The following is a 54,267-nucleotide window of genomic DNA, read 5'->3' on the forward strand; positions in this document are numbered from 1 at the left end:
CAGATTCGCCAAAGTGGAGGCTGCATGTTCGAGTCGCATTTCACTGCGTGCCGCGAGCAGCGTGCGTTTGGAGTTCACGGGCGCGCACCTAACAATTCGTCCAAGCCGACGCCGCTTCGCGGCGCGGCTTAACTCAGGTGTTAGGCCTCAGCATGCGAGACCAAGGCAACCCGTACGCGCATCCCACCGCACGCATTGGACCAACTTCGCGCGCACGAGTTTGGCCTTCGAACTTTGCCGCGGCGGGATGCACCGCGTTTGTCGGCATTGTTGGCCTCTATCTGCTCGGTGAACGCGCCCATTCTCGGAACGTCGTCGAACGATCCCGCGATATTCCGCGCCGCGCTCCCGTCTCTGGTTGCGGTAGCGTGCGTCGCTGCCTTTACCTGCTCATGGTCACGGCGGCGCCAGCTCAAGCGCTCGGCGTTAATGGGCTTGGTCGTCGGCCCGGCCGTGGCATTCTTGGCATATGAGCTGTATCCACTCGTGCATCGTTGGGCTTGAGGCCTAACAATTCGTCCAAGCCGACGCCGCTTCGCGGCGCGGCTTAACTCAGGTGTTAGGCCTCACTTGCCGGTATGTCGCGGCCGCTAGACCGAATTTCACTATTGGAGAATCTAGTGTTCCAACGAACCGCTCGGAAAGTACTGCTGGGCGGCCTGCTCGTCCTCGCGATCTCGGCGGCCGCCTATGCACAGAATTGGCGCTCGCCCAGCGGTTGGCCCCGCGATGCTGACATGCTGTCAGGCGAGCTCTTTCCGCTCAGCACCTATTTTGGCGTGTGCAGAATCGGCCCCGGCGTGCTGCGCGCCAACATCTCAAATGGGATGCGGGGTCACTTTGCTACCATGGCAACCGTCGTTGATGATGGAGAACTGTCCGTTGAGATCGGCAAGTTTTCCTTCGTGGCGGGCTCAACTCTTGTGGATCTGCCAGCTTCGCCAGGCCGACGCATAAGACTGCTGACGGAACACGGCGAAGAGAGCCTGCTGGTCACCGGTCTACAGCGCTCGAGCGACACGATGAGCGTTATCAGCTACAAGCAGAATGATCGTGAGGAGTATCGTGCTGCGCTCCGACTAGCAAACAAGTTGGTAGCTTGCGGGCTGTCTCGACGCCTATAGTTGCCCGGCAGCCGCAATGATGGCCGAGGTGAGGCCTAACAATTCGTCCAAGCCGACGCCGCTTCGCGGCGCGGCTTAACTCAGGTGTTAGCCCTCAGAAGCCATGATTCTCGAAGACATCAGAACCGAGATCCTGCTCCGCCTTCGCAACGTTGAGGCCGAGCACGGCGTTCGCATCCTGCTAGCGATTGAGTCGGGTAGCAGGGCTTGGGGGTTTGCCTCCCCGAACAGCGACTACGACGTGCGCTTCATCTACATGCGGGAGCCCGAGTGGTACCAAGCTGTGGATCTGGAAGAGCGCCGCGACGTGATCGAGTACCCAATCGTGGATGACATCGATCTGAATGGCTGGGATGTTAGAAAGGCGCTTCGCTTGTTCTGGAAGTCCAACCCGGCGTTCGTGGAGTGGATCCAGTCCCCCATCACCTACATCGACCAGAGTCTGTTTCGGGAGGCTGCGCTCGCGCTACTCCCTGAGATCTACTCGCCGGAAAAGGGCATCTACCACTACCGGAGCATGGCCAAGACAAACTATCGGGGCTATCTCCGCGAGCCCGTGGTCCGGCTGAAGAAATACTTCTACGTGCTTAGACCGCTGCTCGCCGCGCGCTGGATTGCCAAAACTGGGGCTGCTGCTCCGATCGAGTTCGAGAAGCTTCTGTCGCTCCTCCGGCAGGAGCCAGCTGTTCTGTCCGAAGTGCACGCACTCCTCGAGAAAAAGCGAGGTGCGCCCGAGCTAGGACTCGCCCCAGCAGTTCCTCCACTCAATGCCTTCATCGAAGCGGAGCTTGAAGGCGGCCTTGTAGAGAGTCCACCGAAGTCCCGAGCGCCACGAGTCGTGAACGAACTTAACGAGCTGTTTCATCGTGTCCTTGAAGAGTACAGGGCTAACAATTCGTCCAAGCCGACGCCGCTTCGCGGCGCGGCTTAACTCAGGTGTTAGCGCCCACGCCGGGATGCTCCTCGGTCGTCGGACTAATCGCTCCTCGCGCTTCATAGCTCACGGCTACATCAGCTGGCAGGTTCACGACTGCAAGCTTGCGCCGCTCGAACTGTCCAGGTTCGTCTCGCGGTACGAATGGCGGCGCCAACTTGCCGGCCGCATCGGCTCTGGCGTCGTCACCATCGTCGCCGTTCGACGCGCCTGCGGCCCCCCGCTCCGTCTATCTCGCGGTCCGGCCTTTCATGCGAGACTTTCGCGACGTTGAGAAGCGCGCCAATGTCCCGGCGCGTGGGCTCTAACAATTCGTCCAAGCCGACGCCGCTTCGCGGCGCGGCTTAACTCAGGTGTTAGCACTCACATGCGAATGTATCTGCTTTCCAATGACGGCCGCCGGCACCTTTTGGAGTTCCTGCGCAACCTCACGCCGCAAGCGCTCCTCTTATCCACTGCAATCGTGCTCTTCTCGCTTTGGCGAAAGCATCCTGACCAGTACGTCTACCTAGTACTTGTTGTAACGACGTCCTTCCTGTGCTTGGTCGCGTCCATCGCCAATGCGGACAACTTTCTGGACAATGCCTTCAGCGAGGGGGCAGCGATCGTCCTAGAACGCGATCGCTTGAGGGCGGCTTTCGGACCCGGCGGCGTTACTGGATGGCAGATTCTCCTATACGTTTGGAAAGAAAAGCCCGTCACATTGGTCGAGCTAGTCATCGCGATCGTTTTTCTCTACAGCGCTCTCGCCGCCATGGTATTGGCCGCGGTTTCGGCGGCGGCCAAAGCACTACAGTGAGTGCTAACAATTCGTCCAAGCCGACGCCGCTTCGCGGCGCGGCTTAACTCAGGTGTTAGCGCGCACTGGTTACTTCATCTATAGCCCGGCCATTGAGCCGACTGTTGGAGGACTGATACATGAGTAGATGCACCGCACCAGTACGCGGTCATAGTTCAGCAGCGGCTGCCGCCGCCTGCCCCGCTTGCCGTCATCGCAGCTCACGCTACGGCGGAGGTTTACGGCGGCGGCTCCTACTATCCGTCGACGAGTAGTTACAGCTACCCCAGCTCGCGCAGCGGCACTGGCGGGAGCTCTGGTGGCAGCCGCAAGACCTCAAAACCTCGATGGTCGAGAGCTGGTTCGGCCGTGTTTTACACGCCCATGGAAGTGCGGTCGCTCACCCCAGTCCGCGAGTCGGTTGAGGTCCAGGCCACGCGCCACCCGGACCGTCGCGACGTGTTCCTTTGCCATGCTTGGGATGATCGTCAAGGCGCCGCCAAGGAGCTCCACGACCTGCTCGAAGCAGCCGGTGTCAAAGTCTGGTTTAGTGAAAAAGACCTCGGCCTAGGCGTGCCGATGATGCGCGCAATCGATCGCGGATTGGCGAACTCCAAAGTTGGGCTCGTGCTAGTCACGCCCGCACTGCTCGCGCGCTTGCCAAAAGAGAGTGTCGCTGACAAGGAGCTTTCGACGCTTCTAGCGGGAAATCGGCTCGCACCTATCGTGCACAACACCACGTATGAGGCGCTCCGCGACGTCAGTCCAATGCTTGCTTCGCGAACCGGCTTGGATACGGCCGAGGATTCAATGTCGGAAGTCGCGGCAAAAATCGCCGAGCTCGTTGCCATCTAGGGTGCGCACTAGCAATTCGTCCAAGCCGACGCCGCTTCGCGGCGCGGCTTAACTCAGGTGTTAGGGCGCATGAAGAAGCTTTGCCGTCTAGCGATCTTTTCCGCGCTCGTTGTCGCTGGCCAGTCGGCCACCGCCGCGTGCTTGCACTACGACCTCCCGACCATAGAGCTCGTCGGCCGGGTATCTCGAGTTGAGTCGCCAGCCAATCGACCAGCTGGCGAGCAAAACTATTCTTGGTACTTCGAGCCCGAACAGCCGCTGTGTATTGCTGCCGGCTCTAAGGCGCTTGGCAACGTCGCGGTCCGAGGCGCTCGTCGCTTCGAAATCCTGACGCCCGAGTCCGGCCAAAGTCTCATACCTTTTCTCGGCAGGAGCGTCGGACTGCAAGGAACGTTTGTGCCCACACGAATGCCGCACTTCCACCACCTGACGTTTTCGGTGGAGTCGGCTAGGCTGCGGCATGCGCCCTAACAATTCGTCCAAGCCGACGCCGCTTCGCGGCGCGGCTTAACTCAGGTGTTAGCTGCCATGAACAAGAGTCTCGCCATCGGCACCTTCATTTTCGCGCTTCTGGATATTGTTCTGGGACTCGGCAGCGCGGCGGCGCTCGACGCGATAGACATGAAATCCGGGCTTGTGTACTACGTCCTCAACGCCGGCGTAGTGATTCCAGTGGCCGTGCTTGCCGGTCGCCGCGTTGGGCGCATGAGCCACACCTCCCTGCTGGTCGCTAGTGCCATCCTGCTGGTCGCCACCATGTGGGCGATGCGCTACATCCTTAATGCTGTAGCGATTCCGGCAGGCGGCCACGTTGGCTGGAGCGAATACCTCCACGCCATTCACCCGGGGCAGTTCGCACTAGACACGGCATTCGCGCTCCTGGTGCCGCAGGCGTGGCTAGCCGTTCTTAATCGCATGGCAGCTAACAATTCGTCCAAGCCGACGCCGCTTCGCGGCGCGGCTTAACTCAGGTGTTAGCGCGCAGATGAATGCGATCGCAGGTGCAATCCCAAAAGGCTTCTTCCGTCGCTGCTGGTCTGGCGAGACGAAGCTCTGGCAAGCGTACTGGCTCGTTGGTGTGGCTGGGCAGTTGGCTGCCCTACTGATCTGCTTTGCTGTCACGTATCCATTTTGGTGCGGCCCGCAAGACAATTGGTGGTCCGATGGGCTGTCCGGCGTGGTGCTGATCAGCTACGCCGTGTACGCGTCGGTGAGCATTTGGCGTTGTGCGCCCAACGCGTCAAGCGGAATTTGGAGTGCACTAGCTCGCGCGGTGCTCGTGTTGTCCCTGGCGGCCGCCGCCTTGGGTCTCTGGCGTGCGCGCTAACAATTCGTCCAAGCCGACGCCGCTTCGCGGCGCGGCTTAACTCAGGTGTTAGCCCCCGCATGACAGAACCAGACGCACCCGTCGGATTCGGCGACACGGTCACGATTCTGGAGACCGCAGACACTGTTGGAGCCGGCATCGCGGGACACGAGGGCGAGGTCTATGGCTTCACCACGCCCTCCGGAACGGGCGTGGATGTGGTCGGGTCACTCGCCGAAGACTTCGCCATCAATGTTTACGTCGAGTCCTTGGGCCGAGACTTCTGGCTTGACCCGTCCGCAGTGCAGCTTGTGTCCCGTCCCGATGTGATGGAGTTCGGAGCTGCTGGTAAGACAATTCGGGTCACGCGAACGGCTGACGGCTACGTTGAAGAGATCGTTGGCAAGCGCCCGTGGTGGAAATTTTGGTAGCGGGGCCTAACAATTCGTCCAAGCCGACGCCGCTTCGCGGCGCGGCTTAACTCAGGTGTTAGGCCCTATGCGAAGAATGCTCGCAGTCGCGGTGGTCGTCCTGTGCAGTGGTTGCGCTCGCGAGCAGGATGACGCAATTGCGGCAATCTTCGACCGCAACCCGAAGCCGCCTGTCTACGTTTGCATTTCGGTAGCGAACGCTGATCCATCAGCTCGCCTGTTGAACTTGGCAAAACGTCACAACCCGAAGGTCTTGCCCGCGAGCCAATGCCACCGTGGCCGCACCCGCTACCAGACGGCGTCGGGGCAACCTGCTGAGGCGTGGGGTATTGATTCGCTTGAGTGGCATGGCCGCAATAAGGTGCGTATCACTCTTACGTCGGGCAGGGGCGAGTCGTTTGGTAGCTCTGGCTGGAGCTACACCGTAGAAAAGCTCAGTGGGGTCTGGATCGTCACCGCCGAGGATATGGAGTGGATATCCTAGGGCCTAACAATTCGTCCAAGCCGACGCCGCTTCGCGGCGCGGCTTAACTCAGGTGTTAGCTGACATGGGAGACCGACGATGAGCTTGTCCAAGCCACAGCGCGGCGTTGCTCTCGGGGCCGGGTCCGCACTTGCTGTTACCGCGGTAACGCTGTTGGCCGCTGCCATGCGGCACACCGAAGCGTTAGGGTTCGATGCGCGCTTGCACCTTTTGGCGTTAAGCGTCTTGGCCCCTGCGCTAGCGCTCCTGGTCTGTATCGGCCGGCTCGCCAACCACCGGTTCGATACCCCGGAAGATCTCGACGGCAGCGGGCTCACCGTTGGGTCAGCCCGAGCAAAGTTGCTGCAAGCGCTGTTGCAGAACACGCTCGAATAACTCGCCATAGCCCTTCCGGTCTATGCCGCCTGCACCCTGCTGGGCTCGGCGTGGCTCGCCGGCGCAGTTCCTGTTGCGTCCGTGCTTTTCCTGGTGGGCCGCGGGTTGTTCTTCTGGGGCTATGCTCGTGGCGCACCAGGACGTGCAATGGGCTTTGGGCTCACGTTCTACCCCACAGCCATCTTGCTGGTCTGCGCTCTTGTGGCTTCAGCGCGTCACGCTGTCAGCTAACAATTCGTCCAAGCCGACGCCGCTTCGCGGCGCGGCTTAACTCAGGTGTTAGGCGGCACATGCAGTCCCACAGCGACTTGATCGAAGCCTACCGAGCCGCTGGCGGTGATCCGTCAGTGGTAGCCACGTTCTGGGAACAATCGCCACTTGGTTCGGCGCAGCTCGCCTCGCTGGCCGAGCACATTGGGGCGTCCTACGTAGCAGGTCGCCTTTCGTACTCGCTGGCAAATGGCCTTCTGAACGAGATCATGCCGCTGGCAGGCTGGGAGCAGGCGCCGCAGCGGTTCTGGCAGTTCTATGTGGCCTTTGAAGACTCCGAGACTTTGGCAGAGCCGGACCCGCAGGCTAGGCTTGCGGTGCAGGCGGTGCTGAACGCGGGTGCCGCCTAACAATTCGTCCAAGCCGACGCCGCTTCGCGGCGCGGCTTAACTCAGGTGTTAGCTGTTACAGGACTTCGACATGGGCTTTGATCCGTTCCCCATCCTGGTACTTTCGCTCTTGGTGGTTGTGTTCGCGCTGCTCGCGCGCATCGACAGCCGCACGGCCAAGAACGAGCGAATGTTGCGCGCTCTCATAGCGCATCTGGGCGTGACGGCCACAGGGCACGTGCCGCCATCCGACAAGGTTCTGGCTTTGCTCGGCAAACCCGGTGGTACCGTCGCCGCGATTCGGCAGTACCGGGCCGAGACTGGGCTCGGCCTCAAGGAAGCCGCCGAAGCAATTGGAAGCTTCAGTTCCTCGTCTTCGGCTCGTGATGCCAGCTAACAATTCGTCCAAGCCGACGCCGCTTCGCGGCGCGGCTTAACTCAGGTGTTAGCGTTCAGGGGAACAACCATGAGTCTCGCCAGAATTCTCGTTGCCGTCGCATTCGCGGCTCTCGCGGGTAACGCGTTGGCTGCGCGCCCTAGCGAAGCTGAGCTTTCCATTGCCGGCGAGACCTGCCAGCAAGAGGGTGCGCGGACTCTCTTGGCATACCGCGGGCGGGAGTCAGGCATTCCAGAAAGCACATTCAATGCACAGCTTCCGGCGATAACGACTGCCAGCACGAGATATGTCGTGGCCGCACATCGCATCCTCGCGGATGTCTACCGGCTCAGGGACCTGAGCGACGACACGTTGTACTTCTATCAGTTTCAGGTGTGTCGCGTCGAGTCCATCACTGGCGCCGATATTGAAACTACGCGCAGCATTGAAAAGGCGCTTCGCGCTTGCGAGGCTAAAGGCACCAGCGACAAAGATGCCTTGCAAGCCTGCACGTTCAAGGCGGTCCTAGCGGCGATTCCCGGCTAGAACGCTAACAATTCGTCCAAGCCGACGCCGCTTCGCGGCGCGGCTTAACTCAGGTGTTCGCCTGCAGCTTTTCGTTCTGGTGGTTGGGTGAGCTGCACGCTGCTCCGCCGTTTTCGCGTCGGCCGGTTTCGCAGCGGCTTTTGCACCATCAGGCTGCGCCCCATTTGTCCCGCAGCAGCTCCGCGGCTGAAGTTGCGCGCAGCATCCCGCGGCGCACCGCGTTGTCCACCTTCGGTTCTTGCTTCGGCCACTTCCCGCGCGGCGCTTCCGCATTGTCCGGCGGCGATGTTGCGCGTGCGGCGTACGGCGGCACTCGGGGGCGCCCTGCCCGGCTCACCTGCCTTCGGCCACGTGGTGCTTTGCGGTAGTCTCGCGTCGAACTAGTCGTTCAACCCGACGCCGCTTCGCGGCGCGGGTCAACTCCGGTGTTAGCGCTCATGAAGAAATCTCTAGCTTTCGTACTCGCCTGCACCACAGGTGTGGCATGTAATGCACAGATCCCCGAGGCAGGGTTGCCTAAATGGGTCGTGGGGTACTGGGTGCAGACCCAGGACGAAGATGGTGCGCCGGGCGATGACGGGGTGGAGTTCTGGGCCGACGGCACAGTCACGGTCTATGACGCGAAGTGCGGCACTCTAAGCCCCGGCACCGCCCACTTTCACGACGGCCTTCTGTACTCGACATTCGTTGCGCGAAAAGGGCCCATATCGCTGCTTTACGCGCCTACAGCGGACCACAAACAACTTGTGCTTACGTCCATTCGCACCGGAAACAATGCAACTTATGAGCGGTCGGCCGGCTGCAAAGTGGCTGAGCGCTAACAATTCGTCCAAGCCGACGCCGCTTCGCGGCGCGGCTTAACTCACGTGTTAGATTGCTGATGAGATACGTCTGCCTGCTCGTAGCATTTTCTTTCTTGTTTGCCGGGCGCGCGGAAGCTCAGACGTCCATTTCCCATAGCGACACGTTGAATGATCCGATCGATGTGGCGTTCGCCGAATGCGAGAACGATTGGGATGGCTCACAGCTCGCGGTCTGGTCGACTTGTGTCAGCCGGGCGGATCAGCAGTGGCGCACGTCCATGAATTCGAGTTACCGCGAACTGATGGCCAAGCTGCCTCGAAAAGACGGCCTACTACTCGCCAAGCGCAGGCGGCATGGAGCGAAGCTGTCGCTGCGGAACGCGCGTTCGTCGAAAGCCATGGAGACCTAACGGTGCTCTACGGTGCAGAGGGGGCGATTTCCTACCGCCGCGGGCTCATGCTTAAAACTCGCGCCAGAGCCTTGGAGTTGGCGGAGCACTTAGAGTTGTTCGCGCACAGTCGCACGCAATCTAACAATTCGTCCAAGCCGACGCCGCTTCGCGGCGCGGCTTAACTCAGGTGTTAGGCGGCAATTGCAGATGACTAGCTACCATTTCCACATTGAGATCCAGGCTCCCGTCGGCCTTCAAGGTATCGAAGCGCATCTGGACGGATGCACTTTTCCGTTAGAAGCGCACACCTCGGGATTTAACGGAAAGGTCGTGCTGCGGCTAGCTGCCGATCATGACGGGATCGACTTGATATGCCCACGTCGACCCACGAAACCATGCACGCGTCGGGCAACATGAGCTGCGAGGTTGAGGAGGCATGGTCTATGCTGATCAGCCTGTCGCAGACACTCACCGCTGCCGGCTATCCGCATCTAATTGGCATGGATGTCGGCGAGCGCATGCTAACGGTGTCGTTCAATTGCGAACTCTGGGCGGGCAGGCGCTGGGTTGCCGCCTAACAATTCGTCCAAGCCGACGCCGCTTCGCGGCGCGGCTTAACTCAGGTGTTAGGCCTCAATGGAGACAGCAATGGATTCGGAAAAGCCCTTACAGCTGAGGCTCGTCAAATCGTCTGCACGATGGCTGGCTGGCGTCTGCGGAGGGATCGCGGATTTCGTGGGCTGGACACCTCGGTCGGTTCGGTTCCTATGGCTCACCGTAACTGTCCTTACAGCCGTCATTCCCGCTGTCGTGGCGTATACCTTGCTTGCGGTCGCAATGCCTTCCAGTCGTCAGCCAGGTCAGCGCTTCCGCCTTGAGCAGTTCCGTGTGCAGTAGTCCGCCTTTGCTGCCTAACAATTCGTCCAAGCCGACGGCGCTTCGCGGCGCGGCTTAACTCAGCTGTTAGGCGGCACGCAAACTTCTTGGTGACATGTGAGAACAAACCCGACAGTTCTGTTGCTCTTTGCCGTGTGGTTTCTTGCTGGCTGCAATCGCCCGGAAGAGCGTCTGGATGAACTCCACATCGAGGCTGCAGAGGTCGGGGCCGTGCCGGCGTCCACGGTGGCAAATCTCCCGGCCGCGCAAGACGTTGTGGTTTTCAATCGTGGCCCGGGGCCAACCTCGACCGCGGTGTACCGTCACACCGTCGCGTGCCCGTCCCGGATGATCAACAGCATGAGCGGCATGAAGGTTCTTAAAGACCGAATCCAGCTCTGCTTTGAGCCCATTGAAGCTTCGTGCGCCGGAGGCAGTTCCGTTCTCCGCGTGCCCATACGAGCTGGCCGTTAAGTACGAGATGTATGGTGTCCCGGACAAGGTCACCCCGCGCTTCGAGATCGTCGGCAAGTGTTCGGGATTGGCGCGCGAGTGAGTCCCACTCAAGTGCCGCCTAACAATTCGTCCAAGCCGACGCCGCTTCGCGGCGCGGCTTAACTCAGGTGTTAGCTGCCATCAAACCTTCGGACGCACGCCCAATCATGTCGTTTACCTCCAGATCGAATCGTACGCGCACATTCAGACCGCTGATCCAGCTTTGGATACCGGCTGCATGGTGGCTCATCATTCCTCCCGCGCTGTTGCTGCTCTCCGTTTCCGCCGATATGTCCGTTGGAACCGTTGTGATTTTCTGGCTTTCGATCTGGTTCGGCTTTGCGGCTTGGGTCGGCCAACAGTTCTCGATCGCAGCAGATGGGTCCTTGAAAGAGGTTCGCGCCTTAAGCGCAATTGTCCTGTTCCTGGCCTTATCGGCGGCCGCTAGTTGGGTAGGAATGGAAGTCATGGGGGTAGTTGTCAGCAAACACCCTCCGGCCGGTGCCCGAGCAGCTAACAATTCGTCCAAGCCGACGCCGCTTCGCGGCGCGGCTTAACTCAGGTGTTAGGGCGCAAAATGCGAGCTCGTCAGTTGCCGTGGTCTCTCATTGCTTGGCAAGCGGGTCGCGCCGTACTCAGCGCATGCGCTCTCGCTGCCATTCTTGGCGTCGTCACGGTCGGCCTAGGGCTCGTATTCGGCAGGCCCTACGGCGTTGCCCATTTCTGGGTTCCTGTCCTAGTCTTACCGTTGTTCTTGGGCCCGCTACGCCTCCGCGAACTCCGTGCAAGCCGACAGATCCCCCTGGTAAGTCGTTCTGGCGCAGCGGTAACCGCAGCGTGCTTCGTGCTCGGGGCGCTATTAGGTGTTGGCTACGCAATACTCCTAGCCTCCTCGAGTGGAGGAATCACGGCCGAACCAGACCTATTGCAAGGTTTCGCTATCTGCGCAGCTGTTTCGGGCACCATTGCTGCAGCGGTCGGCGCGGTTCCAAAATTTTGGGCCTAGCGGGTTGCGCCCTAACAAGTCGTCCAAGCCGACGCCGCTTCGCGGCGCGGCTTAACTCAGGTGTTAGGGGGCTTGGGAAGAATGTTGCAGCTTGCGGCTCTGCTCATCGCAATCCTCGGGCTTGCACATTCGGTGCTCGGCGAGCGCTACATCCTCACCCGACTGTTTCGCCGAGATCTCCCAGAGCATTTCGGAGGCGCCGCGGTCACTCGCAACACGTTGCGCTTTGCATGGCACCTCACCACGGTGCTCGCCTTCGGTCTCAGTGTGGTTCTTGTCCAGCTCGCCGGCAGCCCGTCGCCTAAGGTGATCGCTCGCACCCTAGGCTGGTGTTTCATCGCGTCCGGCGTGCTGCCTCTATTGTTCACCCGCGGACGGCACTTGGCGTGGGTTGTATTGTTCGCAGCAGGCGGGTTGTGTCTCATTTGGGCCGCCCCCTAACAATTCGTCGAAGCCGACGCCGCTTCGCGGCGCGGCTTAACTCAGGTGTTAGGTGCCAGGGGGAACAGTTCGGATGTCATGGCTTCTAGTTCTAGTCGTCGTGGTTGCACTGGTCCTCGTGTTTGCCGCGGCCGCCGAGAAGGCCAAGAACGCTAGCGGTACTTCAATCGGCTATGCCTATGAGCCGACCAAATTTCTATTCTCGGCTGCCGAGCGGTCGTTTCTTGGCGTTCTAGATCAGGCCGTTGGCCCTGAGCACCGAGTTCTCGGCAAGGTTCGGCTCGCGGATCTAGCCAAGGTCAAGGCTGGGCTCACCAAATCCGCTCGGCAGGGCGCACTAAATCGTGTCGCGGCAAAACATCTGGATTTCGTCGTTTGTCGTGCCAGCGATCTTTCCGTGATCTGTGGCGTGGAGCTCAACGATCGCTCCCACGCGAGCCAGCGTGCGCAAGCACGCGATGAGCTTGTGGCTCAGGTATGCCAGGCCATCCGCCTGCCACTCGTCACGGTCGCCGCCCAGCAGACATACTCGGTTCAAGAGGTGCGCGAGCAGTTTCTGGCGGCCGTAAGTCCGCATCCGAAGTTGCACAGCTTGGCACCTAACAATTAGTCCAAGCCGACGCCATTTCGTGGCGCGGCTTAACTCAGGTGTTAGGTGCGCTCATGAACCATCAGCAGCGTGTGGATCTCTACAAGCAGTACACGGCGGCATCCGGCTGACCCCAACGATGCCGTTCCATATCTCTGGCAGCTGGCATGGGCACGTGGCTGGGAGATCCCGCCTCCGCCCTTCCTGAGCGGCCTCGCCTTGGTTCTGTTTGCCGCAGTTGCGTTTCCGGTGCTTGCGCTTTTCATATGGCTTATCACCATGTTCCGCCCGCACTCGCACATGCCGTTCCACATCGCTGTCTGGCTAGCCGCAGCGGCAGGCGCGGTTGGCGTCATCGCAACCCCGATCTACTTTCACCGCATGGCCAAGCGGTACGGGCTCGCCAATTGGTCAACATTCCGTGGTGTGCGGCAGCGCACCTAACAATTCGTCCAAGCCGACGTCGCTTCGTTCCGGCTTTTGCAGTGGCAGGAAAAGCTTGCCACTGCAAAGCCTCCACTACGCGGCGCGGCTTAACTCAGGTGTTAGGGGGCAGGTGTGCGTATTCCAGCAATCGCAGCAATAGTCGTCGCAGTCGGAGGCCCTGCTTCTGCGGCGAACCGCTTCAAGCTCGTCGTCGGTGGCCCCAGCGCCGAGGCTACCGTAGTAAATGATTTTGGCGCTCCGATCGCCGCCCGCATCTTCCGCAAAGCCGACGACTGCTCTGGCGGGAAGCTGTACTTGATACCTGGCGGGATCGTGCCGCCCCGGACATCGGTGGCTGCGCGAATCCCGGCGGGCCCGCTCGCGTCGTTCTACCTTGAGACCGGCAAGCCGCTCTATTCCTGTTTCGTACCTTTCAGCTTCCAGCCGCAGCCCGGCGCCAAGTACGAAATTAGGTTCTCGGCCGTCCAAGGCGAGACATGCTCGGTTTCCGTAGCCCATGTCGAGGCGGACGGCTCGAAAATGGCCGAGCCCACATTCACGCGGCGCGAATGGCGCTCACCTTTCCTAGAGAGCGGCTCATTCTGCAAAGCTGCCCCCTAACAATTCGTCCAAGCCGACACCGCTTCGTTCCGGCAAACATAGGGCAGGAAAAGCTTGCCCTATGTTTACCTCCACTACGCGGCGCGGCTTAACTCAGGTGTTAGGCCCCGGAACCAATATGCTTGCGCTCGCCCTACCCGTATATCTCATCGCATGGTTCACCGGCGCAGCCAGTTTGGCCATGTATTTTGCGGCGTCGCACGAGCTCAGGCGGCGCATCACTGCCGAGCATCCGGAATTGTTAGCGCGATATCGTGCCGGCGTTGGTCGCATTGTCGACCCGCTTCTTCTGTTACGGCTCGCCTTGGTTGTGCACCGCGAGGCCGTGGACCGGCTCTCACCCAACGTCCGGCCGGTGTACGCTGATTCGACTCGCTATCTGCGGCGCTTCATCGTGGCAGCGATCGTTGCTCTGGCAATGCGGCTCTGGCAACCCGCGATCGCCGGGGCCTAACAATTCGTCCAAGCCGACGCCGCTTCGCGGCGCGGCTTAACTCAGGTGTTAGGCGGCTATGAAATTGTCCGAACTACATGCGGCTTTTCTTTCCGAACTCGCCGGGCAGTTGCCGGGCTGGAAGTTCGTAAGCAGCCAACGGCACTTCAAACGGGTCGAAGGCTCCGCCAACTGGCTGTTCCACATTACATTCGCAAACCACTACAACGCATTCGATGCGCTCGGCGACGTGGCTGTGGAATACGTAGCGGCGAGAAAAAGAGTAGCAATCATCGGCGCACAGTTGGGAAATATCTCTCGCACGGGGTATTCCCCACACGCAGTCTCGTCGCCGGCATCGGCCGTTGAATCCGCTCGCAACCTCGCAACCGAGTTCAAGACGGTCGGCGTGCCCTTTCTCCAGCGCTACTCTAGTCCGGCAGTCACGTTAGCTACACTTGAGCGCGGGAATGGCGAGGCTTCGCTGATTAGCCCTGTCAGTGAATGGCATGCGGAGCAGATAGCAGCGCTGCGACAGCTTTGTGCACCGCATAACAATTCGTCCAAGCCGACGCCGCTTCGCGGCGCGGCTTAACTCAGGTGTTAGGCGGCAGAGACAGTGGAATGGCGATCTTGAAGTTGACAGCAGCGCACTGGGTGGAAGCCGTCACGTCTGCCGCGTTTTCGGCCGGCGCCTTGGGAATCCTTGTGGCGATCGGGTCGCCGTATATTGGGCGCGAGGTTCACGTGAGCGACATAGACCTGATTGCGTTAGTGCTGTTTCCCATTTGCCTGTGCGGCTGGGTGCTGGAGATGCGCAGGCGGGAAAAGAAGCAGACGAGCAGCGGTGGTTAAATCATCGCGCCTGCCGCCTAACAATTCGTCCAAGCCGACGCCGCTTCGCGGCGCGGCTTAACTCAGGTGTTATGTGCATGAAAAGCTTCTTGGCGGCAGCACTCCTGCTTTCCGGAACACCAGCACTAGCGATCACGCCGCCCGAGATCGAGCACTCGGTGCAAGCCGTCGGAGCTGCCCGCACCGTCAAAGCCATCTGGAACAGCGAAGCCGATACGAGGCGCTTACTTGCTGGTGTAGCGTCAGCCAAACCAGCCTGGCTGCGTGTGGGAATGTTATTGGCCGCCGCCGCAGATGCCGGAGCGTCGGAAGAGCTTGACGATGCCTTCTCCTCTGCGTTGCTCGTTGCGCCCTATCGGGTTCTGCCGCTGGTCAGGAGTGGCTGGTGGCCGCCTGGTGCGCAGCTCTGCCATTTCGAACCCGACAGCGAGTTACCGGGAGGATCGGCGGCGTATGCTCGTCGCCTCGCGGCCGCGCTGGATCGGCAACGCACCCGCTCGGGCAATGCACTTCGTGCGGAGTGCCGCCGCGGAATCAAGACCACGATTTCCGCTTCGGCCGGTGCGGGCACATAACAATTCGTCCAAGCCGACGCCGCTTCGCGGCGCGGCTTAACTCAGGTGTTAGGGCCCGATCGCTCACAGGCGCTCCAACTTCTAGAAGAATCGTTTGCTCGGGGCAGCAACACGCCTTGTAGCTGGGCGCCAGACAGAAACGCATACATCGCAAAGCAGCAAGACAAGCTTCGTGCCTGCGTCGTCGACCCATTTCTAACCCTCGTGGCGACCGGGGAATGGGCACAGAAACATTGCAGCCGCTCGGCGGAACCTTATCCTCTGTACGCCATTGCGAAACTCGGTAGCCAATGGCTGTTGTATAGCGAACCGACCGGAGAGTTCTTCCTCGGCTACGGTGAGTTAGGCAATCCAGAAGGGCTTTCCATGCTCGGCTTCTCGTCAAGCGATGCGCTCGCGGAGTGGCTGGGCTAGGGCCCTAACAATTCGTCCAAGCCGACGCCGCTTCGCGGCGCGGCTTAACTCAGGTGTTAGGCCTCAGGAATCGACATGCACGTGATCCGGTTTTCACTTCTCGCAGTCGCGCTTCTATTCGTTAGTGTCGGCCACGCCGCCGATAGGCCGTACACCAACTGCGTGAACTCGCGTCGCCTGCACAGCATTGTCAAAGAGGCGCCCGACTACTTGCCGTCACAGGCCGTCGATACCCTAGCGAAACGCACGTCCATTGCTTCGTTCAATGTGCTGCGTCTTATCTCGGCGGCTTCCGGTGACGCGGCGTGTGTCGCGGTCTTGGTAGATGAAAATGGCATTCCCCAGGATGTCGCCGTCTATTCACCGGCGCGCCTGGCACTGCTGCCCGAGGAGCGCGCCGCCATGTTTGCCGATCGGTTCTCGCCTGCACACAAAGCAGGCATACCCGTGAAGTCGATCGTTGTCGCTGCTTACTACTTCGACTAGCCTGAGGCCTAACAATTCGTCCAAGCCGACGCCGCTTCGCGGCGCGGCTTAACTCAGGTGTTAGGCCCCGCACAGATGATCACCGCTGCCCAAGCCAGAAGCATCGTCTCTGCGCACCTCGCTGGCTTCGCCGACGCGTCTCAGTGTGAAATGGCGATCCTAGACTCCGCCACCATTGAGAAAAGCTTTGGCTGGGTGTTCTTCTACCAGTCTCGCCAGTATCTGGAGACGGGAGAGTTTGCGCACCGGCTCGCGGGCAACGCTCCACTCATAGTCAACCGAAACACCGGGGACATTCGCACCACCGGCAACGCTTTCCCGATCGAGCACTATCTTGCGCAGTACGAGGCGTCGCTCTCCACGGGCGGGGCCTAACAATTCGTCCAAGCCGACGCCGCTTCGCGGCGCGGCTTAACTCAGGTGTTAGGCGGCGAAATGAAGTATTCGGATGGCTCGGAAGTACAGCTCGGCGACCTAGTGAGCGTGCCGGTTCCCACTGGCTCTGCACTCGCGCGAGTGGTGATGCTCGGCGACTCGGGTGAACACCTGCCGATAGATTCCGATTTTCTCCAATGGGTCCAGATGGGCGGCGTGCTCGCGCGCGAATCTGTAGTGATCGAATGGACCGTTGAGAACCCGTTTGCTCATCAGGACCCAACGCTCGCTCCCGTGGGAAACTACATGTTCACGGCGGTGGACGAATGGGTCGAGCTAACAGCCCGGTCTGCCGCCTAACAATTCGTCCAAGCCGACGTCGCTTCGTTCCGGCTTTAGCAGTGGCAAGAAAAGCTTGCCACTGCAAAGCCTCCACTATGCGGCGCGGCTTAACTCACGTCTTAGGCCTTGGAAAAGACTTCGCTAGCACTGGTGGGCCTGTTTGCGGTGCTCCCGGCGTTCGCTGCCGGCGGTAACAGCCGCCTGTCAAATGAGCTTTTCCCGCTCAGCCCGTACTACGGCGCGTGCCTTAAGAGCACAAGCGTTAGCTGGTCGAGCATTCGCAGCGGAACGTACGGCTACGCGAGCGTTGTTGACCTCACCGCCGAAGGCGCACAACTCAACCTGAGCGTTGGGCCTTTCATGATCGAACCGGGCTCGGCTATCTCCGAGCTTCCGCGCTCCCCCGCACGCGCACGGGTACAGGCTGTCGGCGCGGGCCGCAGCACTTGTTTGCTCGTGTCGAACATTCCAGGCGCAGGCGAGAGTCGCGTAAGCATTCACTATGCAGTTGCAGGCAAGCGATCACGCGCTGCCGCACTGGTCGTCGCTAACGGCTTGGTTGGTTGCCGGCTCTTGGGAAGCAATGAATGAATGTTTGCGGTGTTTCCGTTGCGCCTCCGCGGGCCAAGGCCTAACAATTCGTCCAAGCCGACGCCACTTCGCGGCGTGGCTTAACTCAGGTCTTCGCGCAATCGAAGCAATAGGGCAAGTGCGTCACTCAGAATGCGGACATCGGAAAGTACGCCACCAGCCACCCTCCTTGACCACGGTCGGTTGCCCGTCCAGCATCACGAAACCCAGTGGCGAATGCCGCCATGGCCAAGCGAGGAGCATGCGCCAATGAAAAATCCGTTTTCCCTGAAATGGGGTAAGGCGCAGCCGGCTCCGGCGGGGCCGATCTACGAGGAAGTACCGCTCCAGACGTCCACTACCCTTCGGAGCTACGCGGACAACCTGCTGCAATCGCTCCGCTCCAATGTGTCGCCATCTCTTGGATACGACGCGGAGAGCATCAAGTGGCTGTCGGACGATGTGAGTGCGCAGCGCGCGGCATATTCCGGCGAGCCCAAGGTGAAGGTCGCGAACATCTATGGGGCGTTTCTCGGCACCGCGATCATCGAGCACTACAAGGCCCTGAATGGCCGCTGGGTCGAGAATCAGGAGGGCATGGGTGTGCTGTTGCCCGAGCACTCCAAGATCGTTTTCCCGATCACGCGCGTGTTCAAGCAGATCGAGGATGGTGATGACTACTCCATGCTCAGCATCTTTCTTGCGATACCGCAGCTGGTTGACGCCGCCGCCCCGCGCTAGGCGTGTGCGGGCGTTGTCGAGAGTGGCGCTCCCGAACTCGTGCAACCGGACGCCGCTGCGTGGCTTGACCGGAGTTCCAAACCTTTGAACGCAGCCGATTCGCATCCCAGGCTCTTCGGCGTGGCCATCATCGCGGTCGGCGTCTTTACGGCCGGCATGATCGCGCTGTACCCCGAAGGATTGAACGCCCCGGCCTGGGTGGCGTATTTGGCAGCCACCGCGTTTGTGGTCGCCGGTTGCGCGCAATTGGCGAGCGCGTTCAATCGCCCGCGCCTAGGCGAGACGCTGGCCTTGGCGATCGTCGGCCTCATGCTGCTGATCGAGCTCTGGGTGGCCGCCGGATCGGGCGCACGGAGGTGCCTTGTAAGCGGGATTGGTGCGTCTGGCGTCGGATCGGGATCCGTGTGCCGTGGTGTCTTCGCGGCGTCTGCCGTCCTACTTGCCGCTATGCTGCTGATCGGACTCAGGGGCTGGTGGAAACGGCGATCGGACATATAGCAATTCCCCCAAGCGGCGCCGCTCGCGCGGCGCGTTCGAGTGCTCGACGATCTTGCGGCAGAGTCAAGCTGATAGCCGTTCGAGGCGCGGGATTTTCGGGATACTCGCGGCGATATGGCGGCACCTGTGCTTTGACGACGCGTCCTCGTGCGTTGACTTCCGTGTCAGGTATTCACTGGTCTGTCCGCAAAACTGGAGAGTGACATGAAGCGCCTTGTACTGATCGCGTTAGTCGCGCTGCTTCCGATCGGGGCGAGCTCAGCGGCCGAACCCGTCGGATTCGTCGGCTCCATCTGGGACAACGGCGGCGTCAGCTTCAAGTTCGACGACCTCATACCGCCGGGACAGACGCGCACCATGGCATTACCGGGTGGGCAGGTCGTGGAAATGTCGGTGGACGCTACCGGCCAATCCACTGTGCGCCTGGTAGACCGCGCCGGGAAGGAACTGCACTCGAGCGCCAGCCCGCCGGGCGGCCCGAACCCAAGGCAATTCATGTATGCGTTTTGCCGCAAAGGCGCGGTCGCGTACTCGAGCCCACCGCAGGCGAACAAGTCGGGCTGCCCGTAGCAGCGGCGACCACGGGCCGAAGCCTCGCTGCGTCGCAACGAGGCTCGATCGAGGTGCACGCCTTCAGTCAGCGCTTGGGGAACTGACGCGAGGTCTCGCTGCACGTGAAGTACCGCATGGTCTCGAACGACCGGCGTTCGCGCCGGATCTCCAATGCCCGCGCGGCACTGACGGGCAGCATGCGCCCGCAGCTGTACCCTTGCGTGGCTCGAATGGCGGGACGCGGGCAGCGCATCGCGTCAACGCGCCCCGATGCACCACACGCGGCCACGTTATCCGTTCGACTACCTCAGGCGGATGCGAGCACGCCGAAGCACCGGCACCTACCGACACGCGCCACTCCGCCGCGCGGGTCGCCGACAATTTTGCCGACAGAGACAGGACATAACTTGCAATCTCGCGACCTCCAGTTCCGCGCTGACTGGCACTTCGAGGAAAGCGAGGAGCGGCAGCATTACGTCATCGAGCCGTGGCTGGATGGCGTTCGCATCGGACGTGCGTACGGCTGGTTCAGCGCTGGCGGCAAATTTGTTCTGGAGAAGATCGAAGTCGATTCCGCGATGCGGTCCCGCGGGTACGGCTCGGCGGTCATCGAACAGTTGCGGCTGAAGGCTCGGGAGAAGGGTTGCATCGAGTTCGTGATCAAGGGCGTACGGATGAGCAACCACCGGGCGATCGCTTTGTACGAAGCAATGGGCGCGAAGCCGATACAGACGTCAGACACGCTCCTTTCGTTCGTGATTTCCCCTCCGTAAGACGTCGTGGTGTTGTCCTTCGCCGTGTGCGAAGCACGCGAGCTGGTCCGAGGGACGCCGCTTGTAATGCACGCCGCTGCATCGACGGCGGCGTGGCGTAGATCGGGCCCTGATCGGCCCTCCGGTTGCGAAGAGGCTCACGGAGCCCAAGCTCGTCATATTCGCAGCGACACAGAAATCCGTCCGCTGCGTTTGCGGTTGCCAGGCAGACGACGTCGCGATCACAAAAGGCCGACGCAGCGTTGAGAGTGAGTTCCGCGCGGACATGTATATGTACTGGACACGTGGTCGCGCCCGCTACGTGACATCAACGCGGCCGCCATACGCATCACACACGACAACGCGTCGGCGCTACAGATATTCCGACCTGCCTCCACAGGCGAACCGTCGTGCCCATTGGTGCAGATTCACGGTTATTGAACAACCGCGATTTCGGTCGCGATCAATCTCTCAAGCGGCGGCCACGGGGCTCGCGACTTGGAGATGTGCCATGCAACGGAAGTCGAAGATCTGGAGTGCGGTTGCAACCGTTGTTCTCGGGGGTCTCGCTGCTGCGCCGTCCTGGGCCGTGGAGATCATTACGCGGGACGACATCGTCAACAACGTGGTCAAGACGAATCAGCTGGTGAAGGTTGCAGACAATGCGATCTTCCTGCTCGACACGTCGTCATCGTCGAACCGGGATTTCGAGGACACCGATCGCCCGGTGGTGCAGGTGGTGACGGATCTGATGAAGGCGCGCAACGCGTACTTCCCGGATCTCGGCCACAACGTCGGCATCTACACGTACACGGATTGGCAGGACAACCTGCCGGTGCAGCCGTACAACCGCGAAAAAGTTGCGGCCGCGCTGGATACCGTGCGCACGAAGGGCTCGGGTATTACACCGCTCCGCAGCGGGCTGGTGAAGCTAGAGAGCATCGTGAAGCCGCTGCAGGGACGCACCGCGGCGTTCGTGTTCTGGGACGGCGAATACACCGGCGCGAATCCTGCGGACGTGGCGCGCAAGATCGCGAAAGAGAATGACGTCTGCTTCTACGTGATCAGCAGTGCGACGGGCTCGCGCGCAGAGTCGTTGAAGGCGGACGTCGCGACGCTCAATTCCTGCTCGCGCGTCATTCCGCTCGCGGACTTCGTGCACCACCCCGACTACACGAGCGGCGCGCTGTACGACGTCAAGGTGACCGAGCATGTCGAGACGTCGACCGACAAGAAGATCGTCGGCCTGAAGATCGATGACGTGAACTTCGCGACCAACAAGACGGCGCTGGTCGCGGCTGACACCGCGGATCTCGACAAGGTTGCGGCCCTCATGAAGGAGAAGCCGCAGTCGTACGTGGTGATCGCCGGCTATACCGACAACGTCGGCAGCCGCGACCATAACGAAGGCCTTTCGCGCCGACGTGCCGACATGGTCGGCAGCTACCTGGCGACGCAGGGCGTGGACGAGTCGCGCATGGTGAAGTTCTGGTACGGGCCGAACAATCCGAAGGTGGCCAACACGTCGCCGGCGAACCAGGCGACGAACCGGCGCGTCGAACTCGCGGTGGGTCTGGGCGAATAACGCGCGTCAACGCTTTCGGTCGACGAAAGGCCCCGCCAAGCGCGGGGCCTTTTTGTTTATATCGACGCGCATACACGTGTCGCACGGACGACGACCGGCACCCCGTCGCATTCGTGCGCCGCTACCATCGCCCGACCGGCGTGCAACGTGACATCTCCTGCGCGACGCGAATGCCGAGACCTCGTCGTTCGGCGCCATCCGACTGTTGTGCAGCAAGGGGAAAGCAATGGAACGCGTGACCGGCATCGGCGGTTTGTTTTTCAAGGCGAAGGATCCGGCCGCGCTTTCGGCGTGGTATCGCGATCATCTGGGCCTGGACGTGAAGCCTTGGGGCGGCGCGAAGTTGACCTGGGGTACGCCCGAGAACCCGTCCGGCACGACCGCGTGGACGCCGTTCCCGGCCGACACAAAGCATTTCGAGCCGAGCACAGCGTCCTTCATGGTCAATTTCCGCGTGCGTGACCTCACGGCGCTGCTGGCCGCCCTGCGCACCGAGGGCTGCAATGTCATGGATCGCGTGGACGACTCCGAATACGGCAAGTTCGGCTGGGTGATCGATCCGGAGGGCAACAAGGTCGAGCTGTGGGAGCCGCCGGCGGGGAAGTAGTCCGTAACGCTGGTCGCTCGGCCAACGTCGCTCCGGGCGTGTTTCACCCGCCATTACGTTGAAGAACCGGCAGTACGGTGCGGAAGCCGCGGTGCCCTGCGGCGTGGCGGTCGCGGTCGCACATAGATGACTTCGACTGTCCGGGCCCGACCGCCGCTTCGCCGCGGCAGTCGACCCGCGGGTCCTGCCGGACGCATCGGTCTAGACCCCGCAACAACCGCCGCTTGCACCACCCAAGCGGCCCTAGAACCCCATCAAATCCGCCACCGCCGGTTTCCCGGCGCCTTCGTGGCACGCCGCTTGCCTGAGCCCCGTCGAGTTCCCGTGACGAGCCCGCCAGGCCATGACCGACGCGATTTCCTCCGTTCTGTCCCAGATCCGCGCCCACGAGACGCGGATGCGTGGCATGTCGGACATCGCCTCCGGCACCGGCATCGCGCGCATCGGCGGTGCGCCGGCCGGTGTCGAAGGCACCTCGGGTGGCGGATTCAAGACCGCCATGTCGAACGCCATCGACAACGTCAGCAAGGTGCAGAACGACGCCAGCGAGCTGCAGCGCGCGTTCGAACTCGGCGACCCGAAGGCGGACCTCGCCCGCGTGATGGTCTCCATGCAGCAGTCCCAGGTTGCCTTCCGCGCCACGGTCGAGGTTCGAAACCGGCTGGTGCAGGCGTACCAGGACGTCATGAACATGCCGATCTGACGGCACCCGACCTGACGATCGATAGAGAAACGAGACCCATCCGATGGCCGTGATCGCGCTTCCCAAGCCCTCCGAGAACCTGCAGAAACTGGGGCGTCTGCAGGACATCCCGGCCATCCGCCAGGTCGGCATGATCGCGCTCGTCGCGGCGGCGATCGCGGCCGGCCTGTGGCTGTTCTTCTGGACGCAGAAGCCGAACTACGTGCCGGTGTATGCCGGCCAGGACGCGAAGTCGACCGAGGACGCGTCGCAGCTGCTCAGCACCGCGCAGATCCCCTACCGCATCGACACCGGCACCGGCGCGCTCGCGGTTCCGGCCGACAAGATCGGCGAAGCGAAGATGGCGCTGGCGTCGGCCGGCCTGCCCGCGGGCGGCGACAAGGGCTTCGAGTCGATGGAGGGCGACCAGGGCTTCGGCACCAGCCAGTTCGTCGAAAACGCGCGCTACCAGCACGCGCAGGAAATCGAACTCGCCCGCACCATTTCCAACCTGCGCCCGGTGCGCGAGGCGCGCGTGCATCTCGCGTTGCCCAAGCCGAGCGCGTTCACCCGTGACAAGGAAAGCGCGAGCGCGTCCATCGTGCTGCAGCTGCGCACCGGCGCCACGCTCGAACAGAACCAGGTCGACGCGATCGTCAATCTCGTCGCCACCAGCGTGCCGGACCTGCCGACCAACCGCATCACCGTGGTCGACCAGTTCGGCCGCATGCTCACCTCGCGTGATCCGACGTCGGCCGAAGCCATCGGCCAGCAGCAGTTCGACCAGCAGCATCGTCAGGAAGCCGTCTACGTGCAGCGCATCGAGCAGTTGCTCGAGCCGATGACCGGCCCGGGCCGCGTGAGCGCGCAGGTCAGCGTCGACATGGACTTCAACGAGACCGAGGAAGCGAAGGAAACCTACGGCCCCGAGGCCAAGGTGCGCAGTGAGCAGGTCTCGCAGAGCGGCGACATCGGCGCGATGGCCGCGGCGAATGCGAACGGCGCGCCGGCGCAGGGCGTGCCCGGCAGCGCGAGCAATACCCCGAATCCGAACGCCGGTAACCCGACGGCGCAGGCCGCGCCCGCGAAGCCGGCTGCTCCGGCCAGCGCGCAGGGCACGCGCAACGAAGTCCGCAATTACGAAGTCGACCGCACGCTGACGCATACGCGCCAGGCGCCCGGCAAGATCCGTCGCGTCACCGCAGCGGTGCTCGTCGACAACGTGCCGGCCGGCCCCGCCGACAAGGCAGGCAAGCAGAAGCTGCGCGCACTGACCGTTGCCGAACAGCAGCGCATCCAGACGCTGGTGCAGCAGGCGATCGGTTTCGACCAGACGCGCGGCGACGCGGTGTCGGTGGTGAACTCGCCGTTCGCACGCGATGTCGGTGACGACGCCGGCGACTCGACGCCGATCTGGCAGGACCCGCATGCACGCGACCTGCTGCGCACCATCCTGGGCGGCATCGCGGTCATCGTGCTCATCTTCACCGTGCTGCGCCCGGCGTTCCGCCAGCTGCTGCAGCCGAAGATCGTGATTCCGCAGCAGTCCGCGGTGCAGACCATCGTGGCCGAAGAACTCGAGCAGGCGGCGGCGCCGCGTGCACAGCGATCGCAGGACCCGGCGATCGCCACCGCCGCGATGCAGTTCGACGAAAAAATCAACGTGGCCCGCACGGCCGTGACGAGCGATCCCAAGCGCGTCGCACAGGTCGTGCGTGATCTGGTGGCATCCGATGGCTGATAACAACCAGCAGCAACTCACCGGCACGCAGCGCGCGGCGATCGTGCTGCTCACGCTCGGCGAGCAGCAGGCCGCCGAAGTGCTCAAGCACATGTCGGCGAAGGAAGTGCAGAAGCTCGGCGTCGCGATGACGTCGGTCGGCGGCGTCACCCGCAATCAGGTCATCGATGTGGTCGACGATTTCGTCGACACGTTGCAGCAGCCCTCGGGCCTGGGCTCGGGTGCGGACGAATACGTGCGCGCGGTGCTGGTGCAGGCGCTGGGCGAAGATCGCGCGTCGAGCCTGATCGACCGCATCCTGCTCGGCCGCAATACGTCCGGCCTCGACACGCTGAAGTGGATGGAGCCGCGCGCGATCGCCGAGCTCGTTCGCAACGAACATCCACAGATCATCGCGATCGTGCTGTCGCATCTCGACCCCGACCAGGGCGCCGAAGTGCTGAAGGTGCTGCCCGAGCGCACGCGCACCGACGTGCTGCTGCGCATCGCCACGCTCGACGGCGTGCCGCCGCATGCGCTCAATGAACTCAACGATGTCATGGCCAAGCAGTTCGCCGGCAGCCAGAACATCAAGTCGTCCGCGCTCGGCGGCGTGAAGTGCGCGGCGAACATCCTCAACTTCATGGACGGTGGCCAGGACGAGGTCATCCTCGGCGCCATCAACCAGATGGACGAGACGCTGTCCGGCCAGATCCGCGACCTGATGTTCGTGTTCGACAACCTCGGCGAGATCGACGACCGCGCGATGCAGAGCATCCTGCGCGAAGTGCCGAACGAGAAGCTCGCCGTCGCGCTCCGCGGCGCGGATACGAAGGTCAAGGACAAGATCATCGGCAACATGTCGCAGCGTGCCGCTGAAATCCTCAAGGACGACATGGAAGCGCGCGGCCCGGTGCGCCTGGCCGATGTCGAAGCCGCGCAGAAGGAAATCCTGCAGATCGTCCGCAAGATGGCCGAGGAAGGCACCATCCAGCTCATCGCCAAGGCGGAGACGTTCGTATGAGCGACGCCGCGGTGCTGCGCTGGATCGCGCCGGGCTTCGAGCATGTCGCGCCTGTCGACGTGCCGCAGCCACCGAGCGTGGAAGAGCTGCAGGCGATCACCGACGCCGCGTACCAGGAAGGCTTCCGTCGCGGTCATTCGGAAGGTTTCGCGACCGGTCAGTCCGACCTGCGCCGCATGGCCGCGCAGATGGAAGGCATCCTCGACAGCTTCACACGTCCGCTCGCACGCCTCGACAGTGAAGTGTCGGACGCGCTCGCCGACCTCGCGACGCGCATCGCGGGCTCGCTGGTCGGTTACGCGTATCGCGTCGATCCCGCACTGCTCGGCGATCTCGTCCGCGAAGCACTCGACGCCGTCGGCAGCAGCTCGCGCGATGTCGAACTGCGTTTGCACCCCGATGACCTCGGCATCCTGATGCCGCAATTGATGACGCTGGACGGCGTGCGCCTCACCGGCGACACCACCCTCGCCCGCGGCGAGCTGCGCCTGCACAGCGAAAGCATGCGCATCGACGGCACGCTCGACGCGCGCCTGCGTGCCTGCCTCGACGCGATGCTCGACAAACCCAAGGGTGCCGCATGACCTCGATCGCCGCCGCGCAGTGGGAAGAAGCTCGCAACCTGCGCCTGGCCGCGCGCCTGGGCGGTACCGAGCCGACGATCGCGAATGCCGGGCTCGCACGCGAAGGCGTGCTGCGTCGCGCGGTCGGGCTCACGCTCGAAGCCAGCGGTTGCTCGGCTCCGATGGGCTCGCGTTGCCGCGTTGAAGTCGCCGGTGGCCGCTGGGTCGATACGGAAGTCGTCGGCTTTGCGGGTGATCGTACGTTCTTGATGCCCACCGCCGACCTCGAAGGCCTGCTGCCGAACGCGCGCGTGGTGCCGAGTCGTCTGCAGGGCGAAGTCGCGGTCGGTGAAGGCCTGCTCGGTCGTGTCATCGATTCCGACGGCGTTCCGCTCGACGGCCGCGGCCCGATCCGCGCCGAAGGCCACATGGGCCTGACCGGCCGTTCGATCAATCCACTCATGCGCGAGCCGATCACGCGTTCGCTCGACGTCGGCGTACGCGCGATCAACGCGCTGCTGCCGATCGGTCGCGGCCAGCGCGTCGGCCTGTTCGCCGGTTCCGGTGTCGGTAAAATCGACGCTGCTCGGCATGATGACCAGGTTCACCGCGGCGGACGTCATCGTCGTCGGCCTGATCGGTGAGCGAGGCCGCGAAGTCCGCGACTTCGTCGAAGCCACGCTGGGCGAGGAAGGCCTGCGTCGCGCGGTCGTCGTCGCAGCACCGGCCGACCGCCCGCCGCTCGCGCGCTTGCACGGCGCCCTGCGCGCCACCGCGATCGCCGAGTACTACCGGGACCAAGGCTTGCATGTCCTGCTGCTGATGGACTCCCTGACCCGATACGCGCAGGCGCAACGCGAGATCGGCCTTTCGGTCGGCGAGCCGCCGACCACGCGCGGCTATCCGCCGTCGGTGTTCGCGAAGCTCCCTGCCCTCGTCGAACGCGCCGGCAACGGCGCCGACGGCCGCGGCTCGATCACCGCGTTCTACACGGTGCTCACCGAAGGCGACGACCAGCAGGAGCCGATCGCCGACGCCGCACGCGCCATTCTCGATGGCCACATCGTGCTCTCGCGTCGCATCGCCGATTCCGGCCAGTACCCGGCGATCGACGTCGAAGTTTCGGTGTCGCGCGTCATGCAGGACATCACCGACGCGCCGTGGCGCGAACGCATCCGCAAGCTGCGTCGCCTGCTCTCCGCGTACTCCACGCAGCGCGATCTCATCGCGATCGGCGCCTACCAGCGCGGCAGCGATCCGGTGGTCGACGAAGCGCTCGCGCGCTGGCCGTCCATCGTTGAATTCCTTTCGCAGGACGTTCGCGAAGCGTCCAACGTCGAGGAGAGCAAGGCCGCGCTGATGCGCCTGCTCGACGACGGCGCCGGCATCCCCCTCTAACCGGACTTTTCCATGGCGCCGCGCTCCCAACGCCTCGACCCGATCCTCCAGATCAAGCAACGCCAGCAGGACGAAGTCGCGCAGCAGGTCGCCGCGCGCGAAGCCGCGCACGCCGAGCAGAAGGCCCGCCTGGAAGCGTTGCAGCGGTACTCGGCCGAGTATTCGTCGACGCCGGAACAGGGCGCGACGTTCAACCCCGCACTGCTCGCCAATCGCGTCGCGTTCCAGGCGAAGTTGCAGCAGGCGGTGACGCAGCAGCTGCAGGCGGTCGAGCGTTCACGCGAAGCGACGGAAGTCGAACGCGCGCGCCTGATGCTCGCGAGCCGCGAAACGCACGTGCTGCAGAAGCTCGCCGCGAGCTATCGCAGCGAGGAAACGCGCGTGGCCGACCAGCGATCGCAGAAGGAACTCGATGATCTTGCCAGCCGCCGCGTGCGCGCAGCGCTCGGCACCGAGGAGCCGACGCAATGAACGTCGATCGATCGTCATCGCCCGTGCAGGCGCTCACCGGCGCCGCGACGCATGCATCGTCCAAGGCGAAGCAGCACGACGCGCCGGAATTTTCGTTCGACACCGGCGAGAAGCCCGCGGCTCCGGTCGAGGCACGACGTGAGATGCCGCGCGAACACGCGGCGAATGAAGCGAAGCCGCGTGAGGCGACGCGATCGCATCACGACGACGCGCCGCGCAGCGATGACGCGACTGCTGCGCGTGCGAAACCGAGCGAACACGCGAACGCCGCGTCGCGTCGCGATGGCAAGCCGCGCGACGATGCATCGACGCCTGAATCCACGGACACGACGGCCGCAGCGAGCACTGAAGCATCCGACGATGCGACAAAGAAGACCGCGCCGGACGACAACGCCGCTACGACTGCCGATTCCCTGCCCAACCGCATGCTCGCGCTGCTCACTGGCGACTGGTCCGCAGTGAGCGCGAAACCCGCGCCCGCGACCGGAGACGGTGCAGCCACCGCACTCCCCGGTCTGCCGGGTGCCACGCCGCTTCCCGCTGCAACCGCGCCGGTCACTGGCGCGATCGCAGCGTCGACCGATGCAACGGCATCGACGACGAACACCACATCGACACCCGGCGCCGCCGCAGGCGTCGCACTGATGCAGGCGTTGTCGCCCGCAGCGGATGCGACCAACCTCCAGGCCACGCCGGCGACACCCGCAGCCGACGCATTCGCCGCGCTGGCCGCACTCGCGCAGTCGAAGAGCGATCGCACGGGCTCGACGTCGTCCGTCGACGCATCGACACCCGGCGCGCCCGGCATCGCGTTCAATCCGCTGATGGCGCGCGGCACCGACATGCCATCGAACGTTCGCGACGTCATCGCCGCGTCGCCGCTGTCGGTGTCGCTCGCCCTCGATGCCGACTTCGACGACGGCATGAGCCAGCGCATCACGTGGATGGCCGACCAGAAGCTCGACCACGCCGAGATCCGCGTCACGCCCGATTCGTTGGGACCCATCGATATCCGTTTGCAGATGGACGGGCATCGCGTCAACGCGACGTTCCACACCGCGCATGCGGATGTGCGGCAGGCGCTCGAATCCGGCATGGATCACCTGCGCACGTTGCTCGGCAAGCAAGGCATGGAACTCGGGCAGACGCAGGTCGGCACCGGCAGTCGCCAAGGCGGCGACGGTCGTGCGAATGGCGCGTCCGGCGGATTCCCCGGCGGCAGCGGGCTGGGCAGCGACGCCGAAGAGCAGGTCACGACGGTTCGCACGTTGCGCTCGCGCGGCTTGATCGACGAGTACGTCTGATTGCGGTGAAGCGGCCGTCGTACGGTCGCTCGCTTGGAAACCCATCCCTCATGGCCGCTGAGATGCGTCGAACAGCAGCCGCTGCCGCGTTCAAGCAGCACTAACGCACGCCCAACAGCCGCCTTCACGGCCCATCCGTGACGCACGTCGCGCAAGACGACGTCCCGACGCGGCCGCATTCAGGCCGGCGTCAAAACCCCGGCGATCGACCTCCAGAATGCGGCACGGCGCTTGCACAAGCCGGGCGTACCCATGGAGTTCTCCCGTGTCCGCCAAAGCCCCTGCCGCTCCGGCCGCCGCCCCTGAGGCGACCGACAAGCCCCAGAAGAAGAGCAAGAAAAAGTTGATCATCATCGTCGTCGCGGCGGTGCTGCTGCTTGGCGGCGGCGTTGCCGGCGCGTGGTGGTACACCAGCAAGCCGGCAACGAAGGAAGCGTCGAAGAAACTGCCGACGCAGTACTTCGCGATGGACCCCTCGTTCGTGGTCAACCTCGCCGACACCGATACCGTGCGTTACCTGCAGGCCGACGTGCAGCTGGCGACGCGTGATCCCGAGACACTCGCCGCGCTGCACGAGCAGGCGCCGGCCATCCGCAATCGCCTGCTGCTCCTGTTCGGCCAGCAGACCGCCGACCAGCTCGCGCAGCGCAGTGGCAAGGAGCGCCTGCAGGAAAAGGCGCTCGCCGAAGTGAAGTCCGTCCTGAAGGCCGAAGGCGCGCCGATGAAGATCGACGCGGTGATCTTCACGAGCCTAGTCACCCAGTAAGGGATTCCGCATGAGCGCCGACCTGCTTTCACAGGACGAGATCGATGCCCTCCTCCACGGCGTGGACGCGGGGGCGATCGAGGTCGAGCCGCCGGCCGCTCCGGGCGAGGCACGCAATTACGACTTCGCCAGCCAGGACAAGATCGTCCGCGGCCGGTTGCCGACGCTCGAGATGATCAACGAGCGCTTCGCGCGCACGTGGCGAATCGGCCTGTTCAACCTGCTGCGTCGTTCGGCGGATCTTTCGGTGCGCGGCATCGACCTGATCCGCTTCGGCGAATACATGCATTCGCTGCAGGTGCCGAACAACCTCAACCTGATCAAGATGAAGCCGCTGCGCGGCACCGGCATCATCGTGTTCGAACCGCGCCTGGTGTTCACCACCGTCGACAACTTCTTCGGCGGCATGGGCAAGTACCACACGCGCATCGAAGGCCGCGAGTTCACGCCCACCGAAATGCGCGTGATCCAGCTGCTGCTCAAGCAGACGTTCGCCGATTTGACGGAAGCCTGGGCGCCGGTGCTGCCGGTCGAGTTCGAATACGTGAACTCCGAAGTGAACCCGCACTTCGCCAACATCATTTCGCCGCGCGAATACATCGCGGTGAGCCGGTTCCATGTCGAACTCGAAGGCGGCGGCGGCGAGCTGCATGTCGCGCTTCCGTATTCGATGCTGGAGCCGATCCGCGAACTTCTCGACGCCGGCGTGCAGAGCGATCGCATCGAGAAAGACGAGAACTGGACGCGCGCGCTGCGCTCGCAGCTGCAGGACGCGGAAGTCGAAATCAGCAGCAGCCTGGCCGAGCGCTCCATCTCGCTGCGCGCGCTGAGCAAGCTGAAAGTCGGCGACGTGATTCCGATCGACCTGCCGAAGCAGTTGTCGCTGGAAGTCGAAGGCACGCCGCTTTTCGCGGGTGAATTCGGAACGCACAACGGCAAGAACGCCATCAAGATCACCCACGTGAACCAGCCGCGCTCGCTGATTCCCCTCGATTCCCTGGGCTAACGCATGAACACTTCCGACCTGGCCGCGCCCGCGGCGTTCGACACGCTGACCGCCGACGGCGGCACCGGCGCGGACCTCAATCTCGACGTCATCCTCGACGTCAACGTGACGCTGTCGCTGGAAGTCGGCCGCTCGCGCATTCCGATCCGCAACCTGCTGCAGCTCAACCAGGGCTCGGTGGTGGAACTCGAGCGCGCCGCAGGCGAACCGCTCGATGTCTACGTCAACGGCACGCTGATCGCGCAGGGCGAAGTCGTCGTGGTCAACGATCGCTTCGGCGTGCGGCTCACCGACGTCGTGAGCCCGTCCGAGCGCATCAAGCGACTCAAGTGAGCGGCGTGGGCCCGGCGATGGACGAGATGGTCGCGGTTGCGGCGCCGGTGCAGGCGGCTGCGAATGTGGCGACTGCGAAGGCGTCTACGGATGCTGCTGCTCCCGTTGCGGCGCCCGTAGTGACTGTCGCTGCACCTGCTTCGTCGACATCGACTATCGCGACTCCGACGCAGCCGGTTGTAACGACGGCGACCACCGCACAGCCCGTCGCGCCCGCGCGCAAAGTTTCGTTTCCGCTCCGTCCGGCCACGACCGCGCAGGTCGCGCATCCGGTTGGCCATGCACCGGGCACCGACGCCGGAAGCATCGGCGGCGCGGTGTTTTCGCTGCTGCTCGTCATCGGCCTGATCCTCGGCCTGGGCTGGCTCGCCAAGCGCATGCCCGGCATGAATCGCGGCGGCGGCTCATCGCAATTGAAGATTGTCGCCAGCGTTGCGCTCGGTCCGCGCGATCGCGCCGTGGTGCTCGATGTTGGCGGCCAGCAGCTGCTTGTCGGCGTCGGCCAGGGCGGGGTACGGACCTTGCACACGTTGGAGCACCCGCTGCCCGTCGTCGAATCGTCGGCACCGACCGTGTTCGCACAGGTGCTCGCGCAGCATTTCGGTAAGAAGTCATGAGCATCTCGCTCGACCGCCTGTTGCGCAGCGTCTGCGCACTCGCCCTGCTGCTCGGCCTCGCATACGGATTGCTGACGCATTCCGCACACGCGCAGGCCGCGCCGAACACGCCGGCCGTCGCCGCTGCAACGCAGCCGTCGACTGCGACCGCCGCTGCGGCCGCGTCATCGCGACCGCTGCCGACGATCAACGTCGGCCAGGTCGGTGGCCAGCCGGTGAGCATGCCGCTGCAGGTGCTGCTGCTGATGACCGGCATCACGCTGCTGCCTGCAGCGTTGATGGGTATCACCGCGTTCACCCGCATCATCATCGTGCTCGGCCTGTTGCGGCAGGCGCTCGGCACCGGCCAGACACCGAGCAACCAAGTGCTGCTCGCGCTCGCGCTGTTCCTCACCTTCATGATCATGACGCCGACATTCGACGCGGCATGGAGCGCAGGCATCTCGCCGTACCTCGACGGCCACATGGATTTCAAATCCGCATGGGCCGCCGCATCGCAACCGTTCCGCGGCTTCATGCTCGCGCAGGTTCGCGACACCGACCTGATGACGTTCGCCGGCCTCTCGCACACCGGTCCGTACGCGTCGCCGAACGACGTGCCCTTCAGCGTGCTCGCCGCGTCGTTCCTCACCAGCGAACTCAAGACCGCGTTCGAAATCGCGTTCCTGATCTACATCCCGTTCGTGATCATCGACCTGGTCGTCGCCAGCGTGCTGATGTCGATGGGCATGATGATGATGTCGCCGATGATCGTATCGGCCCCCTTCAAGATCCTGCTGTTCGTGCTCGTCGACGGCTGGGTGCTCGTCGTCGGCTCGCTCGCCGGCTCCTTCAATCCGGTGACATGACATGACGCCTGAAGTCGCGATGACGGAAATCACCCGTGGCCTGGAAATGGCGCTGGTTCTCGGCGCGCCGCCGCTGCTTGCGGTGCTGGGCGTGGGTGTTGCGGTGGGTGTCGTACAGGCCGCTACGCAGATCAATGAGCAGACGATCGGTTTCGTCGTCAAGGCGATCGCGCTGACGGCGACGATCGCGGTGATGGGGCACTTTCTGCTGGGGCGGTTGGTGGCGTTTACGGCGGATCTGTTTCAGCGGATTCCGCAGTTGATTGGCTGATCGCGCACACGAGACCGAGCTCGGTGTCTTTTGCATTGATGCAATGCATGCAGCCTAAGCAACAGCCGAAGCGTTTCGTGCGCTGCGCGCCTGAGTTACTTTTCTTTGCTGGTGCAAAGAAAAGTAATCAAAAGAAAGCACCTTCCCCGATCAGATCTACAGCGCGAGATCGTGTGACTCTTCCACGATCCGCACACTCGCCATCCTGGCTCGGGTGCGGACGACGCACATCCATGTGCGCCGCCCTTCGGGTCTCACGATTGGGTTCGCGCGGCGGACTCGCGTTTGTGCTGGCTTGCGCATCACGGGCTTATTACGACTGTTGTTAGCGATGGTGCTTAGCAGCGCGGCGGTGCAGCGGTGCAGCGGCCTTTGGCACGCATGCGTGGTCCGCTCGGCTGACAAAGAACGCATCGGCACAGGTGGCGTGGCGCTCCGCAGCTGCCGTGCCGGCAACGCAGAGACACGCAGACACGAGCATGCAAGCACAGAGCGTTTGGCGCGCGCCAGCCCGTCGCGGTGTCTCGGCTCGCGATCTGCGCTTCTGCACTTGTTCGTTGCGTGCGTATGGCGCTGCTAGCGTCTCCGGTTTAGCGCCATTGCTGGTAGGCGTGTGCCTCCCCTCACCTCAACAGCCGCGCAAATCGTGAAGACCCCGAAGGGGTGGCGCGCAGGACGCGCGCCGTCGCCACCCGAGGCAGGATGCCGAGTGTGGCGATCTCGAGAGAGGCACCCGATCGCGAGCTGTAGATCCGTCGGGGAAGGTGCTTTCTTTTGGTTACTTTTCTTTGCACCAGCAAAGAAAAGTGACTCGGCCGCTTCAGCGGACGAAACGCCTTTGCCTTGCAGCGAAGCAAAGCGCGAACGCACCAGTCGCCACGCCTTCAGCCACAACCGCTCACTCTCCGACCAAGCGCCCCGGTCCGACGAACGATGAAGCCCCTCCTCCTAGCCACAGCACTCGCACTGTCGACCGCGGCCGCCGGCGCGGCCCCGCCAACATTCGAAACCCGCGTGGCCACCGCCAAAGCAGCAGTCGCCACCCGCCCCGGCTTCATCTACGACACCGCCATGGTCCCGGCGATCCACCACGCCCTCGTCCCCTGCGTGCCGAAGGGAACCGACCCCACCCGCGGCGGCGATTTCGTCCTCGTCGCCGACGTGGACGCGAACGGCCGCTTGAGCAACGTCGACACCCGTCCCGCCAGCCCCCTCGCCCGCTGCTTCGCCAAAACGTTCGGCGCACTGACCATGCAGAAGCCGCCGCTCGCCCACGGCCGCTCGCTCTACCCGATCGTCGTCGAGATGCTGACCGAGCCCTAGTCGCACAACCGCTATCGCCGCGGCGGAACAGCCTTTGCATCCGTCCGCCGCGATGGACGCCGTCACCCTCACCACTGCCGACGGGCTGAACCTGTTCGGCATGCTCTCGAGCATCCTCTGGTACGCGCTGCGCATTGGCGCGGCGATCCAGGCGTTGCCGATGGTGGGCGGCCGTGGCATTCCGGCGCGGTCGCGACTCGTACTCACGATCGCGATCGCCGCGGCGCTCTCGCAGATGCTGCCGGCGCCACCGCCGGCCGGAATCAACGCCGCCACCTTCCTCGCCGTCGGGCGTGAATTCGCGATGGGCGTCGCGATCGGGCTGATGCTGCGGATCGCGTTCGAAGCCGGCGAAGTCGCCGGCGAACTGGTCAGCCAGGGCATGGGGCTGGCGTCGGCGACGATGGCCAACCCGCTCAGCGGCACGTCGTCGCCGGTGATTTCGCAGTGGTTCTTCCTGGCGTTCGGGCTGGTGTTCTTCACCACCGACGGCCACCTCGCGCTCGTGCAGCTGCTCTTCGACAGCTACGGCTCGATGCCGGTGGGCACGCCGATTCCGGACTGGGCCGGCTTCGTGCAGTCGGTGCCGCAGTTCTTCGGCGTCGCCCTGCGCACGGGGCTGCTGCTGGCACTGCCGGTGATGATGGCGCTGCTGGCGGTGAACGTCGCGATCGGCGTGTTGTCGCGCGCGGCCCAGCAGCTGAGCCCGATGTCGATGGGCTTCCCCATCGCATTGCTGGTCGGCCTGCTGCTGCTGATGGCGCTGGCAAGGGAATTGCAGGGTCCCGTGCAACGGCTGTTCGGAGACGCCTTCCAGGCGGCCCGCGCCCTCACCGGCTGACCTGTTGCGATGTCCGAGACCGACCACGAAGACCGCACCGAAGCGCCATCAGAGAAGCGATTGCGGGAAGCCCGCGAGCGCGGCGATGTGCCGCGCTCGAAGGAACTCGCGAACGTGGCGGTGCTGGGCTGCGCGACGCTGGCGCTGAAGGTCACCGGCCCGCACATCGGCGCGGTCTCGCAGGGCTGGATGCGCAACGCGCTGCAGTTCGAACCCGCTCTGCTCGACGACCCGACCCGCCTGCCGGTGTACGCCGCGAAGACCGCCGCGGCGCTGGTGCTGCCGGTGTCCCCACTGATCCTCGCCGCGCTCGGCGGTTGCTTCATCGCGCCCGCATTGATGAGCGGCCTTCGCTTTTCGAGTTCCGCACTCAAGGCCGACCTCACCCGCCTGAGCCCGATGGCCGGGCTGTCGCGCATGTACGGCAAGGAATCGTTCGCCGAACTCGGTCGCTCGGTCCTGCGCCTGCTGCTGATCGGTGGCATCGCGGCGATCGTGATCAAGAGTTCGATGTCGCGCCTTCTCGACATGCCGAAGCAGTCGCTGGAGATGGCGGTATCGAACGGCGTCGACACCGTGCTCGGCGTGTTCCTCGCGCTGGTCGGCGCGCTTGCGCTGCTCGCGGCGATCGACGTGCCGTACCAGAAGTTCGCATGGCGCGCGAAGCTCAAGATGACCAAGCAGGAGCTGCGCGACGAAGCCAAGGAATCGGACGGCAATCCCGAGGTCAAGGCGCGCATGCGACACGCCGCGCGCGAGATGTCGAACCGCCGGATGATGGACGCGATTCCGACCGCCGACGTGGTCATCACCAACCCGACGCACTACGCCGTCGCGCTGAAGTACGAAGCCGGTGCGATGCGCGCGCCGAAAGTCGTGGCCAAGGGCGTGGACGAAATGGCGCTGCGCATCCGCGAACTCGCGAGCACGCACAAGGTGTCGCTGGTCGAAGCGCCGCCGCTCGCGCGTGCGCTGTATCGCCAGTGCAAGGTCGACGAGGAAATCCCGGTGAAGCTCTACGCGGCGGTCGCGCAGGTGCTCACCTACATCTTCCAGCTGAAGAAATGGCACCCCGCGCGCGGGCCGATGCCGCAGCTGGTGCAGCTGGACGTCGGTGCCGAAGGCGCGCCGGATCCGGCCGGAGATAACGCATGAGTCGCGCCGCAGGCGTACTGCAATCGCTGAAGGGCGGCGCCGCTGCGCCGCTCGTCGTGCTCGGCATGCTGGCGATGGTGACGGTGCCGCTGTCGCCGATCGTTCTCGATGCCTTCTTCACCATCAACATCGCGCTGTCGCTGGTGGTGATGCTGGCGGTGGTCTACGTCAAGCGCCCGCTGGAATTCTCGATCTTCCCCAGCGTGCTGCTGATGGTGACGCTGCTGCGCCTCGCGCTGAACGTCGCATCCACGCGCGTGGTGTTGTTGCACGGCCACGAAGGCGAAGCCGCCGCGGGCCACGTCATCGAATCGTTCGGCCAGTTCGTGATCGGCGGCAGTTACGCCGTCGGCCTGGTCGTGTTCGCGATCCTCACCATCATCAACTTCGTCGTGGTGACGAAGGGTGCGGGCCGCATCTCCGAAGTGTCGGCACGCTTCATCCTCGACGCGATGCCCGGCAAGCAGATGGCGATCGACGCCGATCTAAATGCCGGCCTGCTCACGCGCGAAGAAGCGAAGGCGCGTCGCGAAGACGTGCGCAACGAGGCCGACTTCTACGGCTCGATGGACGGTGCCGGCAAGTTCGTGCGCGGCGACGCGGTCGCCGGCCTGCTCATCCTCGGCATCAACCTGGTCGGCGGCATGCTGATCGGCGTGTTGCAGCACGGCCTGAGCTTCGGTCAGGCGGCATCGACGTATTCATTGCTCGCGATCGGTGACGGCCTCGTCGCGCAGTTGCCCGCGCTGCTGGTGTCGACCGCGACGGCGATGCTCGTCACGCGCGCGACCACCGAACAGGAAATGGGTGCGACGGTCCAGAAGCAGATCTTCGGCCACCATCGCGCGCTCACCGTTTCCGCCGCGATTCTCGGTCTGGTTGGCCTCGTGCCTGGCATGCCGAACATTCCGTTCCTGCTCGCGGCCGGCGGCATGGGTTATGCGGCGTGGCGCCTGAGCAAGAAGGCGAAGGATGCGGACGTCGCACCGGTCGAAGACAACGGCATGTCGACACTGCCGACGCCGTCGCCGAATGCGGAACTGACGTGGGATGAGTTGCGCCCGGTCGAACCGCTGTCGCTCGAAGTCGGCTATCGCCTGATTCCACTGGTCGACAAGACGCACGGTGGCGAACTGCTCGCGCGCCTGAAGGGCGTGCGTCGCAAGCTCACGCAGGACCTCGGCTTCCTGATTCCCGCGGTGCACGTGCGCGACAACCTGGAACTCGCGCCGAACGCGTATCGCGTGATGGTGCACGGCGTTCCGGTCGCGACTGGCGAGCTGCAACCGGATCGCGAAATGGCGCTGGATCCGGGCCGTGTATTCGGCACGCTCGAAGGCATTCCGACGCGCGATCCCGCGTTCGGTCTCGACGCGGTGTGGATCGCGCCGACGCAGCGCGCGCATGCGGAATCACTCGGCTACACGGTCGTCGACCCGGCCACCGTGGTCGCCACGCATCTCTCCCACCTCGTGCGCGAGAAGGCGGCGGAACTGCTGGGCCATGACGAAGTGCAGCAGCTGCTGGCGAACGTCGCCAAGCAGTCGCCGAAACTCGTCGAGGAATTGACGCCGAAGCTGCTGCCGCTGTCGACCATCGTTCGCGTGCTGCAGTCGCTGCTGTCGGAAAAGGTGCCCCTGCGGCAGATGCGGCAGATCGTCGAAGCGCTCATGGAGCATGGCGCGATGACGCAGGATCCGGCGCAGTTGGTCGCCGTCGTCCGCACCGCGCTCGGCCGCTTCATCGTGCAGGAACTCAACGGTTTGAATGCGGAGCTGCCGGTGTTCACGCTGGCGCCGCAGTTGGAGCGCGTGCTGCAGGATTCGGTGAGTGGTACCGGCGCTGCGCTGGAACCCGGCCTCGCCGAGCGGCTGCACCAGAACCTCAGCGAATGCGTCACCCGCCAGGAAGGCAAGGGCGAACCGGCCGTGCTGCTGGTCCCTTCCCCGATTCGTTCTTCTATTGCTCGACTCGTTCGCCACAGCGTGCCGCAGCTTGCGGTGCTGGCTTATGGCGAGGTGCCTGAGGACAAGCGCCTTCGGTTGGTGGGTTCAATCGGGTAATGCAGCGCCGCTTAGCGGCACTGCTGGTAAGTACCGCTCTAGCCTGCCGCGCGGCGGCTGAGCCGATGCCGCGCTGAATAGCGGTCGCCGTCAAGTGATGTCGCCGCCTCCTTTGACGGCCGCCTGACGCCGCACCGGCAAACGGCGAACCCGGTCGCACAAATCCGGTTCTTCCGATCTCTACCGCCGCTCAAGTTCGACGCTTTCCCGTCGTACCGCCTCTGGCACGGCCATTGCACTAGTCCCGGCATGAGCCGCACGACCCTGCAAACCGTCACCGCCCGAATCGAGGCTGTCGCATGAGAATCAAGCGTTTCGTCGCCCCGGACATGCGCACCGCGCTGAAGATGGTGCGTGAGGAACACGGCCCCGATGCCGTGATCCTGTCGAACAAGCCCGTGCACGGCGGCATCGAAGTCGTCGCCGCCACCGACTACGACGAGGCACTGGTGCAGCAGGCGCTGCGCAATGCGTCCGAAGAGCCGGAGCGCCCCGCCACCGCGCTCGATGCGATGCCGATCTTCGCCGTCGCGCCCTTGCCGGTCGTCGCGCGCCAAGCAGTCGCCGCCGGCTTCGACGAACCCGAGCCGCTGTCGCGTGCCGACGCCATGATCGCCGCGCTCGGCGGCAACTCGGCACACGCCGCCGCTGCACGCACCGCATTGGCCGATCGCGCCCGCGCTGCCGTCAACGATGTCGAGAAGCCCAAACCCGCGCTGTCGACGATGCTGCGCAAGCCGGCGCCGGAAGCTGCGCCGTTGCCGAAGGCCGAACACGCCGACACGACGAACGTGCGTCCGGGCGACGACTTCCGCAGCCTGCTGCGTCGACTCACCGACGAAGACACGGCGACCTTCAGCGCGCGCGCCACCGAAATGGCGCAGGCCGAAGCCGAATACGTTCAGACCCGCGCCCAGGCGCACGTCGAAGCCGCTGCGTCGGTCGACGAGATCATCGAAGCGCCGGTCGCCGTCGTTGCCGAAGCCGTTGCACCGATCGAAGCGGAGATCGTCGAGATCCCGGCACCGGTCGCCGTGCAGCCCGCTCCGATCATCGAAACCGTCGTTGCGACGCCGGCTCCGATCGCCGCGCCGACCTTCGCCGAACTCGTCACCACCGCGCCGGTCGCTGCAACCATCCAGCCGCAGACCTACGTCGATGCCTTCGACCCGCTCGCCGAGATGGCCGCGGTGCAGGCGCCGGCTCCGGTCGTCGCGCAGCCGCAGATCGTCACGGTCGCCGCGCCGCCGACGCTGCAGCTGGTCGTCAATCAATCCGAAGACCCGACCATCGTTGCCATGCGCAACGAGCTGAGCTCGATGCGCCAGATGATCGAGCGCCAGATGGGCCAGTTCGGACTCGAGCGCCTGCGCGGTTCGCCGGCGCGTGCACTCGCGTTCGAAACACTGCAGGCCTACGGTATCGACGACACGCTCGCGCAGTCCATCGCGCAGCGCATCGATCCCAAGCTCGAGCCGGCGAAGGTCAAGGCGCCGCTGCTCGCCGAGCTCGCGCGCATGCTCACCATCGCGCGTTCGGAACCGCTCGAAGACGGCGGCGTGTTCGCACTGATCGGCCCGACCGGCGCCGGCAAGACGACCACGCTCGCCAAGCTCGCCGCACGTTTCGCGCAGCGCCACCGCGCACGCGACGTCGCGCTCGTCACCACCGATGTCGAACGCCCCGGCGCGCGCGAGCAGCTGCATGCGCTCGGTCGCAAGCTCGGCATCACCGTCTGCGAAGCCGAAGGCCCCGAAGGCCTGACCGACGCGCTCGACCAGCTCGTCGATTACCCGCTCGTGCTCGTCGACACCGCAGGTTACGCGGCGCGCGACAAGGCACTGCTCAGCCAGGTCACGTGGCTGCGTGCGACGCGCAATTTGCGTTCGCTGCTGGTGCTGCCGGCCAACCTGCAACAGCAGGACATGTCGGAAGCCGTGCGTCGCTACCGCATGGCTGCGCCGGAAGCGGTGGTGTTGACCAAGCTCGATGAAACCGGACGCCTCGGCAGCGCGATTTCCGTCGCGATCAAGCATGGCCTGCCCCTTGCATATACGACGGCGGGCCAGCAGGTGCCGGCCGACCTCGAAGCCGCGGATGCGTCGCGACTCGTGCTCCAGATCGAAAAACTCCGTCGCGCCGCCGACAACCCGCTTGCCACCGAGGAACGCCATGTCGTCGCCTGATCCCATCGCCGCCACGCGCATGGCCACGCCCGCCAACGATGCCGCCGGCCCGGTGCGTGTCATCGCCGTTGCCAGTGGCAAGGGCGGCGTCGGCAAGACCTCGGTGTCCGTGAATCTCGCGATGAGCCTGCAGAACGCCGGCCACCGCGCACTGCTTCTCGATACCGACCTCGGCCTCGCGAACGTCGACGTGATGCTCGGCCTGTCGCCGCGCTTCACGCTCAGCGACGTGTTCGCCGGCCGCTGCGAACTCGCCGACACGCTGATCGAAGGCCCGAACGGCCTGCTGGTCGTGCCGGCCGCCAGCGGCAAGCGCCACATGACCGAACTCACCCCGGCGCAGCACATCGGCCTGGTGCACGCGTTCTCGCAGCTCGATGCACCGATCGACGTGATGGTGGTCGACAACGCCGCCGGCATCGCCGACAGCGTGCTGACTTTCTGCCAGGCCGCGCAGGACGTGATCGTTGTCGTGTGCGACGAACCCGCATCCGTCACCGATGCGTACGCGCTGATCAAAGTGCTGTCGCGCGAGCGCGGCCTCACCCGCGTGCAGGTGCTCGCGAACCAGGTCGGTCACCCGTCCGAGGGCCGCCAGCTGTACGACAAGCTCGAACGCGTGACGTCGAAGTTCCTCGACGTCACGCTCAACTATCTCGGCGCGATCCCGCGCGATGAATGGCTGCGACGCGCGATCCAGCGCCAGGAGGCCGTCGTCGACGCCTTCCCGGCTGCTCCTTCGTCGATGGCCTTCCGCGAGATCGCCAAGCGCGCCGGCCAGTGGCAGACGCCCTCCGGCCCGCGCGGCCACGTGGAGTTCTTCATGGAACGACTCATCCCCACAGCGCGGAGTGCGACGGCATGAGCATGACGGCGACCGCAGTGAAAGCGAATCAATACAAGCAGACGCGCACCGCGAGCGATGGCTTCGATGCCACCGCGGTGGTCGTGCGACACGGCGAACTCGTGCGCCGAATTGCCCATCACCTTGCCGCGCGTCTGCCGGCGAGCGTGGAAGTAGACGATCTCATCCAGGCCGGCATGCTCGGCCTGATCGAGGCGGCGAAGAACTTCCAGGCCGATCAGGGCGCGGCGTTCGAGACGTATGCGTCCATCCGCATCCGCGGTTCGATGATCGACGAGATCCGTCGTGGCGACTGGGTGCCGCGCAGCGTGCATCGCCGCTACCGCGACGTGGTGTCGGCGACGCGCCAGGTCGAACAGGCCAACGGCCGCGCGGCCAATTCATCGGAGATCGCCGAAGTGCTCGGCGTGTCGGTCGACGACTACCACCACATGCTCGAGGACGCCTCGCGCGGCCAGCTGCTTTCGCTCGACGAGCAGATGGACGACTTCGACGGCGAACCGCGCCTTGCGGCCAGCTGCAACGTCACCCCGGCGCGCGAACTCGAACACACCGTGTTCCGCCAGGCGCTCGGCGAAGCGATCGGCAACCTGCCCGAGCGCGAACAGCTGGTGCTATCGCTGTACTACGAGCAGGAAATGAACCTGCGCGAGATCGGCGCGGTGCTCGGCATCAGCGAATCGCGCGTCTGCCAGATCCACGGGCAAGCAATGCTGCGGCTGCGCGGTCGCCTCGGCGATTGGCGCGATACGGCGGCGGAGCACGTCGAGGCGTGAAGTAGCGCGGGTGCGCGAGCACCCGTCAGCATTGCGGCGCATCTACCGGGGCCGACATTGCGACATGTGATGCGCGTCGCAAGCGTGTCGCGTCCCGCGTTGCGACGCGCTGCCTTTGTCTCGCTTCTGAATTTCAGCGCGGCGCCTCAAGAACGCGCTCGCCACGCCGATAGCTCACCTAGGAACGCCCGGAACCCGTCCATGGACAAGAACATCAAGATTCTCATCGTCGACGATTTCTCGACGATGCGCCGTATCGTCAAGAACCTGCTCAACGATCTCGGCTTCTTCGACACCACCGAAGCCGAAGACGGCAACAGCGCGCTCGTCGAGCTGCGCAAGGCCAAGTTCGATCTCATCATCACCGACTGGAACATGCCGGGCATGCCGGGCATCGACCTGCTGAAGAATGTGCGCGCCGATGCGGCGCTGCAGAAGATTCCGGTGCTGATGGTCACCGCCGAAGCCAAGCGCGAGCAGATCATCGAAGCCGCGCAGGCCGGCGTGAACGGCTATGTCATCAAGCCGTTCACCGCGGCGGTGCTGCAGGACAAGCTCGCCAAGATCTTCGAGCGCATCGAGGCCGCGGCATGAACGCGGCCGCTGCCGTCGTTTCCCCCGAACGCGATGCCATCGTCGAAACGCTGCAGTCCGCACTGCGCTCGCTGGAAAGCGGCGACGATGCGGGCTGTCGCGCTGCGATCGACGGCCTCGTCTCGTGGCGCACGCAGCCGCTGGTGCAGGGCCTCGTGCGGCTTGCGCGCGAGCTCTCGGTCGCGCTGGGTGATGACGGTCGCGGCACCGGCGCGGCATCGCTGCCGGACGCGTGCTCGCGCCTCGAGCACGTCGTGCAGCTCACCGAATCCTCGAGCATGCGAACGCTCGACCTGATCGACGAATGCGGTCGACTGCTCAGCGCGCTGCCCGAACCGCAGACCGATGCGCAGCGTGAAGCGCTGGCCGGCCTTCGTTCGCGTTTTTCCGAGATGTCGCTCGCGCAGGGTTACCAGGACCTCACCGGACAGATCATCGTGCGGGTGGTCGAACTCGTGCGCGCGGTACATGCGGGCCTTGGCGATATCGTCGGCACGCAGCACGAGCCGCTGCATCTTCATTCCAATCGCGGCCACGGCCCGGCGATCGCCGGCGTCGATCCCACGCCCGCCACGCAGGACAACGCCGACGAGCTGCTGTCCGCGCTGGGCCTTTGATTCCAGGGACCTGACGTCATGAGCGGAAGCGACGGCATGACCGAGATCTGCGCGGACTTCCTCGTCGAAGCCCGCGAGATCGTCGAACAGCTCGGCGAACAGATGGTCGTGCTCGAGCGCGCGCCGGAAGATCGCGACGCGCTCAACACCGTCTTCCGTGGTTTCCACACCATCAAGGGCGGCGCGGGCTTCCTCGACTTCCCGCCGATGGTGACGCTGTGCCACGCCGTCGAGGATCGTCTCGACGTCGCGCGCAACGGTTCGATGCCGCTCGACGGCTTCGCGTTCGACGGCGCGCAGCAGGCGATCGACCTGCTTGCCGACATGCTCGAATGCGTCGCACAAGGCCGTCCGTTGCCGACCGTGCCGCAGATCCTCATCGACAGCATGCATGTCGACGGCCATGGCGGTGCGCATTCCGGTGCCGCGCCCGTCGTCGCCGCGAGCGATCTTCCCGACAATCTCGACGAGCTCGATTTCGATTCGCTGCTCGATGCGTTTCATGGCAAAGGGGCGCTTCCCGGCGCCGTGGTGGTGTCCGAAGCACCGCCGCCGGCAGCGGTCGCCCCCGCGCCTTCTCCCACGCAGGTCGCACGTCCGGAGCCGACATCCGGTGGACGTCGCAGCCCGGCCGCGAACGACGCCGGTGAAACCACCGTGCGCGTCGACGTGCGTCGTCTCGATGCGATGGTGAACCTCGTCGGTGAACTCGTGCTCGCGCGCAATCGCCTGAAGACGATCCGCCCGCGCCTGCGCGACGAAGACCTCGACCGCGCCGTCACCGTGCTCGATGCCGCGACCAGTCGCCTGCAGTCCGCGGTGATGATGGCGCGCATGCAGCCGGTTGGCCGCGTGTTTTCGCGCTTCCCGAAGCTCGCGCGCGATGTCGCGCGGCAGGTGCAGAAGTCGGTCGAACTCGAAGTCATCGGCGCGGAAACCGAACTCGATCGCAACCTCGTCGAAGCGCTGTCGGATCCGCTGGTGCACCTGGTGCGCAACGCGATCGACCACGGCATCGAATCGCCTGAAGTGCGTCGCATCGCCGGCAAGAACGAACAGGGCAACGTGCGTCTTTCCGCGCAGCAGGAAGGCGATCACGTGATGATCGAAGTGCGCGACGACGGCGCCGGCATCGACCCCGACAAGATCCGCGACAGCGCGATCCGCAAGGGCCTGATCGAGCCGGAAGCCGCCGCGCGCCTGACGTCCGACGAATGCCTGCAGCTCATCTTCCTGCCGGGTTTCTCGACCAAGACCGAAGTCAGCGATCTCTCGGGACGCGGCGTCGGAATGGACGTCGTGCAGAGCAAGATCCGCGAGCTTTCCGGGACCGTGCACATCCAGTCCGAAGTCGGACGCGGCACGCGCATGGCGATCAAGGTGCCGCTGACGCTCGCGATCCTGCCGACGCTTCTCGTCGAGATCGAAGGCGACGTGTACGCGCTTCCGCTGGTGCGCGTCGTTGAAGTGCTCGCGCACCACGGCGGCAACGCGATGTGGATCGACGGCCAGAGCGTGCTTGATCTACGCGAGCAACCCACGCCCGTGCTCGACCTGCGCGCATGGCTCGGCCTCGACGCCGCACCGCAGGGCGCGTCCACCGGCGTCGTGCTGCAAGCGGGCGAACAGCGCTTCGTGCTGATCGTCGACCGCGTGCGCGGCCGCGAGGAAGTCGTCATCAAGGCCCTGCCCCGCACCCTGCGCGGCCTGGCCGGCTACGCGGGCGCCAGCCTGATCGGCGACGGCCGCATGGCGCTTATCCTGGACGTCGATACGCTGCACGAAACGGGTGTGCGTACGCGGCGGGCCGTGGTGAACGGCTGATCGTTCTCACCGTATCGGCGACATCGGAAGCCCGCGGAGACGCGGGCTTCGTCGTTTTCGACCGGTCGTCGGCGCGCGTGCGGACGTGCTTGACCAGCTCCACGTGTGCCGGGTACATATTTAACGTCTTAATTAACTATAGGTGCCGCCATGGATCGCGTCTTCGAAGCCATCGCGTCGTCCGCCCGACGGAAGATCCTCGCCTATCTCAACGAGGGCGAACTGACGGCCGGCGACATCGGCGAGCGGTTCGACTTCAGCAAGCCGGCGCTGTCGAGCCACCTGCGCATCCTCGAGGACGCCGGGCTGATCCAGCGCGAAAAGCGCGGCCAGTTCGTTTACTTCCGTCTCGTGCCTGAGCACCTCACGAACACGTTGTTCGCGTGGGCCGCCGAGGTGTGTCCCGTTGCAGGGCCGCTCAAGCGCGAGAGCCGGGCCCGCGCGCGCAAACCGAAGCCGGCCGGTACCTGAGGACATCGCATGCTCGCCCTGCCCGACCTTATCGCCACATTTCCCTCGGTTCGCCTGCCCGCACACGACGGTGGCCTCCCCATCGAAGTCGCGCTCATCACCCAACTCGGCATTGGTGCCGGGGACGCGTTGATCGAAGACGCCCGCAAGCGCCAGTCCGCGCATCCCGATTTCGTCGATGAGCTGGATGAGCCTTCGGCGCGAATCGGCGCGATGGACCTGTCGCGCGGCGATCCATCCACGTTGTATTCGTTCGCAGTCGGTGAGGCGGGCCATCCATTTCATCGGCATGCCGGGCATCGCGTGTTCACCGCGATTTCGGGCAGCGCCGGCGCGCTGCTGCGGTTTTCGACCGTTGCGGACGACACGATGTGCAACGACCCGGACGCGTTCGTACGCGCACTGCGGCAAGTGCGCATTCCTCCCGATTGCCTGTTCACCGTTCGATTCGGCGGCGGTACATGGCACCAGTTCCTGCCCGCAAACGACCGCGCGTCGAGCCCCGCGCTGTTCGCGTTGTCGTGCCACACGAATGAACTTGGCGGCGATCTGTCTTCGGACGTGCGCGCGCAGGTCGCCGCCAACATGGCCGACATTCCCTCGCTCACCGATGTGTTGCCGGCCGAAGTGCAGGCTGTCGTGCGCCGTCATCCGATCGCCTCACTGCCGACCGTCAGCCTCGCGCTGCACGCACGCCCCGGTTCACTGGCGCTTCGGGCGTGCGCTCATATCCGCGGCGCCGTTGGCCCGGTGCGCAGAACGCTGACACGGCTGCGCCCACTTCGCGGCTATCGCGCTGAACCTGCACGAACGGTCGAACACCTTGCATCTCCGCCAGCGGCTCTGCGTCTGGACGATGGCCTGACACACGTACACCACGAGGACATCGTGGCGACCACACTCGGCGCGGCGGAAGTCGACGGGCGCGGCGCACCCGCCCTCATGGCAGACCTGTTGCGTGCGTTCGTCGAGCACTCGCCGGATGCGGTGAGCGCACTGATGTCGATGCGGAACGTCATGGTCGCGCCGTTCCGCCTGCGCACGTCGCGACTGGGCTGCCCCGTCTCTTCATTGCTCGGGGATGCCCCGAACAGCTTCGCGGGCTTTCCCGTGCTGGCACACGCGCGAATCGCCGGCGACGGAGTTGCCGTATTGCTCGGCGCGGACGATCGCCACCTGCGGTTCCGCACGACCGTCTCCATCATCAAGGGAGCGGACGGGCAAGCGCGTCTTTCGATGCTGACGCGCGTGCACTGTTCCAACATGTTCGGCCGCGCGTACATGGCCGCTATCGAAGCCGCTCATCGGCGTTACATCGCGCCCACGATGCTACGCACCGCGACCGACGCGATCGCGCGCCGATGACGGAACGCTCAGCAGGTACCAGCGTTGTCGAGACTTGGCTCGGCCACGGCGTCGAACGACTGCATCCGGCGCTTCGCGCGCTGCACAGCGTCGGCGGTCGCCTGGCGGGCGATGTCGATACGTACGTGGCAGACTACGTCATCGGGCGGCGGCTCGCACGTCGCATGTGGCTTACGACGGGCACCTCGCGAGTCCACATGCAGGTCGACGTCGTGCCGGGCGACGACGGTTTCCTGTGGACACGGCGTTTCGATGGCGGCCCCGCCTTCGTCTCGCACTTCCGGCCGGTCGGCAGCTGGCCCACTGGCACATGGCGGGAGCGCACCGGCCGCACGCAGATCGAGTTGGGCGTCGACCTCGCCGACGGCCACTGGCGTTGGCAGCATCGAAGCACGTCGATCGCAGGCCTTCGCATTCCGGCCCGTCTCGCGCCGCGAGTGCGTGGCGAAAAGCGGATCGTCGACGGCATGTACCGGTTCGATGTCGAACTCGCATTGCCGCTGCTGGGCACCGTGATGCGCTATGGCGGGTTGATGACGATGGTCGGCCCGATCACGCAGGCAGCATCGGGCGACTAGCGCCATGTCGCGCCGCCCACCGGCCGTGTGCTACTCATGCATTACTGCCGCTGTCGGACCACGCCGTGCGCCTGCTCGTGTTGCTGCTCTCGTTGTGCATGCCGGTGGTCGCGTGGCTCGACCAGCGCGGGACGTTCGGGCCCTCCAACGGTGAGGTATCGAACCGGTTTCCGACGCTGCTGGTCGCCGCGGGTTACGCGTTCGCGATCTGGGGGCTGATCTTCCTGCTCGACGCGCTGCACGGCATTTCGCAGGCGACCGGGCGTCGCAGGAAGCTGCCGGTGCTTTCTCGCGCTGCACCATGGACCGCCCTCGGTTTCGCGGCGACGACCGCCTGGATGCCGCTGTTCTCGATGGGCCAGTACGCCGTCTGCGTGCTGGTAATCGCATTGGCGACGCTGGGCATGGTGCGCGCGTCGATGATCGTGCTCGCCGATTCCACGTCACCGGGCCTCGCGCGCTGGTCGCTGCCGCTGCATGCGGGCTGGCTGTCGCTGGCGACCTTCCTCAACATCGCGCAGGTCATCGTCGCGTACCGCTGGTTGCCGACCGACCGGATGCTGCCGTGGAGCCTCGTGCTGCTCGCGCTGGCGACCGGACTCGCGCTGGCCGTCAGCCGTCGCCTGCGCAGCTGGCCGTACGTGCTGGCGATCGTCTGGGGACTGGCGGCGACGTACGCCAAGCAGTCGCGCGCGTCGCTTTCGGGGGCAGATGTCGCGGCGATCGCGGCGCTGGTCGCCGCCGGGTTGATCGTGCTCCAGCGCCTGCTGCCGGGTAAGCGCCGCCACCGGCGCTGACCGCGTCGCCGAACCGGGCGCCGCGTCCCCGATTCGAAATGTTCTCCCGGCTCAAGAATCGGCGACCGTTATCCGTTAACGGTCCCGATGGACAGGCTCTCTTTTATCGGCGTCGTGCTCGCGCTAGTCGCGTTGCTGGGCGGCAGCGTGCTCAAGGGCGCGGGGCTGGCCGGGCTGTGGTCGCCTGCGGCCTTCGTGATCGTGATCCTCGGCACGCTTGCAGCGATCCTCGTGCAGACGCCGATGTCGACCTTCCGTCGCGCCATGAAGATCGTGCGCTGGGTGTTCAGCCCACCGGCGCGCGACGGCCACGCGCAGATCCGTCGCCTGGTCGACTGGAGCCACACCGCGCGTCGCCAAGGCCTGCTCGGCCTGGAGTCGGAGCTGATGACCGTGCAGGACGATTTCCTGCGCAAGGGCCTGCAGATGGTGGTCGACGGCAGTGAGCCGGAGCAGATCCGGCAGACGCTCGAGATCGAACTGCAGAGCCACCAGCATCGCGACATCGCGGCTGCCAAGGTGTTCGAAGGCATGGGCATCTACGCGCCCACGCTCGGCATCATCGGCGCGGTGCTCGGCCTGATGGCGGTGATGAAGAATCTCGCCGACCCGAGCAACCTCGGTCACGGCATTGCGGCTGCGTTCACCGCGACGATCTACGGCATCGGCTCGGCCAACCTCGCGTTGCTGCCGATGGCAGCGAAGCTCAAGGGCGTGATCAACGCGCAGGCCACCGAGCGCGAAATGCTGATCGAAGGACTGATCGCGATCGCGCAGGGCGAGAACCCGCGCAACATCGAATCGCGGCTGTCGGGATACCTGCACTGATGCCGCGCCGCTTCGCCCACGAAGAGCACATGAACCACGAGGCGTGGGCGATCCCGTACGGCGACCTCGTCACGCTGCTGCTCGCGTTCTTCGTCGTGATGTACGCGATGTCGTCGATCAATGCGGGCAAGTACCGCGTCGTCGCCGATTCGCTGTCGACCGCGTTCGGCGGACCACCGAAATCGATGACGCCCGTGCAGCTCGGCACCACGCAGACGCGCGGTTCGGATTACGACCGACCGTCGCTCGCGACCGCTGGCGCCGCAGGCCGGACGCGTGCGGCGCCGGTGCAGGTTCCGCACGTGCTGACGGCCGCCGCTGAAACGCCCACCGCACGCGAAGCGCGCGAGCGTGCATCGCGCGCGCAACTTCAAGGCATCGGCGATCGCATCGGCGATGCCCTGGCGGGACTCGTGCAGCAGAACCTCGTGCACGTACGCGCCGGCAGCGACTATCTCGAAGTCGAGATCCAGAGCGACCTGCTGTTCACCAGCGGCTCCGCGATGCCGAGCGGCCTCGCCATCGATACCGTGCGCAAGGTCGCCGACGTGCTGCGCGACCAGCCGAACGCGCTGCGCGTCGAGGGCTATACCGATAACCAGCCGATCGCGAGCAGCCAGTTCCCGTCGAACTGGGAACTCTCCGCTGCGCGCGCGGCCAGCGTGCTGCACGTGATGCAGCAGGCCGGCATCGCGCCGTCGCGCCTGTCGATGACGGGCTACGCCGAATACCAGCCGGTCGCCGACAACACCACGCCCGAAGGTCGCAATGCGAACCGTCGGGTCATGCTTGTGATCCTGCCCGCCGGCCGCGGCACCGACGCCGTGAGCGGCGCCGATGCGCGCACGTCGATCGCGACGGCGCAGGACATCCACCCCGCCGGGAGGGCCGGCTGATGCAGACCTGGGCGATCGCCAACCAGAAGGGCGGCGTCGGCAAGACGACCACGACACTGTGCCTTGCGCGCGGCCTGGTCGATGCGGGTTTCCGCGTGCTGGTCGTCGATCTCGACCCGCATGCGTCCGTCTCGCATGCCTTCGACGTACCGAACGATCCGCCGCCGCGTGGCTCGTACGAACTGTTCACCGACGCGACGCAGATGCTGTCGCGTCTTGCGCGCACGACCGCAGTGGAAGGTCTTTCGATCTGCCCCGCGCAGCCGTCGCTGGCGACGCTCGAACGTCGGGGTGCGAGCCAGCCCGGCCTTGGCCTCGCGCTCGGTCGCGCACTGCATGCCGCGCGCGACGTGTACGACTTCGCGTTGCTCGATTGCCCGCCGACGCTGGGCCTGTTGATGGTCAACGCACTGGCCGCAGCCGATCGACTCGTTGCACCGACGCAGACCGACCCGCTCGCGTTGCACGGCCTGCGCGACATGCTGCGCACCGCCGACATGGTGGAACGCTCGCGCCGCCGCCCGCTGCCGCGATCGATCATCCCGACACTGCACGACAAGCGCACGCGCTCGGGCCAGGCAAGCCTCGACCAGCTGCGCGATAACTACGGCGAGCAGGTCAGCCCCGACGCGATCCCGGTCGACACGCGCCTGCGCGATGCCGCGGCGGTGGCATCCGGCCCCAAGTTTTCCAGCCGCGGTGCCGATGCTTATCGAGAGGCGCTGCAATGGCTCCTCGACCCCATTTCACTTCAGTGCGAAGCCGCGTGACCATGGCCACCATCGACGCCTACCTCGACGAACTGCTCGGCACGCACGCGGCGCCCGCGACGGTCGCAGCCGACGCGTTGCCGATGACGCATGCAGAACCGGACGTCGTGATTGCCGCGCCCGCTGCGGCGATCGAACCGCCGGTCGTGCATCCCGCGCCGACGCCGTCGCCTGCACGCGGGATGCCGTCGCTGGAGGCGTTCGCCGCGACGACGCCGATTGCACCGATCCCGCGCGTGCCGGTCGCCGCAACACCGGGCCGTGCGCGCACCGCGACCGGCGGCAATCGCTGGCTGCGCGTCTGCGTTTCGAATGACTCGTATGCCTTCGAGCTGCTGCGCGTGCAGGAAGTCGTGCGCGTTGCGCCGGTGGTCGCGATGCGCGGCGCCGCGCATTCGGTGCTGGGCGTGATGAACCTGCGTGGTCGCATCGTCCCCGTGTTCGACCTGGGCCTGTGGCTCGACGTCGGCGCGGTGAAGGCGGACGAGCGTTCGCGCGTGGTCGTGATCGAGCGCGATGACGAACTGATCGGTGTGCTGGTGACGTGCGTGGAGGACGTGGTGTCGCTGGAACGCGAGCATGTCGAACCGCCGCTGCACGGCACCGATCCGGGGCCGACGCTGGGTGTGGCGCGGGTTACCGAGGCGCCTACGGTTTTGTTGGATGCGGATGCGTTGTTTGACTGATCTGCCTGCTGGTGTGTTTTAGAAGCAAAGGCGTTTCGTGCGCTGCGCGCCCGAGTTACTTTTCTTTGCTGGTGCAAAGAAAAGGTAACCAAAAGAAAGCACCTTCCCCGATCAGATCTACAGCGCGCGATCGTGTGAGTCTTCCACGATCCGCACACTCGCCATCCTGGCTCGGGTGCGGACGGCGCACATCCATGTGCGCCGCCCTTCGGGTCTCACGATTGCGGTCGCAGCGTGCAGTCGCGCGTGCGCTCGCTTGCGCATTGCGATGAGTCGCAGCACTTTTCAGCAGACGCTGCGTAGCAGAATTGCTGCCGTGCGCGCTTTAGCAGCTGGCGTCCCGTGCCCACTCTGCCGGGCTGTACTTCGGATTCTGCTTTTCGCGGTCCTGGGTTGGGTTGCCCAGATGGCCAAGTCGCAGCGCCCCGCCTAAGGCTCACTTCAACAGCCGCCCAAACCGTAAAGACCCCGAAGGGGCGGCCGACAGGACGTCGGCCGTCGCCACCCGAGCCAGGATGGCGAGTGTGGCGATCGCGACAGACCCACCCGATCGCGGGCTGTAGATCCGTCGAGGAAGGTGCTTTCTTTTGGTTACTTTTCTTTGCACCAGCAAAGAAAAGTGACTCGGCCGCGACAGCGGACGAAACGCCTTTGATGCCCGGCCGCGCGTCGTCGCAGCACCAAATCAACGTGCGAGCACCGTCCAAACCCTACCCACACAACAAACTGCGACACCCCTCCCACATCACCCCCACCCCCCACACCTCAAGTCACCCGCCCCCGGGCCGTTAAACCGGTCGTAATCCTTTCCGCGGCCAGGTGCGTCATGACCGAACTGAGCCTTCAATCCGACCTCGGCATCGAGCACGTGGGTGCATTGCAGCAGGTGCTGCTGCCCCATCTCGAGGACGACGAGCCCGTCTCGATCGTTGCCGACCAGGTGCAGCGCGTGCATGCCGCCGGCTTGCAGCTGCTGCATGCGTTCGTGCGCGATCGCGCAGGCGCGGGCCGCCGCACGAGTTTCACCCTCGCATCCCCTGCCCTGGTCAACGCCGCGCGACAGCTCGCGCTGGCGGTCAGCCTGGGCGTCGAAAACACTCAAGCTGTAAACGGAGATATTGCGTGAGCGCGCAACTGCTGATCGTCGACGATTCCACTTCCATGCGGCAGATGGTCGCGTTCGCGCTGTCGTCCGGCGGGTTCAACGTGAGCGAAGCCGAGGACGGCCAGGCCGCGCTCGACATCGCGAAGACGCGCCGCTTCGATGCGGTCGTCACCGACGTCAACATGCCGCGCATGGACGGCATCGAGCTGATCCGCAACCTGCGCCAGCTGCCCGACTACCGCTTCACCCCGCTGCTGATGCTCACCACCGAGTCCGGCCCGGAAAAGAAGCAGGAAGGCCGCGCCGCCGGTGCGACGGGCTGGCTGGTGAAGCCGTTCGATCCTGACCAGCTGCTCGCCACGGTCCGCAAAGTCCTCGGCTGAGCCGGCAGGAGTCGTCGTCCCCATGGACATGAGCCGGTTCCACGCGGCCTTCTTCGAGGAGAGCCGCGAAGGCCTCGACACCGCGGAGTCCGGTCTCCTCGGCATGGAGGCCGGGCGTTCCGACGCCGACACCATCAATGCGATCTTCCGCGCGGCCCACTCCATCAAGGGCGGCGCGGGCACGTTCGGTTTCAAGTACATCAGCGACTTCACGCACGTGATGGAAACGCTGCTGGACGAAGCGCGCGCCGGCAAGCGTCATCTCGACTCCGCTGCGGTCAGCGTTCTGCTGACGTCCGTCGACGTGCTGCGCGGCATGCTCGACTACGCCGAGAACGGCGGCACGCTCGACCAGCCCGCCGTCGACGCAAGCAAGCGCCAACTCGACACGCTGCTGACGGGCGTCGCGCCCGCAGCACCCGTTGCCGCCGCCGCGAAGCCCAAGAGCGACGGCCCCGAGCGCTGGCGCATCAGCTTCCGTCCGTATCCGTCGCTGTTCCTCAGCGGCAACGATCCGCTGCGCATGCTGCGCGAACTCGCCGACCTGGGCGCGCGCGACATCGCCTGCTTCGACGACACACTGCCGAAATTCGCCAAGCTCGATCCGGTCAATGCCTACCTCGGCTGGTCGTTCGAGCTGCCGGGCACCGTCAAGCGCGCAGCGATCGACGACGTGTTCGCATGGGTCGAGGACCAGTGCGACCTCGTCATCGATGCGATTGAGCCCGAACCTGAAGCGGTCGTCGAGCTTCCGGTCGAAGTGGCCGCATCGAACGACGTGCATGCACCTGTCGCCGGTGGTGGCGGCGCCGAGAGCTCGATCCGCGTGGCCGTCACCAAGGTCGACGCGCTGATCAACCTCGTCGGCGAAATCGTCATCACCCAGGCGATGCTTCAGC

66 protein-coding genes and 2 pseudogenes (2 of these 68 running past the window's edge) are annotated in these 54,267 nt (G+C 64.6%); 67 read left to right on the forward strand and 1 reads right to left on the reverse strand.

Features of this window, described 5'->3' with window-relative positions:
- The 17 genes from ACVWZN_RS08350 to ACVWZN_RS08430 form a co-directional block, all read left to right on the forward strand.
- Positions 1-92, forward strand: partial view of a hypothetical protein gene (locus ACVWZN_RS08350; protein ID WP_456953403.1) — the final stretch only. 385 nt of this gene lie to the left of the window's left edge; the window shows 92 of its 477 coding nt (coding positions 386-477); its start codon lies beyond the left edge, outside the window; its stop codon occupies positions 90-92.
- 528 nt (positions 93-620) lie between these two features.
- The gene (locus ACVWZN_RS08355; protein WP_456953404.1) at positions 621-1,124 is read left to right on the forward strand and encodes a hypothetical protein; all 504 of its coding nucleotides are present in this window, start codon (positions 621-623) and stop codon (positions 1,122-1,124) included.
- Between the two features lie 103 nt (positions 1,125-1,227).
- On the forward strand, positions 1,228-2,055 hold the full coding sequence (locus tag ACVWZN_RS08360; RefSeq protein ID WP_456953405.1) for a nucleotidyltransferase domain-containing protein: 828 nt from the start codon (positions 1,228-1,230) through the stop codon (positions 2,053-2,055).
- Positions 2,056-2,425: 370 nt separating this feature from the next.
- Complete coding sequence (locus tag ACVWZN_RS08365; protein WP_456953406.1) at positions 2,426-2,857, forward strand: hypothetical protein; 432 nt, start codon at positions 2,426-2,428, stop codon at positions 2,855-2,857.
- Between the two features lie 363 nt (positions 2,858-3,220).
- Positions 3,221-3,691, forward strand: a complete 471-nt coding sequence (locus tag ACVWZN_RS08370; RefSeq protein WP_456953407.1) for a toll/interleukin-1 receptor domain-containing protein — start codon at positions 3,221-3,223, stop codon at positions 3,689-3,691.
- 528 nt (positions 3,692-4,219) lie between these two features.
- On the forward strand, positions 4,220-4,657 hold the full coding sequence (locus ACVWZN_RS08375; RefSeq protein WP_456953408.1) for a hypothetical protein: 438 nt from the start codon (positions 4,220-4,222) through the stop codon (positions 4,655-4,657).
- Between the two features lie 19 nt (positions 4,658-4,676).
- Positions 4,677-5,018, forward strand: a complete 342-nt coding sequence (locus tag ACVWZN_RS08380) for a hypothetical protein (RefSeq protein ID WP_456953409.1) — start codon at positions 4,677-4,679, stop codon at positions 5,016-5,018.
- Between the two features lie 59 nt (positions 5,019-5,077).
- Positions 5,078-5,428: a hypothetical protein gene (locus tag ACVWZN_RS08385; protein WP_456953410.1), complete on the forward strand. Its 351-nt coding sequence runs from the start codon at positions 5,078-5,080 to the stop codon at positions 5,426-5,428.
- Between the two features lie 67 nt (positions 5,429-5,495).
- Entirely contained in the window at positions 5,496-5,912 is a 417-nt protein-coding gene (locus ACVWZN_RS08390) for a hypothetical protein (RefSeq protein WP_456953411.1), read from the forward strand.
- Between the two features lie 78 nt (positions 5,913-5,990).
- Positions 5,991-6,287, forward strand: coding sequence for a hypothetical protein (locus ACVWZN_RS08395; RefSeq protein ID WP_456953412.1), 297 nt, complete (start codon positions 5,991-5,993; stop codon positions 6,285-6,287).
- Between the two features lie 290 nt (positions 6,288-6,577).
- Positions 6,578-6,907, forward strand: coding sequence for a hypothetical protein (locus ACVWZN_RS08400; protein WP_456953413.1), 330 nt, complete (start codon positions 6,578-6,580; stop codon positions 6,905-6,907).
- Between the two features lie 70 nt (positions 6,908-6,977).
- A complete protein-coding gene (locus ACVWZN_RS08405) occupies positions 6,978-7,283 on the forward strand; it encodes a hypothetical protein (RefSeq protein ID WP_456953414.1) in 306 nt (101 codons plus the stop codon).
- A gap of 69 nt (positions 7,284-7,352) precedes the next feature.
- Positions 7,353-7,808 (forward strand): hypothetical protein, encoded by a 456-nt coding sequence (locus ACVWZN_RS08410; protein ID WP_456953415.1) that lies wholly within the window; start codon positions 7,353-7,355, stop codon positions 7,806-7,808.
- A gap of 437 nt (positions 7,809-8,245) precedes the next feature.
- Positions 8,246-8,629 (forward strand): hypothetical protein, encoded by a 384-nt coding sequence (locus ACVWZN_RS08415; protein ID WP_456953416.1) that lies wholly within the window; start codon positions 8,246-8,248, stop codon positions 8,627-8,629.
- Positions 8,630-8,775: 146 nt separating this feature from the next.
- On the forward strand, positions 8,776-9,021 hold the full coding sequence (locus ACVWZN_RS08420; RefSeq protein WP_456953417.1) for a hypothetical protein: 246 nt from the start codon (positions 8,776-8,778) through the stop codon (positions 9,019-9,021).
- Positions 9,022-9,446: 425 nt separating this feature from the next.
- Positions 9,447-9,581, forward strand: coding sequence for a hypothetical protein (locus tag ACVWZN_RS08425; protein ID WP_456953418.1), 135 nt, complete (start codon positions 9,447-9,449; stop codon positions 9,579-9,581).
- Between the two features lie 70 nt (positions 9,582-9,651).
- Positions 9,652-9,900, forward strand: a complete 249-nt coding sequence (locus ACVWZN_RS08430; protein WP_456953419.1) for a PspC domain-containing protein — start codon at positions 9,652-9,654, stop codon at positions 9,898-9,900.
- A 598-nt stretch (positions 9,901-10,498) separates the two neighbouring features.
- Here the strand turns inward: ACVWZN_RS08430 and ACVWZN_RS08435 are convergent.
- Positions 10,499-10,843, reverse strand: coding sequence for a hypothetical protein (locus ACVWZN_RS08435; RefSeq protein WP_456953420.1), 345 nt, complete (start codon positions 10,841-10,843; stop codon positions 10,499-10,501).
- A gap of 1,078 nt (positions 10,844-11,921) precedes the next feature.
- Here ACVWZN_RS08435 and ACVWZN_RS08440 point away from each other — a divergent pair.
- The 50 genes and pseudogenes from ACVWZN_RS08440 to ACVWZN_RS08685 all read left to right on the forward strand — a co-directional run.
- Positions 11,922-12,431, forward strand: a complete 510-nt coding sequence (locus ACVWZN_RS08440) for a DUF2726 domain-containing protein (RefSeq protein WP_456953421.1) — start codon at positions 11,922-11,924, stop codon at positions 12,429-12,431.
- Between the two features lie 69 nt (positions 12,432-12,500).
- Positions 12,501-12,854 (forward strand): DUF6404 family protein, encoded by a 354-nt coding sequence (locus tag ACVWZN_RS08445; RefSeq protein ID WP_456953422.1) that lies wholly within the window; start codon positions 12,501-12,503, stop codon positions 12,852-12,854.
- Between the two features lie 721 nt (positions 12,855-13,575).
- Positions 13,576-13,911, forward strand: a complete 336-nt coding sequence (locus tag ACVWZN_RS08450; protein ID WP_456953423.1) for a hypothetical protein — start codon at positions 13,576-13,578, stop codon at positions 13,909-13,911.
- Positions 13,912-13,969: 58 nt separating this feature from the next.
- Positions 13,970-14,485: a hypothetical protein gene (locus ACVWZN_RS08455; protein ID WP_456953424.1), complete on the forward strand. Its 516-nt coding sequence runs from the start codon at positions 13,970-13,972 to the stop codon at positions 14,483-14,485.
- A 29-nt stretch (positions 14,486-14,514) separates the two neighbouring features.
- Complete coding sequence (locus ACVWZN_RS08460; RefSeq protein WP_456953425.1) at positions 14,515-14,745, forward strand: hypothetical protein; 231 nt, start codon at positions 14,515-14,517, stop codon at positions 14,743-14,745.
- Between the two features lie 77 nt (positions 14,746-14,822).
- Positions 14,823-15,320 carry a hypothetical protein gene (locus ACVWZN_RS08465; RefSeq protein WP_456953426.1) on the forward strand — a complete coding sequence of 166 codons (498 nt, stop codon included), beginning with the start codon at positions 14,823-14,825 and terminating at the stop codon, positions 15,318-15,320.
- Positions 15,321-15,809: 489 nt separating this feature from the next.
- Entirely contained in the window at positions 15,810-16,220 is a 411-nt protein-coding gene (locus ACVWZN_RS08470; protein WP_456953427.1) for a hypothetical protein, read from the forward strand.
- Between the two features lie 75 nt (positions 16,221-16,295).
- A complete protein-coding gene (locus tag ACVWZN_RS08475; protein ID WP_456953428.1) occupies positions 16,296-16,595 on the forward strand; it encodes a YrhB domain-containing protein in 300 nt (99 codons plus the stop codon).
- 60 nt (positions 16,596-16,655) lie between these two features.
- Positions 16,656-16,955: a hypothetical protein gene (locus ACVWZN_RS08480; RefSeq protein WP_456953429.1), complete on the forward strand. Its 300-nt coding sequence runs from the start codon at positions 16,656-16,658 to the stop codon at positions 16,953-16,955.
- A 108-nt stretch (positions 16,956-17,063) separates the two neighbouring features.
- Entirely contained in the window at positions 17,064-17,528 is a 465-nt protein-coding gene (locus ACVWZN_RS08485) for a hypothetical protein (protein WP_456953430.1), read from the forward strand.
- Between the two features lie 249 nt (positions 17,529-17,777).
- Positions 17,778-18,248, forward strand: coding sequence for a hypothetical protein (locus tag ACVWZN_RS08490; RefSeq protein ID WP_456953431.1), 471 nt, complete (start codon positions 17,778-17,780; stop codon positions 18,246-18,248).
- A gap of 84 nt (positions 18,249-18,332) precedes the next feature.
- Positions 18,333-18,746 (forward strand): hypothetical protein, encoded by a 414-nt coding sequence (locus ACVWZN_RS08495; RefSeq protein ID WP_456953432.1) that lies wholly within the window; start codon positions 18,333-18,335, stop codon positions 18,744-18,746.
- A 204-nt stretch (positions 18,747-18,950) separates the two neighbouring features.
- Positions 18,951-19,316, forward strand: a complete 366-nt coding sequence (locus tag ACVWZN_RS08500) for a hypothetical protein (RefSeq protein WP_456953433.1) — start codon at positions 18,951-18,953, stop codon at positions 19,314-19,316.
- Positions 19,317-19,420: 104 nt separating this feature from the next.
- Positions 19,421-20,071: a GNAT family N-acetyltransferase gene (locus ACVWZN_RS08505; RefSeq protein WP_456953434.1), complete on the forward strand. Its 651-nt coding sequence runs from the start codon at positions 19,421-19,423 to the stop codon at positions 20,069-20,071.
- A 490-nt stretch (positions 20,072-20,561) separates the two neighbouring features.
- A complete protein-coding gene (locus tag ACVWZN_RS08510) occupies positions 20,562-21,635 on the forward strand; it encodes an OmpA family protein (RefSeq protein WP_456953435.1) in 1,074 nt (357 codons plus the stop codon).
- A gap of 226 nt (positions 21,636-21,861) precedes the next feature.
- A complete protein-coding gene (locus ACVWZN_RS08515) occupies positions 21,862-22,242 on the forward strand; it encodes a VOC family protein (RefSeq protein ID WP_456953436.1) in 381 nt (126 codons plus the stop codon).
- 343 nt (positions 22,243-22,585) lie between these two features.
- The gene (gene fliE, locus ACVWZN_RS08520) at positions 22,586-22,945 is read left to right on the forward strand and encodes a flagellar hook-basal body complex protein FliE (RefSeq protein ID WP_456953437.1); all 360 of its coding nucleotides are present in this window, start codon (positions 22,586-22,588) and stop codon (positions 22,943-22,945) included.
- Positions 22,946-22,988: 43 nt separating this feature from the next.
- A complete protein-coding gene (gene fliF / locus ACVWZN_RS08525) occupies positions 22,989-24,665 on the forward strand; it encodes a flagellar basal-body MS-ring/collar protein FliF (RefSeq protein ID WP_456953438.1) in 1,677 nt (558 codons plus the stop codon).
- Positions 24,658-25,668 carry a flagellar motor switch protein FliG gene (gene fliG, locus ACVWZN_RS08530; RefSeq protein WP_081672125.1) on the forward strand — a complete coding sequence of 337 codons (1,011 nt, stop codon included), beginning with the start codon at positions 24,658-24,660 and terminating at the stop codon, positions 25,666-25,668. Before fliF ends, fliG begins: the two co-directional genes overlap by 8 nt.
- Positions 25,665-26,252 carry a FliH/SctL family protein gene (locus ACVWZN_RS08535; RefSeq protein ID WP_456953439.1) on the forward strand — a complete coding sequence of 196 codons (588 nt, stop codon included), beginning with the start codon at positions 25,665-25,667 and terminating at the stop codon, positions 26,250-26,252. Before fliG ends, ACVWZN_RS08535 begins: the two co-directional genes overlap by 4 nt.
- Positions 26,249-27,629: pseudogene (fliI, locus tag ACVWZN_RS08540) on the forward strand (flagellar protein export ATPase FliI). The gene ACVWZN_RS08535 and the pseudogene fliI overlap by 4 nt, the downstream one beginning before the upstream one ends.
- Positions 27,630-27,641: 12 nt before the next feature.
- A complete protein-coding gene (fliJ, locus tag ACVWZN_RS08545) occupies positions 27,642-28,100 on the forward strand; it encodes a flagellar export protein FliJ (protein ID WP_027083233.1) in 459 nt (152 codons plus the stop codon).
- A complete protein-coding gene (locus ACVWZN_RS08550) occupies positions 28,097-29,404 on the forward strand; it encodes a flagellar hook-length control protein FliK (RefSeq protein WP_456953440.1) in 1,308 nt (435 codons plus the stop codon). Before fliJ ends, ACVWZN_RS08550 begins: the two co-directional genes overlap by 4 nt.
- A gap of 265 nt (positions 29,405-29,669) precedes the next feature.
- Entirely contained in the window at positions 29,670-30,170 is a 501-nt protein-coding gene (locus ACVWZN_RS08555; RefSeq protein WP_456953441.1) for a flagellar basal body-associated FliL family protein, read from the forward strand.
- Positions 30,171-30,180: 10 nt separating this feature from the next.
- Positions 30,181-31,176, forward strand: coding sequence for a flagellar motor switch protein FliM (gene fliM / locus ACVWZN_RS08560; protein WP_027083230.1), 996 nt, complete (start codon positions 30,181-30,183; stop codon positions 31,174-31,176).
- A gap of 3 nt (positions 31,177-31,179) precedes the next feature.
- Entirely contained in the window at positions 31,180-31,509 is a 330-nt protein-coding gene (gene fliN, locus ACVWZN_RS08565) for a flagellar motor switch protein FliN (RefSeq protein ID WP_027083229.1), read from the forward strand.
- A 245-nt stretch (positions 31,510-31,754) separates the two neighbouring features.
- Positions 31,755-32,126, forward strand: a pseudogene (gene fliO, locus ACVWZN_RS08570) (flagellar biosynthetic protein FliO); the annotation flags it as partial.
- Positions 32,123-32,974 (forward strand): flagellar type III secretion system pore protein FliP, encoded by an 852-nt coding sequence (gene fliP, locus ACVWZN_RS08575; RefSeq protein ID WP_456953442.1) that lies wholly within the window; start codon positions 32,123-32,125, stop codon positions 32,972-32,974. The pseudogene fliO and the gene fliP, both read left to right, overlap by 4 nt.
- Position 32,975: 1 nt before the next feature.
- Positions 32,976-33,245 (forward strand): flagellar biosynthetic protein FliQ, encoded by a 270-nt coding sequence (locus ACVWZN_RS08580; protein WP_027083226.1) that lies wholly within the window; start codon positions 32,976-32,978, stop codon positions 33,243-33,245.
- Positions 33,246-34,178: 933 nt separating this feature from the next.
- Entirely contained in the window at positions 34,179-34,568 is a 390-nt protein-coding gene (locus ACVWZN_RS08585; RefSeq protein ID WP_456953443.1) for a hypothetical protein, read from the forward strand.
- Between the two features lie 52 nt (positions 34,569-34,620).
- Positions 34,621-35,409 carry a flagellar biosynthetic protein FliR gene (fliR, locus tag ACVWZN_RS08590; protein ID WP_456953444.1) on the forward strand — a complete coding sequence of 263 codons (789 nt, stop codon included), beginning with the start codon at positions 34,621-34,623 and terminating at the stop codon, positions 35,407-35,409.
- Between the two features lie 9 nt (positions 35,410-35,418).
- On the forward strand, positions 35,419-36,564 hold the full coding sequence (flhB, locus tag ACVWZN_RS08595; protein WP_456953445.1) for a flagellar biosynthesis protein FlhB: 1,146 nt from the start codon (positions 35,419-35,421) through the stop codon (positions 36,562-36,564).
- Positions 36,565-36,638: 74 nt separating this feature from the next.
- Positions 36,639-38,627 carry a flagellar biosynthesis protein FlhA gene (flhA, locus tag ACVWZN_RS08600; RefSeq protein WP_456954738.1) on the forward strand — a complete coding sequence of 663 codons (1,989 nt, stop codon included), beginning with the start codon at positions 36,639-36,641 and terminating at the stop codon, positions 38,625-38,627.
- A gap of 299 nt (positions 38,628-38,926) precedes the next feature.
- Positions 38,927-40,813 carry a flagellar biosynthesis protein FlhF gene (gene flhF / locus ACVWZN_RS08605; RefSeq protein WP_456953446.1) on the forward strand — a complete coding sequence of 629 codons (1,887 nt, stop codon included), beginning with the start codon at positions 38,927-38,929 and terminating at the stop codon, positions 40,811-40,813.
- Positions 40,800-41,678 carry a MinD/ParA family protein gene (locus tag ACVWZN_RS08610; protein WP_456953447.1) on the forward strand — a complete coding sequence of 293 codons (879 nt, stop codon included), beginning with the start codon at positions 40,800-40,802 and terminating at the stop codon, positions 41,676-41,678. The genes flhF and ACVWZN_RS08610 overlap by 14 nt, the downstream gene beginning before the upstream one ends.
- A 2-nt stretch (positions 41,679-41,680) precedes the next feature.
- The gene (locus ACVWZN_RS08615) at positions 41,681-42,454 is read left to right on the forward strand and encodes an RNA polymerase sigma factor FliA (RefSeq protein ID WP_027083220.1); all 774 of its coding nucleotides are present in this window, start codon (positions 41,681-41,683) and stop codon (positions 42,452-42,454) included.
- Positions 42,455-42,655: 201 nt separating this feature from the next.
- Complete coding sequence (cheY, locus tag ACVWZN_RS08620) at positions 42,656-43,048, forward strand: chemotaxis response regulator CheY (protein ID WP_027083219.1); 393 nt, start codon at positions 42,656-42,658, stop codon at positions 43,046-43,048.
- Entirely contained in the window at positions 43,045-43,665 is a 621-nt protein-coding gene (locus ACVWZN_RS08625; RefSeq protein WP_027083218.1) for a protein phosphatase CheZ, read from the forward strand. The genes cheY and ACVWZN_RS08625 overlap by 4 nt, the downstream gene beginning before the upstream one ends.
- 18 nt (positions 43,666-43,683) lie before the next feature.
- Positions 43,684-45,489, forward strand: a complete 1,806-nt coding sequence (locus ACVWZN_RS08630) for a chemotaxis protein CheA (protein ID WP_456953448.1) — start codon at positions 43,684-43,686, stop codon at positions 45,487-45,489.
- A gap of 150 nt (positions 45,490-45,639) precedes the next feature.
- Complete coding sequence (locus ACVWZN_RS08635) at positions 45,640-45,960, forward strand: metalloregulator ArsR/SmtB family transcription factor (protein ID WP_456953449.1); 321 nt, start codon at positions 45,640-45,642, stop codon at positions 45,958-45,960.
- 9 nt (positions 45,961-45,969) lie between these two features.
- Positions 45,970-47,325 (forward strand): DUF2867 domain-containing protein, encoded by a 1,356-nt coding sequence (locus ACVWZN_RS08640; protein WP_456953450.1) that lies wholly within the window; start codon positions 45,970-45,972, stop codon positions 47,323-47,325.
- Complete coding sequence (locus ACVWZN_RS08645) at positions 47,322-47,903, forward strand: DUF4166 domain-containing protein (protein ID WP_456953451.1); 582 nt, start codon at positions 47,322-47,324, stop codon at positions 47,901-47,903. Before ACVWZN_RS08640 ends, ACVWZN_RS08645 begins: the two co-directional genes overlap by 4 nt.
- A 65-nt stretch (positions 47,904-47,968) precedes the next feature.
- Entirely contained in the window at positions 47,969-48,700 is a 732-nt protein-coding gene (locus ACVWZN_RS08650; protein ID WP_456953452.1) for a hypothetical protein, read from the forward strand.
- Between the two features lie 87 nt (positions 48,701-48,787).
- Complete coding sequence (locus ACVWZN_RS08655) at positions 48,788-49,528, forward strand: flagellar motor protein (RefSeq protein WP_027083213.1); 741 nt, start codon at positions 48,788-48,790, stop codon at positions 49,526-49,528.
- Positions 49,528-50,424: a flagellar motor protein MotD gene (motD, locus tag ACVWZN_RS08660; RefSeq protein WP_456953453.1), complete on the forward strand. Its 897-nt coding sequence runs from the start codon at positions 49,528-49,530 to the stop codon at positions 50,422-50,424. Before ACVWZN_RS08655 ends, motD begins: the two co-directional genes overlap by 1 nt.
- Positions 50,424-51,194, forward strand: a complete 771-nt coding sequence (locus ACVWZN_RS08665) for a ParA family protein (RefSeq protein ID WP_027083212.1) — start codon at positions 50,424-50,426, stop codon at positions 51,192-51,194. Before motD ends, ACVWZN_RS08665 begins: the two co-directional genes overlap by 1 nt.
- Positions 51,195-51,196: 2 nt before the next feature.
- Positions 51,197-51,880 carry a chemotaxis protein CheW gene (locus tag ACVWZN_RS08670; RefSeq protein ID WP_456953454.1) on the forward strand — a complete coding sequence of 228 codons (684 nt, stop codon included), beginning with the start codon at positions 51,197-51,199 and terminating at the stop codon, positions 51,878-51,880.
- An 826-nt stretch (positions 51,881-52,706) separates the two neighbouring features.
- Positions 52,707-53,006 (forward strand): STAS domain-containing protein, encoded by a 300-nt coding sequence (locus ACVWZN_RS08675; RefSeq protein WP_051235201.1) that lies wholly within the window; start codon positions 52,707-52,709, stop codon positions 53,004-53,006.
- Positions 53,003-53,368, forward strand: coding sequence for a response regulator (locus tag ACVWZN_RS08680; protein WP_027083211.1), 366 nt, complete (start codon positions 53,003-53,005; stop codon positions 53,366-53,368). Before ACVWZN_RS08675 ends, ACVWZN_RS08680 begins: the two co-directional genes overlap by 4 nt.
- A gap of 22 nt (positions 53,369-53,390) precedes the next feature.
- Positions 53,391-54,267, forward strand: partial view of a chemotaxis protein CheA gene (locus ACVWZN_RS08685; RefSeq protein ID WP_456953455.1) — the beginning only. The gene runs 1,091 nt beyond the window's last position; only the first 877 of its 1,968 coding nucleotides appear in the window; the start codon lies at positions 53,391-53,393; its stop codon lies off the right edge, out of view.

Source organism: Lysobacter sp. HA35, from assembly GCF_054061195.1.

Excerpts from the sequence above, each read along its gene's own strand:
- ACVWZN_RS08360 (WP_456953405.1), top strand. The coding sequence starts at position 1,228 with ATGATTCTCGAAGACATCAGAACCGAGATCCTGCTCCGCCTTCGCAAC.
- ACVWZN_RS08365 (WP_456953406.1), top strand. The coding sequence starts at position 2,426 with ATGCGAATGTATCTGCTTTCCAATGACGGCCGCCGGCACCTTTTGGAG.
- ACVWZN_RS08370 (WP_456953407.1), top strand. The coding sequence starts at position 3,221 with ATGGAAGTGCGGTCGCTCACCCCAGTCCGCGAGTCGGTTGAGGTCCAG.
- ACVWZN_RS08375 (WP_456953408.1), top strand. The coding sequence starts at position 4,220 with ATGAACAAGAGTCTCGCCATCGGCACCTTCATTTTCGCGCTTCTGGAT.
- ACVWZN_RS08380 (WP_456953409.1), top strand. The coding sequence starts at position 4,677 with ATGAATGCGATCGCAGGTGCAATCCCAAAAGGCTTCTTCCGTCGCTGC.
- ACVWZN_RS08385 (WP_456953410.1), top strand. The coding sequence starts at position 5,078 with ATGACAGAACCAGACGCACCCGTCGGATTCGGCGACACGGTCACGATT.
- ACVWZN_RS08390 (WP_456953411.1), top strand. The coding sequence starts at position 5,496 with ATGCGAAGAATGCTCGCAGTCGCGGTGGTCGTCCTGTGCAGTGGTTGC.
- ACVWZN_RS08395 (WP_456953412.1), top strand. The coding sequence starts at position 5,991 with ATGAGCTTGTCCAAGCCACAGCGCGGCGTTGCTCTCGGGGCCGGGTCC.
- ACVWZN_RS08400 (WP_456953413.1), top strand. The coding sequence starts at position 6,578 with ATGCAGTCCCACAGCGACTTGATCGAAGCCTACCGAGCCGCTGGCGGT.
- ACVWZN_RS08405 (WP_456953414.1), top strand. The coding sequence starts at position 6,978 with ATGGGCTTTGATCCGTTCCCCATCCTGGTACTTTCGCTCTTGGTGGTT.
- ACVWZN_RS08410 (WP_456953415.1), top strand. The coding sequence starts at position 7,353 with ATGAGTCTCGCCAGAATTCTCGTTGCCGTCGCATTCGCGGCTCTCGCG.
- ACVWZN_RS08415 (WP_456953416.1), top strand. The coding sequence starts at position 8,246 with ATGAAGAAATCTCTAGCTTTCGTACTCGCCTGCACCACAGGTGTGGCA.
- ACVWZN_RS08425 (WP_456953418.1), top strand. The coding sequence starts at position 9,447 with ATGCTGATCAGCCTGTCGCAGACACTCACCGCTGCCGGCTATCCGCAT.
- ACVWZN_RS08430 (WP_456953419.1), top strand. The coding sequence starts at position 9,652 with ATGGATTCGGAAAAGCCCTTACAGCTGAGGCTCGTCAAATCGTCTGCA.
- ACVWZN_RS08435 (WP_456953420.1), bottom strand. The coding sequence starts at position 10,843 with ATGACTTCCATTCCTACCCAACTAGCGGCCGCCGATAAGGCCAGGAAC.
- ACVWZN_RS08450 (WP_456953423.1), top strand. The coding sequence starts at position 13,576 with ATGCTTGCGCTCGCCCTACCCGTATATCTCATCGCATGGTTCACCGGC.
- ACVWZN_RS08455 (WP_456953424.1), top strand. The coding sequence starts at position 13,970 with ATGAAATTGTCCGAACTACATGCGGCTTTTCTTTCCGAACTCGCCGGG.
- ACVWZN_RS08460 (WP_456953425.1), top strand. The coding sequence starts at position 14,515 with ATGGCGATCTTGAAGTTGACAGCAGCGCACTGGGTGGAAGCCGTCACG.
- ACVWZN_RS08465 (WP_456953426.1), top strand. The coding sequence starts at position 14,823 with ATGAAAAGCTTCTTGGCGGCAGCACTCCTGCTTTCCGGAACACCAGCA.
- ACVWZN_RS08470 (WP_456953427.1), top strand. The coding sequence starts at position 15,810 with ATGCACGTGATCCGGTTTTCACTTCTCGCAGTCGCGCTTCTATTCGTT.
- ACVWZN_RS08475 (WP_456953428.1), top strand. The coding sequence starts at position 16,296 with ATGATCACCGCTGCCCAAGCCAGAAGCATCGTCTCTGCGCACCTCGCT.
- ACVWZN_RS08480 (WP_456953429.1), top strand. The coding sequence starts at position 16,656 with ATGAAGTATTCGGATGGCTCGGAAGTACAGCTCGGCGACCTAGTGAGC.
- ACVWZN_RS08490 (WP_456953431.1), top strand. The coding sequence starts at position 17,778 with ATGAAAAATCCGTTTTCCCTGAAATGGGGTAAGGCGCAGCCGGCTCCG.
- ACVWZN_RS08500 (WP_456953433.1), top strand. The coding sequence starts at position 18,951 with ATGAAGCGCCTTGTACTGATCGCGTTAGTCGCGCTGCTTCCGATCGGG.
- ACVWZN_RS08510 (WP_456953435.1), top strand. The coding sequence starts at position 20,562 with ATGCAACGGAAGTCGAAGATCTGGAGTGCGGTTGCAACCGTTGTTCTC.
- ACVWZN_RS08515 (WP_456953436.1), top strand. The coding sequence starts at position 21,862 with ATGGAACGCGTGACCGGCATCGGCGGTTTGTTTTTCAAGGCGAAGGAT.
- fliE (WP_456953437.1), top strand. The coding sequence starts at position 22,586 with ATGACCGACGCGATTTCCTCCGTTCTGTCCCAGATCCGCGCCCACGAG.
- fliF (WP_456953438.1), top strand. The coding sequence starts at position 22,989 with ATGGCCGTGATCGCGCTTCCCAAGCCCTCCGAGAACCTGCAGAAACTG.
- fliG (WP_081672125.1), top strand. The coding sequence starts at position 24,658 with ATGGCTGATAACAACCAGCAGCAACTCACCGGCACGCAGCGCGCGGCG.
- ACVWZN_RS08535 (WP_456953439.1), top strand. The coding sequence starts at position 25,665 with ATGAGCGACGCCGCGGTGCTGCGCTGGATCGCGCCGGGCTTCGAGCAT.
- fliJ (WP_027083233.1), top strand. The coding sequence starts at position 27,642 with ATGGCGCCGCGCTCCCAACGCCTCGACCCGATCCTCCAGATCAAGCAA.
- ACVWZN_RS08550 (WP_456953440.1), top strand. The coding sequence starts at position 28,097 with ATGAACGTCGATCGATCGTCATCGCCCGTGCAGGCGCTCACCGGCGCC.
- fliM (WP_027083230.1), top strand. The coding sequence starts at position 30,181 with ATGAGCGCCGACCTGCTTTCACAGGACGAGATCGATGCCCTCCTCCAC.
- fliN (WP_027083229.1), top strand. The coding sequence starts at position 31,180 with ATGAACACTTCCGACCTGGCCGCGCCCGCGGCGTTCGACACGCTGACC.
- fliP (WP_456953442.1), top strand. The coding sequence starts at position 32,123 with ATGAGCATCTCGCTCGACCGCCTGTTGCGCAGCGTCTGCGCACTCGCC.
- ACVWZN_RS08580 (WP_027083226.1), top strand. The coding sequence starts at position 32,976 with ATGACGCCTGAAGTCGCGATGACGGAAATCACCCGTGGCCTGGAAATG.
- ACVWZN_RS08585 (WP_456953443.1), top strand. The coding sequence starts at position 34,179 with ATGAAGCCCCTCCTCCTAGCCACAGCACTCGCACTGTCGACCGCGGCC.
- fliR (WP_456953444.1), top strand. The coding sequence starts at position 34,621 with ATGGACGCCGTCACCCTCACCACTGCCGACGGGCTGAACCTGTTCGGC.
- flhB (WP_456953445.1), top strand. The coding sequence starts at position 35,419 with ATGTCCGAGACCGACCACGAAGACCGCACCGAAGCGCCATCAGAGAAG.
- flhA (WP_456954738.1), top strand. The coding sequence starts at position 36,639 with ATGGTGACGGTGCCGCTGTCGCCGATCGTTCTCGATGCCTTCTTCACC.
- flhF (WP_456953446.1), top strand. The coding sequence starts at position 38,927 with ATGAGAATCAAGCGTTTCGTCGCCCCGGACATGCGCACCGCGCTGAAG.
- ACVWZN_RS08610 (WP_456953447.1), top strand. The coding sequence starts at position 40,800 with ATGTCGTCGCCTGATCCCATCGCCGCCACGCGCATGGCCACGCCCGCC.
- ACVWZN_RS08615 (WP_027083220.1), top strand. The coding sequence starts at position 41,681 with ATGACGGCGACCGCAGTGAAAGCGAATCAATACAAGCAGACGCGCACC.
- cheY (WP_027083219.1), top strand. The coding sequence starts at position 42,656 with ATGGACAAGAACATCAAGATTCTCATCGTCGACGATTTCTCGACGATG.
- ACVWZN_RS08625 (WP_027083218.1), top strand. The coding sequence starts at position 43,045 with ATGAACGCGGCCGCTGCCGTCGTTTCCCCCGAACGCGATGCCATCGTC.
- ACVWZN_RS08630 (WP_456953448.1), top strand. The coding sequence starts at position 43,684 with ATGAGCGGAAGCGACGGCATGACCGAGATCTGCGCGGACTTCCTCGTC.
- ACVWZN_RS08635 (WP_456953449.1), top strand. The coding sequence starts at position 45,640 with ATGGATCGCGTCTTCGAAGCCATCGCGTCGTCCGCCCGACGGAAGATC.
- ACVWZN_RS08640 (WP_456953450.1), top strand. The coding sequence starts at position 45,970 with ATGCTCGCCCTGCCCGACCTTATCGCCACATTTCCCTCGGTTCGCCTG.
- ACVWZN_RS08645 (WP_456953451.1), top strand. The coding sequence starts at position 47,322 with ATGACGGAACGCTCAGCAGGTACCAGCGTTGTCGAGACTTGGCTCGGC.
- ACVWZN_RS08655 (WP_027083213.1), top strand. The coding sequence starts at position 48,788 with ATGGACAGGCTCTCTTTTATCGGCGTCGTGCTCGCGCTAGTCGCGTTG.
- motD (WP_456953453.1), top strand. The coding sequence starts at position 49,528 with ATGCCGCGCCGCTTCGCCCACGAAGAGCACATGAACCACGAGGCGTGG.
- ACVWZN_RS08665 (WP_027083212.1), top strand. The coding sequence starts at position 50,424 with ATGCAGACCTGGGCGATCGCCAACCAGAAGGGCGGCGTCGGCAAGACG.
- ACVWZN_RS08670 (WP_456953454.1), top strand. The coding sequence starts at position 51,197 with ATGGCCACCATCGACGCCTACCTCGACGAACTGCTCGGCACGCACGCG.
- ACVWZN_RS08675 (WP_051235201.1), top strand. The coding sequence starts at position 52,707 with ATGACCGAACTGAGCCTTCAATCCGACCTCGGCATCGAGCACGTGGGT.